Raw genomic sequence first — 57,671 nt, 5'->3', positions numbered from 1 at the left:
TCTCCCATTCAGAGACAGCAGGTTGCCAGCCAGTACTTCTCCACTGGACATGCACATATCCAAAACAATACTAAAAACCCCGTTACCTACCTGCTTGCTTTCAAAAACAAGCTCAACCTCTTTAGGGAAGATCGTCACGTAGACGAAGAGTATTCCATTCGCGTATGTGTAGTGGCCATGATTTCTTTTGAGTAAAACATTCTGGCTTTTCGAAGCCTTCACATAAACATTATCTAAAAACCTTTGAAGGATGAGCAAAGGCTCTGGCTTTTCAGTGCTCATTGGGTTTCCTTGCGAGCAGTAGACTTCAACACGCCATTCTAACCAACATCGACGGCGCCCGAGCTGCACGATGCGCAGGGGCGGCCATCTGCGGGTCATTGCCCTCTGTGATGAGTAGTTGTTCTTAGCTATCTGCTTACCAGCCCAGGGCCTCGCCCCCCCATAACACCCAGCTCGCCAAATGCAACCGGGGTAGGGAGAATAGGACCTCGACCCCCTACCTGAATCTGCACTGACCGCTTTCGGCCGATTGCTGCTGCACGACAAGAGTAAAAGATGGAGCTGTATGATGATTGATAGCCTGGAGGTTCAAGAGTTCGATTACCTTGAACAGGCGTTACTTGAAGCGAGCGTGCCTTTCAGTGAAATAACACGTCAGTACGCACGCTATTTGCTCAGCCTGATCGACGGCGGTGTACTTGCTAGCATTTCCACCCCTAAGTTGAAAGTGCTGATTCCATATATCGAAAAAAGCATCCAGCGAGAACCTATAGAAAGCGATGGGGATCTCCGGAGAAGGCTTGTACTAGAACTCTGGACGGTAGAGCAACAGCACCGTAAATCAGATGAAGACTTTGCGAACCTCATACGCTGTGTACTTTTTTGCTTTGCAACAGAAGAGTGCTGGATAGAGGAAGGCACTGGGGACGCGACGCCTATCTATCTTTATTTTCTGGCTCTAAAAAAAATACTACCTGGCACAAGAAAAGCCTTTATCAAAGGCTTTCAAGATTTTATTGCAGCCAACGGGAAATACACGCTTCACGAATAGATTGGCCCGGCCAGGCATCTTTAGATTCACTGCGCTGAAACGCCGCCAGACGGGCCTTGGCAGGCCGAAACTCTCGAAACCGCCCCAAAAGCGGGTTCGGCCACATGATCCAAAGCACTGAAACTGTTACGCCCGGTCATGCCCGGACATCCACATACATCTGATGGAGCAGCCTGCGGCGAACCTCTGGACCGGATCCTGGGGCAAAACGATGGTTTCATCGAACACGCCGGGATGTTCGCCATTCCTCGCGGTATATCTTAAAATGCGCGGTTGCCGAAGAACCGTCATGACCATAGCCATGAAAGGCTTCCATTCTTTACAGATAAGTGTGGTCAAGATGAACAAGCCTTTCATTACACTGTGCCCTGAAATTACTCGGGCGCACGCGCTGACATTGATGGATTGGTTGGAGGATGAGCGCGTTACCTGCTTTCTGAGCGATTCGCGTCACGTCTCCCGCTCCATCGAACAAGTCATCGATCGGACTCAATTGCCGATCCTGACCCATCTATTCAACCGGGACGGCCGGTTCTTCATGGCCTATGACCGGCATGACGCCCCGGTGGGCTTTGTCCGTCTGGTCAAGACCGGCGCCAATTGCGAGATAGTCCTGGTCATCGGAGACAGCGACAAATGGGGCCGGAACCTGGGCGCCCGCACCATCCGCGAAGGCATGAAACTGGCCTTCCTCGACATGCGGGCCGAGAAGCTCATCGCCAAGATCCACCCGGACAACACGCGCTCGCTGAAAGCCTTTCAGCGCAGCGGCTTTGTGCTTGAAAGCGAAACGCCGACATTGAAGTCTTTTTCCATGACGGCCGAGCGCTATCTCCAGTTCTTGCGCAAAGGTACCGTTGTCGACTCCACTGAGATCTACATCACTGAAATCGACAAGGCCAGGCTCGAGAGCCTGATCGTGTTCGAGCAAGGCCCGACGATTGTTGAACTCGAACATGAGCTTGAGCGAGCCATTGTCGTCAAGCCCCAGCAGGTGGCGCGCAACGTCATCACGATGAACTCCAGGGCCTTGCTGCAACTGGACGACGAAGAGATCGAAGTGGCCTTGGTCTACCCTGAAGACGCGGACAGCACCGCAGGGAAGCATTCGGTTTATTCCGATATAGGCGCCGCCATCCTTGGCTATCAGGAGGGGGACACCATCGACTGGCGAATCTCTGATCGCACCCGCCGGATTGAAATCAGGAAAGTGCTTTACCAGCCGGAGGCTGCGGGGGATTTCCACCTGTAAGTGCGCCCTTTGCTTAGTGTTCGGCCATCAAGCGCGAGCGTTTCCCAGAGGACGGCGCCTCGCGCTCCATGCGTGAGCACCCCACCGCTTCGACACCTCCAATAGGTGCCCGTGATACTGGTGCCAAAGGGTGCCGAGCAGATCTCCCTCAGGCGCTCCGCATCTCGTCGCTACAACTCAAGAGCTCGATTGAAAACCCGGGTTATTCAGGTTGCCGCGGCATGCAGACTTGGCATGTACCTGGCCACCGCCTTCGAACCATGCGAACCGATGTCGCCGGCTACAGCGACTTGGCTGGTGCAGCGATCCCTTCCGATCGTCTAAGGAGTGGACATGCTGTTTTCCAGATACAGAAAAAGCGCTCACCCCGAGGGTATTAAAACCTCGTGACATATTCGCTGGATTGCTTATGGCGGGGTATTTTGTAATAAATTTGCAACATAAAAAACATGCTGATAATTTTTAAATATGGAATATCCCATCATATAAGAATATTCCTATTTTAATGAAAAATATGATTGCGCCATTGACACATTTATATTTTTTTGTCTGAAAAAACAGGAGTAACGGATCTGTGGGTTAGCCCGCTGAAAGGAGAACTCTGCTATGAAACTACACCACTCACTATTTCTAGCACTACCACTACTTGTGTATTCCTCGCTCTCATTGGCGACACCAAACTGTGCAATAAAAGAGCAGAAAATCAGAACACAACTCGAGTATGCAACTCACTATGGCAATATTCATCGCATTGCCGGGTTGAATCGCGCCTTGACCAATGTGCAGACCTATTGTTACGACGGCTACAAAAATGGCTATACCGGATACGATTACACCTCTGCGACTAAATCCACCACGCCCTCTGCCACTCCATCGTATGCACCGATTCGGCATTCTCAAGTGGCGGAAAAGCAGCGCAAAGTAGAAAAAAGCAAGGAAAAGCTGCAAGAGGCACAGCTTAAAGGTAAACCAAGCAAAATCGCCAAGCAGCAGAGAAAATTGGATGAAGCCGAATTTGAACTAAGGCAGGCGCAGTCATTGGAGCAACAACCTAGTTGATGCGAGCAACGTTTAATCTCAGATAAACAACGCTGTAATAGCCTTTATGCCTGAAGGTGACCGATCACTCGGTCACCGAACTGCGCTATAAAGATATTATTTTATTTGTATCTACCTTGCTCATGCCTACATATGAATCACTTCAGCCCCCTTCCATTCGCAAGCTGAACAACTCAGGGTTTCACCGCTACCGCTGCCACCTTCTGGCCTCAGATCGACGATCCAATTGGCCGATTTGATGGCATCCAGGTCACGCACTCAATGGAGAGAACGCTCTCTCAAACGCCAGGCTAAGAACAGGCTATTTGCAGAATCGATCCCCACAATTGCGGAAGCGATTACCCAAATCCCAGGCAATAAAAAACCCCGTAGACGTTAATCTACGGGGTTTTCAAGGGTGGAGGCCGAGGTCGGAATCGAACCGGCGTAGGCGGATTTGCAATCCGCTGCATAACCATTTTGCTACTCGGCCCCAAATGTCCAATGCCTGAAACACAACACTGGACACGAACAAACTGGAACGGCTAACGAGATCAACTTCATCTCGTAACTCTTTGATTTCTAAAGAGTTTTTCCGTTTCCTCGCTGAGGAATGGTCGCAATTATGGACGTGTTTTCCATTCCTGGCAACTCCTATTCGAGATTTTTTCTGCCGGGCTGTTTCTACAGGTTTCCGGGCTGAGCCAATCCGTCGGGCGAACAGCCTGGTGTTCGCCAACGAGGCGGGATGATTGCACAAACCCATCCAGATAGCTGCCCCCTTCTGTGTTTGCCCACCTACCCGATCGGGTTATGGCGTGGGCCGGGGCGCTCGCGGACAGTTACGCCAACGGCTCGACCCGGGCTCCTTCCATCACGTTCAAGGCGGAATTGAAGTATGCGTACAGCTTTCCCTGCGATGTTTGGCGTGGTTCTGGCACTGACGGCGGCTTGGGCCCAGGCCGGGGAGCCCGGAGACAAGACCCTGCGCCTGTACAACTGGTCGGACTATATCGGCGAGAACACCCTCGCCGGGTTCGAGAAGGCCACCGGGATCAAGGTGATCTATGACACCTTCGATTCCTATGAAACCGTCCAGGGCAAGCTGCTGCCGGGGCGCTCCGGCTACGACCTGGTGGTGCTCAACGCGGCCCTGGTGCCGCCCTTGATCAAGGCGCGGGTGTTCCAGCCGCTGAACAAGGCCTTGCTGCCCAGTTGGCAGAATCTCGACCCGCAGGTGCTCAAGAGCCTGGAAAGCTACGACCCGGGTGTGCAGTACTCGGCGCCCTACACCTGGGGCAGCAATGGCGTGACCTATAACGTCGACAAGGTCCGCGAGCGCATGCCGGACGCGCCCATCGGTTCTCTGGCCATGCTCTTCGATCCCAAGGTGGTGTCGCGCTTCGCCGATTGCGGGGTGACACTGCAGGATTCGCCCACCGACATTCTGCCGCTGGTGCTGGCTTACCTGAGGCGCAATCCCAACAGCGCCGCCCCCGATGATTTGAAAGCGGCGCAGGATGCCTTGATGGCGGTGCGCCCCTATATCCGCAAGTTCGACTCCACCAGCTACCTCAATGGCCTGGCCAATGGCGACCTGTGCGTCAGCGCCACCTGGTCCGGCGACTACGCCACGGCCCAGGCCAGGGCCAACGAGGCCGGGGCACCGGTCAAGCTCGACTATTTCATTCCCAGGGAAGGCTCGCTGATCTGGTTCGACGATTTCTATATCCCCGCCGACGCGCCGAACGTGGCCAGCGCCCATGCCTTTATCCAGTACCTGCTGCAACCTAAGGTCATGGCCGAGGTCAGCGACTACATCCGCTACGCCAACGCCAATCTCAAGTCCACGCCACTGTTGAGCGCCGAGGTGCGGGACAACCCGGCGATCTACCCCGATGCCCAGACCCGCGAGCGGCTGTTCACCCAGAAGATCCAGACGCCCGCCAGCACCCGGCTGATCACCCGTACCTGGAACATGGTGAAGATCGGCAAGTGAGCCCCCCGCCCCCACAGACTTTCCACCCCATATTGCGACCCGAGGTGAAGCCCATGGCTATCCAACCCGACGCCTTCTTCCAGCAGTTCGACGATTCGAAACTGGTGGCCGCCGACAAGGCGCACTACATGCACGGCTTCCATATGTTCGACGAACACCGCGAGCAGGGGTCGTTGAATATCGCTGCCGGCGACGGCGCCTACATCTATGACACCGCCGGCACCCGCTACCTGGATGCCGTAGGCGGCATGTGGTGCACCAACATCGGCCTGGGCCGCGAGGAAATGGCCGAGGCCATCGCCGACCAGGTGCGGCAACTGGCCTACTCCAACCCGTTCTGCGACATGGCCAATGTCAGCGCCATCGAGCTTTGCCAAAAGCTGGCAAGCCTGGCCCCAGGGGACCTGAACCACGTGTTCCTGACCACCGGCGGCTCCACCGCGGTGGACACCGCCTACCGCCTGGTGCAGTTCTATCAGAACAGTCGCGGCAAGCATGAGAAGAAGCACGTGATCTCGCGGCACAACGCGTACCACGGCTCCACCTTCCTGACCATGTCCATCGGTAACAAGGCCGCTGACCGAGCGCCTGAATTCGACTTCATGAGCGACCTGTTTCACCACATCTCCTGCCCCAACTACTACCGGGCGCCGGCCGGCATGAGCGAAGCGGACTTCCTCGAGTTCCTGGTAGCGGAATTCGAAGACAAGATCCTCACCCTGGGCCCGGACAAGGTGGCAGCGTTCTTCGCCGAACCCATCATGGGCTCCGGTGGGGTAATCATTCCGCCCGAGGGTTATCACCGGCGCATGTGGGAAATCTGCCAGCGCTACGACCTGCTGTATGTCGCCGACGAAGTGGTGACCTCCTTCGGCCGCCTAGGTGCTTTCTTCGCCTCCGAGGAAGTGTTCGGCATGCAGCCGGACATCATCACCACTGCCAAGGGCCTGACCTCGGGCTACCTGCCCCTGGGCGCGTGCATTTTCTCCGAGCGCATCTGGCAGGTCATCGGCGAGCCGGGCAAGGGTCGCTGCTTCACCCACGGTTTCACCTACAGCGGGCACCCGGTGAGTTGCGTCGCGGCGTTGAAGAACATCGAGATCATCGAGCGGGAAAACCTGCTGGCCCATGTCGAAGAGGTCGGCGTCTATATGGAGCAGCGCCTGCAGACCCTGGCCGAACTGCCCCTGGTGGGCAGCGTGCGCTGCAAGCGGCTGATGGCCTGCGTCGAATTCGTCGCCGACAAGCGCACCAAGGCGCTGCTGCCCGACGGGCTGAACATCGCCGAGCGCATCCATCTGCGGGCCCAGGCCAAAGGCTTGTTGGTGCGCCCCATCGGCCATCTCAATGTGATGTCGCCCCCCTTGATCATCACTCGCCAGCAGATCGACGAAATAGTCGCCACCTTGCGCGACTGCATCCTCGAAGCCGCCGCCGAACTGCGCCAGAACGGCCAGTACCTGGGCCAATGACCCCTAGCCGCTGGCAGCGCGAATATCGGCCCGGGGTCTTACCGGGCCTGCGCCCGACCGTTAGACTGCCGGGCATGAGCGCACCTGCAAACACTTCTACCGCCCCCCTCAGCCTCCCTGCCCTGCAGGCCTGGCACGCCTGCCTGGCCCAGGCCTTCGGCAGCGTGGACGATGGCACTTTCCTGCAGCACCTGGCGACGGCGCTGAACGCCCTGACGCCCATCGAATCGATGATGATCAGCCTGGAACGCAAGGGCCTGCCACCGCAATTGCTGCATGAACGGGGCATAGTCGGCGCCTACCGCGACGAAATCATCAACCGCTACTTTTCCCGCGGTTATCTGCTGGATCCGTTCTGCCTGGCGGTGGAAAACGGCCTGGCCGAAGGTTTCTATCACCTGTCGGAAATCGCCCCGGACGACTTCTTCAGCAGCGAGTACTACAAGACCTACTACCTCAAGACCGGGGGCGCGGAAGACAGTTACTACATCGTCGACCTCGATCCCCAGAGCAAGATTTCCCTGTGCATGTTCCAGGGCCTGAGCGGCGAGCGCTTCGCCAGCGAACCCCTGGCGCTGCTGCGGGCGGTGGAACCGCTGGTGCGCGAGCTGATCCGCCGTTTCGGCAGTGGCGGCCTGCAATCGCTGTTGCGCCAGGCCAGTCAGGACGAACTGCCCGCCCCGGCACCGGCCAACTTCAACCAGCAGATCGAAGCGGCGTTCATGAGCTTTGGCCAGCCACTGCTGACGGTTCGCGAGCGCGAAATTGCCCACCTGATCCTGCGGGGGCACTCGGTAAAATCCACGGCCAAGGTGCTGGAGATTTCCCCGGAAACCGTGCGCATGCACCGCAAGAACCTCTACACCAAGCTGACCATCAACTCCCAGGCCGAGCTGTTCGCGCTATTCATCGACTGGCTGACCCAGCCCCCACCGACCAGCCAAAGCCCCCTGTAGGAGCGAGCGTGCTCGCGATGCACTCAAAAACGCCGCGGTCACTGAGTGAACGCGGCGTTTTCGTTGACGATCTTCGCGAGCAAGCTCGCTCCTATGGCCTTTCCATCAGCGAGCGGCCCAGGCGTTGAAACGCTGCTCCAGCTCCTCGCCATGATCGACCCAGAACCCCGCGTCCACTGCCCTGGCGCCCTTCAAATTGGCCTCGAAGGTCGGCAGTTGCCGCTGCACCGCCTCAGGCAGCAACGGCAGCGCCTGACGATGCACCGGCCCGTAGGGGATGTTTTCAGAGAACACTTTCTGCGCCTGGGGCTGGCTGGCGAACAGAATGAAGGCTTCGGCCAGGGCCTTGTTCGGCGAGCCCTTGACCACCGCCCAGTACTCCGGATCGTACAGGCTCTGGGGCCAGAGGATACTCAGTTGCATGCCCTCCTTCTGGGCCATGGCAATGCGCCCGTTGTAGGCTGCGCTCATCACCACGTCACCGGCCACCAGCCACTGCGGCGGCTGAGCCCCGGCTTCCCACCACTGGATGTAGGGCTTGATCTGGTCGAGCTTGGCAAAGGCCCGGGTCACGCCCTCGGGGGTGTTGAGCACCTGATACAACTGAGCAGGCGCCACACCGTCGGCCAGCAAGGCAATTTCCAGGGTGTACTTGGCGCTCTTGCGCAAGCCGCGCTTGCCGGGGAAGTCCTTGAGGTTCCAGAAATCCGCCCAGGACTGCGGCGCCTTCGCCAGCTTCTGCGGGGCAAAGGCCATGACCATCGACCACACATAAGTGGCGACCCCGCATTCGGTCAACGTGCCGGGCACGTACTGCGCCGGGTCCCCGAAACGGGCCAGGTCCAGGGGTTCGAACAGGCCCTCGTCACAGCCACGCAGCAGCTCCGGGCTCTCCACTTCGACCACATCCCAGCTGGTCTTGCCGACATCGACCATGGCCTTGATCTTCGACAGCTCGCCATTGTATTCGCCGGCCACTACCCGGGCCGCCCCGCTCTGGTTGAATGGCTGGAAGTAGGCCTGCTCCTGAGCCTGTTTGGTGGCTCCGCCAAAGGAAATGACCGTGAGGTTCTGCGGCTGGGCGTAAGCCCCGGTGCACAGCAAAACCCACGACAACGCAACGCCGCAACGCAAGGTGTTGGACATGAAACCCATCCTCAAGAAAGCCGGCTCGCCCGCACGAACCCGCACAACAAGAGCCTGGAAGCGACCGTATGCAACGGGCGGTACAGCACCAGGCACTACGAGTCTTGGTCAGCGGCGCAAGGGCTCGCGCGGCGCAGGCCGCGTAGCCGGATCATCACCGTTGCGGGCTCTGCGGCCCTGATCGTTTGGTGTAGTGGCGACCCGTCCGGAGCAACCGGCCGTGGTCATGCGCGAATGGCAGTTCATCGCTTGCTCCCTGTTGTTTTTGTAGGAAGAACAAATCGATCGGCAGTGCATCGCAGGAGCGCCCGTGGCAGTCGGGCAGGCGGATGCAGGGGTTCATTGTTTCCATAACCCGGGGCGTTGCGAAACGAGGTTTTTGTGAGGCACAGGCAAGGGAAAAGCTGCCTAGAGGACAGCCGGGGTAAAAAAGCCGCAACCGGGCCGGCCGGTTCAGCGCCAGGTGAGGCTAGAATCAGTTCCTTTCTCCCCCGCGACTCGACGAGATCCGTTCATGAGCTTCGATTTCGATACCCTGCACCCCCGTCATGGCACCGGCAGCACCAAATGGAGCCGCTACCCCGAGGATGTCCTGCCGATGTGGGTGGCGGACATGGATTTCGCCGTGGCCGATGGCATCCTTCAGGCCCTGCGCCAGCGTCTGGAGCACCCGCTGCTGGGCTATAGCGTGGCCCGGGACGAATTGCGCGAGGCGGTGGTCGCCGACCTGTGGGACAAATACGCCTGGCGCGTCAGGCCCGACGAGCTGATTTTCCTCCCCGGGGTCGAGCCCGGGTTCAACATGGCCCTGCACGCCTTCGTCCAGCCGCAGCAGAAGGTGGTGCTGCAAACCCCCAACTATCGCCCCCTGCGCCTGGCCCCGGGCAACTGGGGCCTGGACAAGGTCGAAGTGCCGTTCCAGCTCACCGTCGACGGCACCTACGACACCCCCATGGATGCCCTGCGCCAGGCCTTGCAAGGCGCCGGCGCGATGCTCCTGAGCAACCCGCACAACCCCCTGGGCAAGGTCTTCCCCCGGGACGAACTGCTGGCGGTGGCCACTGCCTGCCTGGACCAGGGCGCGTTGATCATTTCCGACGAAATCCATGCCGAGTTGTGCTTCGACGGCCGCCGGCACATCCCCACCGCCTCCCTGAGCCCGGAAATCGCCCGGCGTACCATCACCCTGATGTCGGCCAGCAAGGCCTACAACATCGCCGGGATGAAGACCTGCTTCGCCATCATCCAGGACCCTGCCACCCGCCTGGCCTTCAACAATGCCCGCGCCGGCATGGTAGACAGCGTCAGCCCCCTGGGCCTGGAAGCCACCCTGGCCGCCCTGACCCACGGCGGCCCCTGGCTCCAGGCCCTGCTGGGCTACCTGCAGGCCAACCGCGACTACCTGCTGCACGCGGTGCAGACCCGCCTGCCCGGCATCCGCATGCACGCGCCCCAGGGCACCTACCTGGCCTGGCTCGACTGCAGCGCCCTGGGCCTCGACGACCCCCACGCCTTCTTCCTCGAGCAAGCCAAGGTCGGCCTCAGCGCCGGCCTGGAATTCGGAGACGACTGCGGGCAGTTCGTGCGCCTGAATTTCGGCTGCCCGCGGGCCTTGCTGGAAGACGGCATCCAGCGCCTGCAGGACAGCCTGCAACGGCGCTGATTCTGCAACCCCCCACTTCGTCCCCGGCACCGCAGCCGCCAGATGCCCCCTGGCGCTGCGGCCCGCCCCCCAGCCTCGCCCCGCAACTGCCCACCGGCCCTTCGGCGCGCCGCGCCTTGACGCGCGAACAATGGATCCATACCCCCCCTTCACTGGATCCAAAACCCCTATAGCAGCCGATTATCGAACACTAAATCGGCATATTTGTTTGACACCCCCAGAGCGCCAACCATTTAATGGATCCATTAAATAAAAACAACAAACGCCTGGAGAAACGTCATGTACCCCAAGAATGCCTGGTACGTTGCCTGCACCCCCGATGAATTGCAGGACAAGCCCCTGGGCCGGCAGATCTGCGGCGAACACATGGTGTTTTACCGCGCCCATGAAGGTCGGGTAGCCGCCGTCGAGAACTTCTGCCCCCATCGCGGCGCGCCGCTGTCCCTGGGCTATGTCGAGAACGGCAACCTGGTATGCGGTTATCACGGCCTGGTGATGGGCTGCGACGGCAAGACCGTGGAAATGCCCGGCCAGCGGGTGCGCGGCTTCCCCTGCAACAAGACCTTCGCCGCGGTGGAGCGCTACGGTTTCATCTGGGTCTGGCCCGGCGACCAGGCCCTGGCCGACCCGGCGCTGATCCATCACCTGGAATGGGCCGACGATGATCAATGGGCCTATGGCGGCGGGTTGTTCCACATCCAGTGCGACTACCGGCTGATGATCGACAACCTGATGGACCTGACCCACGAAACCTACGTGCATGCCTCCAGCATCGGCCAGAAGGAAATCGACGAGGCGCCACCGCAGACCACGGTAGACGGCGATCAGGTGGTCACCGCCCGGCACATGCACAAGGTCATGCCGCCGCCCTTCTGGCGCATGGCCCTGCGCGGCAACCAACTGGCCGACGACGTGCCGGTGGACCGCTGGCAGATCTGCCGCTTCAGCCCGCCCAGCCATGTGCTGATCGAAGTCGGCGTGGCCCATGCCGGCCACGGTGGCTACGACGCCCCTGCGCAGTACAAGGCGTCGAGCATCGTGGTGGATTTCATCACCCCCGAAAGCGACACTTCGATCTGGTACTTCTGGGGCATGGCGCGCAACTTCAACCCCCAGGACCAGGCGCTCACCGAGAGCATCCGCGAAGGCCAGGGCAAGATCTTCAGCGAGGACCTGGAGATGCTTGAGCGCCAGCAGCAGAACCTTCTCGCCCAGCCCCAGCGCAACCTGCTCAAGCTCAATATCGACGCCGGCGGCGTGCAGTCGCGCCGGGTCCTGGAGCGGCTGATCGCCCAGGAGCGCGAGCCCCGGGAACCCTTGATCGCCACAAGCCGTTAACCCCCCGAACCCGACAGGCTGGCGGCCCGGATGCGGCCACCGGCGAGGACCGATGATGATCGACGTACTGGTGGCCGCGCGCCACGACGAAGCCCTGGACATCTGCAGCTTCGAACTGGCCGCGGCCGACGCAAGCCCCCTGCCCGCCTTCAGCGCCGGCGCCCATATCGACGTGCATCTGGCCAACGGCCTGGTGCGCCAATACTCCCTGTGCAACCACCCCGCAGAGCGCCACCGCTACCTGATCGGCGTGCTCAAGGACCCTGCCTCCCGCGGTGGCTCCAGCAGCCTGCACCAGCAACTGGAGGTAGGCACGCGCCTGCGCATCAGCGAGCCACGCAACCTCTTTGCCCTGGAGCACGCAGCACGGCGCAGCCTGCTGTTCGCCGGAGGCATCGGCATTACCCCGCTCCTCAGCATGGCCGAACAGCTGGCCCACAGCGGCGCGGATTTCCAGCTGCACTACTGCGCTCGTTCGGCCCAGCGCGCGGCCTTCGTCCAGCGCTTGCAGGCCTCGCCCTTTGCCGAGCGGGTGAGCCTGCATTTCGACGAACAACCGGACACCGCCCTGGATATCGCCCAGGCCCTGGCCGGGCCCCGGGACGACGTGCACCTGTATGTCTGCGGCCCCGGTGGCTTCATGCAACACGTGCTGGACAACGCCCGGGCCCAGGGCTGGAAGGAGCAATGCCTGCACCGAGAATATTTCAGCGCTGCGCCCATCGACCACAGCGCCGACGCCAGCTTTGCGGTGAAGCTGGCCAGCAGCGGCCAGGTGTTCCAGGTACCGGCCGATCGCAGCGTGGTCCAGGTGCTGCAGGACCAGGGCATCGAAGTGCCGATTTCCTGCGAGCAAGGGATCTGCGGCACCTGCCTGACCCGGGTGCTGGAAGGGGTACCGGAGCACCGCGACCTGTTCCTCACCGAGGACGAGCAGGCGCGCAACGATCAGTTCACGCCCTGCTGTTCCCGGGCCAGGAGCCCGCTGCTGGTGCTGGATCTGTAAAGCCTCACTGCGGGCGCAGGATCAGCCTCATGCGCTCGTCGGCCACGGCCGAGCCGAAGATCTCGGCATAGCGCAAGGTGGCGTTGGCATGCTCGCGCATCAGGGCCTCGGCCCGCGCACCCTGGCCATTGACCAGGGCATCGAATATCGAGTGATGCTGCATGTGGGCATAGTTGAAGCGCCGGTATTCCCGGGCCATGTCCTGGCGGTCTACTGCCAGGGCGGTGACCGAGGCGAACGGCAGGTGGTCGTTGCGCGCCAGGGCATCGGCGATCGCCGGGTTGCCGCTGCCCGCCACGATCACCTGGTGAAAACGCATGTTGAGGTCGTGATAGAGCTCCAGATCCTCTTCGTTGACATAGCCCTTGTCGAACAGCGCATCGCCCTCGACCAGGCAGCGTTCGAGAATCGCCCGGCCCTCGGCCGACAGCCCGCGCTCGGCGGTCTGGCGCGCCGCCAGGCCTTCCAGCACCCCGCGCACCTCCACCGCCCCGGCGATGTCTTCGGCGCTCACCGAACGCACCTGAAACCCGCGACCGCCGAACCGCACCAGCAGGCCTTCCTGCTCCAGGGTGCGAAAGGCCATGCGCACCGGCATGCGTGACACCCCGAACAGCTCGGCGGTGGGCACTTCCATCAAGCGCTCGCCTGCCGCCAACTCGCCCGAGGCGATCATCTTGCGCAGCGCGACCAGCACCGTTTGACCGGGTTTGCTCATCCGGGCAGCTTCCTGAAAACGTGGGCGGCCATAGTAACGCAAGCCCCCCCGCAACACGCACCCCGAGATTGCCGTAGCCATACGAAGCAGCACGAAACAGCGGCTACCTTGTAGCCGCTGCCGAGCCTCGGCGAGGCTGCGCAAAGGTCCGCAGGACCTTGCCTGGCGATCTGCCGCCGGACCTCCAGCGCCCGTGGAATCGCTGCGTCTGCTGCGTCGGAATGCCGCCCAAGCCGTTCGCAGCCTGCGGCAGCGGCTACAGGGTTTTCAGAGCGACAGCGGGTAGCTGACAATCAGCCGGGTCTGGTCGAAGTCGCTGTTGAAACTGCGTCGGTTGGTGGCGTTGTTCAGCCGCAGGCTGAGGTTCTTCAAGGTGCCGCTCTGCAGGGTGTAGCCGATCTCGGTATCGCGCTCCCACTCATGGCCGTCATTGCCCACCTTGGTGGTGGCGCTGTCGCCACGACCGTAGCGCACCATGGCCAGCAGCCCGGGAATCCCCGAGGCGGCGAAGTCATAGTCATAACGCACCTGCCACGAACGCTCGCCGGCGTTGCTGAAGTTGCCGTTGAACATGTCGTTGCCCAGGGTCCGGCCGCTGCTGCCGTAGACCGACATCCAGGGGCTGTCGCCGCTGACTTTCTGCAACCCCAGGTACAGCGTGTGCCCGGCCCGGGAGGCGGAGAACAGGCCATAGGCGGTGTGACTGTCGACCCGGCCGATACGCGCGCTGCCATCGTCGCGGTCGATGAAGTAGCCCAGGTTCGCCCCCAGGGTCCAGTCCCCCAGCGGTTGCTTGTGCAGCAGGTTGAAGTAGCTCTGGCGGTAGATGTCTTCCAGCTGCGAATGCCAGACCCCGAGCAAGGTGCGCTGCTGGTTGAAGCGGTATTCGGCACCGGCGTAGTTGAAGCCGTCGGACTTGACCCCGGGCGCGGCCCAGGCCGAAAGGTCCTGCATGTCCGAGGAGTTGCGCAGGCTGACGGCACGGTACTGCCCGGCCTGCAGCCCCAGGCCGCTGATCTCTCGGGAGACCAGCATGGCCCCGCGGAAGGTCTGCGGCAGCAGGCGGCCGTCGTCATAACGCAGCAGTGGAATGTCCGGCAGCAGCTCGCCGACCTTGAACTCGGTGGCGGAAATCCGCGCCTTGAGGGCCGCTCCGGCGCGACCGAAATTGTCCGCGGCGCGCCCGTCGTCGTGCACCGGCAGCAACTCCGAACCGCTGGCCTGGCGGCTGCTGTCGAGCTTGAGGCCGAACAGGCCGATGGCGTCCAGGCCAAAGCCCACGGTGCCCGGGGTGTAGCCGGAGCTGAACTTGAGGATAAAGCCCTGGGCCCACTCCTCGACCTGGCCCTTGGGCGCGTCATGGTCACGAAAATCCCGGTTGAAGTAGTAGTTGCGCAGCAGCAGGTCGGTCTTGCTCCCCTCGAAAAAACCGCTGTCGTCGGCGGCCCAGGCGGGCACGCACAGGCCCACGGACAAGCAAGCCCCCACCAGGGAACGGCACTGCATCGGATGACGGGTGTTCATTATTATTGTTCTCCGCTTTTCATAGGCGCAGCCGTGCCCGACAGGCCGACAAGGGCCCGCGCGCTCACGGATGCTCAAAAGCCCGGCCAGGGCGGCCGGGCGTTATTCAAAGGTGCCGGGTCAGAAGGGATACTGACGCGGCCGGTGCTGCAGGCTGATCCAGTGGTCCCGGGTGAATTCATCAATCGCCCAGTCGCCGTTGAAGCGCCCAAGGCCTGAGTTCTTCTCGCCACCGAAGGGCGCGTTGGCCTCGTCGTTCACCGGCACATCGTTGATGTGGGTCATGCCGGCGCGCACCTGCCGGGCGAAGTTCACCCCGCGCTCCAGGTTGCCGGTGAACACCGCGCTGGCCAGGCCGAATTCGCTGTCGTTGGCCAGCTCCAGGGCATGGGCTTCGTCCCGGGCGCGCAGCAGCCCCACCAGCGGGCCGAAGATTTCATTGCGCGCCAGGTCCATGTCGGCACGCACTTCGCCGTACACATGGGGCGCCAGCAGGTTGCCGTTCTGCCCGCCCTCGTACAGTGGCTCGGCGCCCTGCTCGCGGGCCAGGGCGATCTTGTCCTGCAGGCCCTGCAACTGGCGGGCGTTGATCACCGGGCCGATCACTGTGTCCAGCGATTGCGGATCCCCCACCTTGAGCTGCTTGACCCGGGCCACGAAGCGCTGGGCGAAGGCGTCATAGAGGCGCTCGTCGACGATGATGCGGTTGATCGCCATGCAGATCTGCCCCTGGTGCAGGAACTTGCCGAACACCGCGGCGTTCACCGCCTGTTCCAGGTCGGCATCGTCCAGTACCACGAACGGGCTGTTGCCCCCCAATTCAAGCGCCACGTGCTTGAGGTGCTCGCCGCCACTGGCGATGCGGCCGATGCCGCGCCCCACCGGGGTCGAGCCGGTGAAGGTGATCAGCGCCGGCACCGGGTGCTCGACAAAGGCATCGCCGATCTCGCTACCGGCCCCCACCACCACGCTGAACACCCCGGCGGGCAGGCCCGCTTCCTCGAAGATCCTGGCCAGCAGCAGGCCGCCGCACACCGGCGTATCGCTGGCCGGCTTGACCACCACCGCGTTGCCCAGGGCCAGGGCCGGGGCGATGGAGCGCTGGGTCAGGTGCAGCGGGAAGTTCCACGGGCTGATCACTCCGACCACCCCCAGGGCGCTGCGGTACACCCGGCTTTCCTTGCCCGGCACATCGGATTCGACAATCCGCCCGTGGACCCGCGCCGGGAAGGACGCCGCCTCCAGGGTGATGGCCCGCGCCGCGCCCCACTCGGCCAGGGCCTTGATCCGCGTGCTGCCGGATTCGCGAATGATCCAGTCGACAATTTCCTCCTGGCGCCGGTCGAAGATCGCCACCGCCTGGTGCAGCACCGCCGCGCGCTGGGACGGGCCCAGGGCCGCCCATTGCGGCTGCACCTGGGCGGCCTTGGCGTAGGCCGCGTCCAGGTCGCTGCGGTTGGCCTGGGCCAGTTCCAGCAGCTGTGCACCGTCGAATGGATTGCTCACCACCAGGGTCTTGCCGGAGGCGCCGGCGCGCCACTGTCCGGCGATGGGTTGCAGGTGCAGATCGCGATAGACCGCGTTGGAATCACTCATGGAAAATCTCCTCATGGAACAGCATTCATAAACCGATGTGTCACACAAAAGCCGGCGTATGCAGGAGCTGGCTTGCCAGCGAAGGCGCCCGCCAGCGCCACACAAGCCCCAAGGCCCTCTTCGCCGGCAAGCCGGCTCCTACGAGGCGGCGCGTTTTTCGATCAGGCGCAGCAGGCCCAGCAGGGTTTCGGTGTGGGGCACGGGCACCCCGGCCTGCCGCGCCCGCTCCAGCACCTGGCCATTGATGGAGCCGATCTCCGTGGGCCGCCCTGCCAGCACGTCCTGCAACATCGAAGGCTTGTGGGTGCGGTGATGGGCAATGGCGAACGCCACACTGTCCAGGCAGCCCTGGGCATCCAGCTCTATTCCCTGGGACCTGGCCACCGCCACCACCTCCAGCACAATGGACCGGGCCAGGGCCACGCCTTCCGGCGCTGCGTCCAGCTGGCCCACGGTGCAGCCGGTGGCGGCGCACAGGCTGTTCAAGGCGGCGTTGAAGGCCACCTTCTCCCAGATAGAGGTCCAGACCTGCGGGTCCACCGCACAGTTCAGCCCGGCAGCGTCCAGCACCGCCGCCACCTCCTGGCTGGCGTTGCGCTCGCGGCTGCCTGGGGCCAGCACCCGCACCATGCCCTGGCCGTGGGAATGCACCTGCCCCGGCCCGACCATGTCGGCGGGCCAGTTGGTCATGCCGATCAGCACCTGCTGCGGGGCCACATGCCGGGACAGCGCCTCGGCATTGCCCAGGCCGTTCTGCAGGGTCAGTACGAGGGTGTGGCCGGCGATATGCCCGGCGACACTGCGCAAGGCACTGTCGGTGTGCAGGGTCTTGGTGAAGACCAGCAACAGGTCGGGGTGGCCCGTGGCCTGCTCCGGACGGCAGGCGTGCAGGCCGGTAATGCGCCGCTCGCCGCTGTCGGTGGCCAGCAGCAGGCCGTCGCTGCGGATCGCCGCAAGGTGCTCGTCGTTGATGTCCAGCAAGGTCACCTGCTGGCCGCTTTGCGCCAGCAGGCCGCCAAACAGCGAACCCATGGCGCCCGCGCCAAGAATGGTGATGTTCATCGAACCTCCTGTTTGAGTGGCCGGTTCACGCACCGGGCCGCGTTCATGACTGGCCCGGCAGGCGCCGGGGAATGTGCCGGCCCACGATCAGCAGCGCCAGCAGCGCCATGACCATCACCGAACCCAGCAGCGTGAGGTAGCCGTTGGCGCCGCCCTGGGTAATCACCAGGGCTCCGGCGAAGGCACTGAGGATCGCCCCCAGGCGCCCGAAGGCCAGGGCCGATGCGGTGCCGGTGGCGCGCACACTGGTGGGGTAGATAAAGGCGCACAGGGCAAACATGGTGGACTGCACGGCGTTGACGAACAGGCCGTGCACGCCGAAGCCGAAGATCAGCAGCCCGGTGTCCTGGTGGATGTCCACCACCTGCAACAGGAAGGCGCTGGCCGCGCCGCCGGCGCAGCAGATCAGCAGCGGCCAGAACGAACCCCAGCGAGTGATGGCCACCGCGCACACCAGCGCCCCGATCACCCCGCCCAGGTTGTAGGCGGTCAGCCCGGAACCGGCCACCGACAGCTCCAGGCCTTCGGACAGCAGCATGGTGGGCAGCCAGCTGAAAGCGCTGTAGACCGCGGTCAGGCACATGAAGAACGCCACCCAGAGGGCCAGGGTGTCACGCCCGTAGCCCAGGGCGAACAAGGCGCGGAAACCACCCTGCTTCTCGCTCTTCTGCTCCAGGGCATCGGTGTAGACCACCCCCGCCGCCATCGGCCGGCCCATGCGCCCGAGCAAGGTGCCCAGCTCGTTCCAGCGCTGGGGCCGGCGCGCCAGAAAGCGCGGCGACTCCGGCAGCGTCGCCAGCAAGGCAAAGCCCAGGACGATGGGCAGGCTGCCGCCGATGAAAAACAGGGTGCGCCAGCCGTACAGCGGCAACACATGGGAGGCGAACAACCCCGCCAGCATCCCGCCCAGGGGCACGCAGACAATGGTGGCCGTCACCGCCAGGGTACGCCGCCGCGCCGGGGTGAACTCGGCCGTCACCGTGGTGGCGCTGGGCAGCGCGCCACCGATGCCCAGCCCGGCGATAAAACGCAGGGCCGCCACCGCTAGTGCATTGGGCGCCAGGCCAATGGCGCAAGTGGCCGCACCGAACACGAAGACACTGGCAATGATCGCCATGCGCCGGCCGAACCGGTCGGCAAACAGACCGGCGCAGGCACTGCCGATGCCCATGCCTATCAGCCCGGCCGCCACCGCCGGAGCGAACGCCTCGCGGGTGATGCCCCACTCCTTGATCATCAGCGGAATGGCAAAGCCGATCAGTTGGCCGTCGAAGCCGTCCATGACGATGGACAGCGCCGCCAGCAACACCACCAGCTTCTGCATGCCGGTGAAGGGGCCATGGTCGAGCAAGGTGCCGATGTCGGCGTGGGTGGAACCGGAACGCGCCGGCTGGGGCGCGTCATCTATCACAGCAGTGACCGAAGTCGTGTTCATAACCACCTCTTTTTATTCTTCTGGTGAGTCCGCAGGTTGCGGTTGGCAAGGCCGGGCTCGCGCCCGGCGACAAGGCAGCCCTCAGGGTTCGATGGTCAGGGTCGGCACCTCGATCAGTACCGGGCGGTCGCCCGCCAGGGCCTCACTCAGGGCCTGGGCGAACGCCTCGCGGGTGTTGGCCTGCACCGAGTGCACGCCATAGCCGCGGCCGATGGCGCAGAAGTCCAGGCCGGGCACGTCCAGGCCCGGGGCGTCGCTGACCTGCAGCACACCGGCGAACCAGCGCAGGGCGCCATAGGTGCCGTTCTTGAGAATGATGAACACCACCGGGATCTGGTACTGGGCGGCCGTCCACAGCGCGGTGATACCGTAGTTGGCCGAGCCGTCGCCAATGACCCCGATCACCCGCCGCTCCGGCCGGGCCAGTTGCACCCCCACCGCCGCTGGCAGGCCGAAGCCCAGGCCACCGGCGGCCGGGAAGTAGTAGCTGCCGGGTTCGCGCATTTCCACCCGCTGCCAGAAGGCGCCTACGGTGGAGGTGGACTCCTTGACGTAGATCGCGTCCTTGGGCGCCAGCTCATCGATCACGTCGAACACGGTTTCCGGGCGCAGCAGGCCGCCCAGCTCCTCGACCGGAGCAGCCGGCGGCAAGGCCTGGGGCTGCGGCCGGTCGCAATCCGGCAGCGCCCAGACCAGGGCCTGCAGGGTCTCGGCGATGTCCCCCACCAGCGCATCGCCCATGGGCGCACGCGCCGCTTCGCCGGGGTCGCAGGTGATGTGCAGCAGCTCGGTGCCCGCGGGCAGGTAGTCCCCCGGGGCGAACTGGTGGTAGCGGAATACCGGGGCCCCCACCACCAGGATCAGGTCATGGTCCGCCAAGCAGCGGCTGATGCCGGCAATGGCTGCCGGCAGCACCCCGCGAAAGCTCGGGTGACGGGTGGGAAACGGGCAGCGCGAAGCGGACGGCGCGACCCAGGCCGGCATGCGCAGTTTCTCCGCCAGTTGCACGGCCAGGTGGTTGCTCTGGCTGCCATCCACATCCGGCCCCAGCACCAGCACCGGGTTGCGCGCTGCCGCCAGGCGCTGCACCAGCGAACGCAATTGCGCCGCCGAGGGCAGCCCGGCAGTGGCCACCTGGCGCCGGGCCAGATGCTCGACCCCGGCCGGCGCCGGGCGGGCCCAGTCGTCGTAGGGAATGGACAGGTACACCGGGCCCTTGGGCGCCTGGTTGGCCATGTGGATCGCCTGGCTCAGGGCCCGCGGCACGTCCTCGGCGCAGGCCGGCTCGGCGCTCCACTTGACCAGGGGCTTGGGCAGCTGCGGTGCATCGACGTTGGCCAGCATCGCCTCGACGCCGATCATCGAGCGCACCTGCTGGCCGGCGGTGATCACCAGCGGGCTGTGGGAGTACCAGGCATTGGTCAGGGCGCCCATGCCATTGCCGGTGCCGGCCGCGGCGTGCAGGTTGACGAAGGCCGGCTGGCCGCTGGCCAGGGCGAAGCCGTCGGCCATGCCCACCACCGCGCCTTCATGCAGGCCGAGGATGTAGCGGAAGTCTTCGGGGAAGCCCTTGAGAAAGGGCAGCTCGTTGGAACCCGGGTTGCCGAACACGGTGGTCAGGCCTTGTTGCCGCAGGATGTCGTAGGAGGCGCTATGGACGGTTTTCATATGGACCTTTGCCGCTGTTTTTTAGAATTTGAGTTACTCTTGCAGCCGCCACGAAATTGATCAAATCGATACTATCTCTATTAAAAATAAGACCCATCTATATCCATGAGGCAGCATGAGCCACATCGATCTGAACCTGATCCGCACCTTCGTCACCCTCTACGAAGCCCGCAGCGTGACCCTGGCCGCCGAGCGCCTGTTCGTCACCCAGCCCTCGGTCAGCTACGGCCTGGCGCGGCTGCGCGAGCTGTTCGACGACGGCCTGTTCAGCCGCACCCGGGACGGCATCCAGCCCAGCCAGTTGGCCGATGAGCTGTACCCGGCCTTTCGCGAATCCCTGACGCGGATCGAGAACACCGTGCACAGCACCCGGCGCTTCGACCCGGCGACCACCGAACGGCGCTTTCGCATCGCCCTCTCCGACCTTGGCGAAATGGGCTTCCTGCCGCTGATCCTGGCGCGCCTGAACCAGCAGGCCCCCGAGGCCGAAGTCGAAGTCCTGCCGCTGCAGGTGGACCAGGCCGGCGAGTGGCTCAGCAGCGCCAAGGTCGACGCGCTGATCTGCCGCAAACCCTTGACCGGCACCCGCAGCCAGGTGCTGATCCGCGAGCGCTACGTGTGCCTGCTCAGCGACCGTCATCCGCGCATCGGCACCCAGCTGAGCCTGAAGCAGTTCCTCGCCGAGCGGCACATCGCCGTGACCCGCACCACCGGCCACGGCAGCGTCGAGGACGTGCTCAAGCAGATGGGCGCCCGGCGCCGCATCAGCCTGCACGTGCCGCACTTTTCGGTGCTGCCCAAAGTGCTGCCCGGCACCGACCTGCTGACCGTGCTGCCAGCGCAGATCGCCCGCCTGTTCACCCTCGAAGGCGGCCTGCGGCAACTGGAACTGCCGTTTTCCGTGGGGGAGTTCGAAGTCTCGCTGCACTGGCACCCCAACAGCGACAGCTCCGCCGCCCTGAGCTGGTTCCGCCAGGCCGTGGCCGCGGCGATCATCGACGGCCAGTCTTGAAACAGCGCCCGCACTTTGCCGGGCCGTGCTGACAACCGCCCATCCCTTGGGCGACCATGGCCGGCCTGGGCCACAACCAGGCACCTCTCTTGAAAGGACTCTGACCACCATGAGCACCCGCTCCCTGCCTTTAGTTTTCCTGACCATTTGCATCAGCTTGCTGCTGAGCGCCTGTGGCCCCAACGTGCGCTGGATGCACCCGGACCCGTCGAAGGAACTGCTGCTGCGCGCCATGACCGAGCTCAACGGTTTTCATGCCTACGGCTTCAGCGGTGAAGACAACAGCCTGATCAGCGCCGCCGAAGCCAGGGCGCTGCTGGAAGACAGCACCCGGATCACCGAGCGCACGCCGACCTTCATGTTCGTCGAGATCAAGGGCCGCACCCTGAGCATCGTCGGTTACTCCTCCACCTATCGCCCGCGCACCCAGGACTACACCACGCCGATGATCTTCAGCTATGTCTGCGAGCTGAAAAACGCCCGCTATGCCCTGCCCCACATGGCGCCGAACATCGCCGACCTGAAGTTCACCTCGATCCCCGTGGAAAAGCTCAAGGTGGCGCTGCTGCCGCTGTCCAGCGGGCGCGTGAGCTATCCCGACTTCAATGGCAACCTGAACGTCGAGTCGGTCAACGGGCGCTACACCCGGATCAGTGCCTTTACCCGCAAGGACAGGGACTCGATCTTTTAACCCCCACCCTGGCCACACGAGGCCAGGGCCGGCTGCGGTTGCGCCGACACCGGCCGCAGCAGCAACAGGCAAGCGGCCGCCAGCACGAAGACCACGGCAAACACTGCGTACAGGTGCAGCGGCTGCCAGCCGGCATCCAGCAACACCCCGGCCACCGTGGGCGAGACAATCGCGCCCATGCGCCCGATGCCGATCCCCCAACCGACCCCGGTGGCCCGTACCGAAGCGTCGTAGACCACCGGTGACAGGGCGTAGAGCCCGGCCACGCAGCCGTTGGCGAACAGCCCGATCAGCAGCCCCAGGCCCAGGGCCGCGGCAATCGAGGAAGCCGAACCGACGAACAGCACCAGCAGCCCGGCGGTCACCAGCATGAACAGCGACAGCACCTGGGTCAGCGGCCAGCGCGAGGACAAGCCGCCGATCAGCGCCGCGCCGAAGATCCCGCCGACACTCAGCAGCACCCCGCCGGTGATCCCCTGCTGCGCCGAGAGCCCGGCGGCCACCAGCAGTTTCGGGGTCCAGCTCATGACGAAGTAGAAACCGAACATCACCAGGAAAAACAGCAGCCAGATCAGCAGCGTGGTGCGCCGCATGGGCCCGGCGAACAGTTGGCCAAAACCGCTGCCGGCGCCCTGCTCGCGTACCGCTGCCGCAGGCATTTGCAGCAGTTGCGGATGGCCCAGGCGCCCGGCCAGGCGATTGATTCGCGCCAGGGCATCGGCCGGCCGCCGGGCCAGGAGAAAGTCCAGGGATTCGGGGAGCCAGAGCAGCACCAGGGGGATCACCAGCAAGGTGACGATGCCGCCGAACAGGAACACCGAGCGCCAGCCCCAATGAGTCAACAGCCACACCGCCAGCAGCCCGCCCAGGGTCGCGCCCAGGGCATAGCCGGTGGATTGCAGGCTGACCGCCAGGCCGCGCCAGCGGCGGCTGGAATACTCGGCGGCGATCACGTTGCTGCTGGCCAGGATGCCGCCGATGCCCAGGCCGGTCAGGCCGCGCAACAGCGCCAGTTGCAAAGGGCTCTGGCTGCCGGCCGAAAGCAGCATGCCGACACCCGACAGCAGCAGGCAGAACAGGATCAGCGGCCGGCGCCCGAAGCGGTCGGCCCAGGGCGCGATAAACAGCGAACCGGCGGCCATGCCGAACAGACCGGCACTGAGCAGCAGACCGATCTGCGCCCCGTTGAGTTGCCACTCGGCGGACACCGAAGCGGCGGTGAAGGCCATCACCAGCACATCGAAGCCGTCGATCATGTTGAGGACGATGCAGATACCGATCGCCAGGCACTGGAAGGAGCCCATCGGGCCTTGGTCGACCCGTTGCTTGAGATCGTGGTTCATGGCCGTCCTCCCATGCTCGGGCTGGACGCGCAAAGCGCGGGGACGGACAGGCACACAGGCAGGTGGCACGCAGGACCGAGAACGGCCCGTGCCCTTGGGAGAACGCGCATGACGAAACCCTTTTCTTGTAATTGTTATGCGGGGACGGCCAGGAAGGTTCCTGCCATCGCCAGGGGCCTAATCAATCAATTAATGGATCCACAAACAATAGAGAGACACGCGAATAGTGATTTTTATGGGCGATTATCGCGCACTATTGACTTTTCACGCTGTAAACGAAGAAGCCTTTAGATAATGGCTTTATTTTTGGATCCATTAGCATGGATCAACTGTTTGTGAGTGGCTGGCCGGGGCAGGCAGGCGCTGCGCCTTTTGTCGCCACCTGCAGCAGCGGCGACGGAGATCGGATCCTCTGGGGATCCGATCAGTAGGCTGGGCCCGGGTTGCGGCATCGCTTCAGAGGCTCAGGCAGATTTTCCCCAGGTGCGCGCCCGAGGCTTCATGGGCGAAGGCCTTGGCGATATCCGCCAGGGGGAAGGTGCTGTCGATGATCGGTTTGATGCCGGTGGCTTCCAGGCCCCGGACCATCTCGATCTGCTGCTGGCGGCTGCCGACGATCAGCCCCTGCAGGCGCTGTTGCCTGGCCATCAGCGCCGCGGTCGGCACCGGTCCGGCCCAGCCGGTGAGCACGCCGATCAGGGCGATGTGCCCGCCAATGCGGCACGCGTTGATCGACTGCGGCAAGGTGCCCGGGCCACCGACTTCCACCACGTGATCGACGCCGCGGCCGCCGGTGAGCTTGAGCACTTCAGCGCCCCACTCGGGGTGGGTACGGTAGTTGAGGGTATGGTCGGCTCCCAGCTCGCGCACCTTGGCCAGCTTGGCGTCCGAGGAGGAGGTGGCGATCACCGTGGCACCCATGGCCTTGGCCAGTTGCAGGGCAAAGATCGACACCCCGCCGGTGCCCAGCACCAGCACGGTTTCCCCGGCCTTGAGCGCGCCGTCCACCACCAGTGCGCGCCAGGCAGTCAGGCCGGCGGTGGTCAGGGTCGCCGCCTCGGCATGGCTGTAGCCCTTGGGCGCATGGGTGAACCAGTGGCTGGGCTGGATCACCACTTCACGGGCGTAACCGTCGACGCCATCGCCCGGGGTGGTGCTGAAATCGGCGATCGCCGGGCCGCCATCGTGCCAATGGGGAAAGAAGCAGGACACCACCGCATCGCCCACCTTGAACTCGCTGACGCCCTCGCCCACCGCTTCCACGACCCCGGCGCCATCGGCCATGGGAATCCGCCCGTCGGCGGTAGGCAGCGCGCCGGTCACCACGGCGTAATCGTGGAAGTTCAAGGAACAGGCATGGATACGCACGCGGATCTGCCCGGCGCCGGGCTGGCCGGGGTCTGCCAGCTCCACGCGCTTCAGGTTGTCCAGGGATGCCGGCAGGCTGAGCTTGATGGCTTGCATGGGATGCTTCTCCACAGATCGATAATCATCAGGGGGCGAACCCTACCACCAATACCGGCTATCTGTAGCCGCTGCACCAGGCTGCGAACGGCTTGGGCGGCATTCCGACGCAGCAGACGCAGGTTTTCAGGGCCGCCACAGGCTCGGCTCGGGACCGCCAGGCAAGGCCCTGCGGGCCTTTGCGCAGCTTCGCAGGCTCAGCAGCGGCTACAGCGCTCAGCGGATTGTGTCGCGCTGCGCCACCCTTGCTCGCACAAAACACTGCTCGGTCACTGGCGCGCCCCATTGCTCGCCCTCTTGCTCCTGCACCAGCACAAAGCCCTGTTCCTCATACAACGCGCGCGCCGCATCCAGGCCCTTGAAGGTCCAAAGCCGGGTGGCGACAAAACCCCACTGGTCACAAAAGCCCAGGGCCTCGACCAGCAGCCGCCGGCCCAGCCCCTGGCCGCGGGCGGCCTCATCCAGAATGAAGCAACGCAGGAGCGCCTCGCCGCCCTCGCCCTCCCCATCAATGGCGATGGAACCGACAATCCGTTCCCCCTGCAGCGCCACCCAGACTTCATTGCGCGGGTTGTGCAAACGCCCCATCAATTCGGCCATGTCCCGCGCCACCAGGCTTTCGAAGGGCTGGCCGAAACCCGCCAGATCCGCGTAGTAACGGGCGTGCATTTCGGCGATGCGGCCAATCACTCCCGGCCGGTAGCCCCGGGCGATGGTGCTGCACTCCGGCTGTTCGGGCGCCTCTCCCAGCCGCACCGCACGCAATGCCCGGGCGTAGTCGGCGATGCCCGCACAGGCGCTGCGCTGCTGTGCCGGGCTCAGGTGGGCCAGGGCCGCGGCCACCTGGGCCTGGGCGAAACGGTCGATGCCGGCCAGGGTCTGGCGCCCCCGGGCGCTGAGCTGCAGCTTCTTGGAGCGGGCGTCCTGGTCATGGGCCTGCTCGCTGATCTCGCCGGCGTCCACCAGCTTGCGCACCAGGCGGCTGACGCTGGATTTCTCCAGGCCCAGCAGGGTCACCAGGTCACCGGCGGTCAGGGCATTGCCCTGGCCGATCTCCAGCAGTGCGTGCACCGCCGAGGGCGGGTAGTCGGTGGCGGCCAGGGTGGCCTGCATGAAGCCCAGCTCGCGGACCATCTGCCGGGAGGCCTGGCGCAGTGATGGGATAAGGGAAGCGGATGAACTCGGCATGGGCGTGACCTCGCAAGTGAGGCATTTAGTTGTACCTTGCAACCAATTAAACCTCAACCCTGCTCACTTTTCCGAGTGACAGTCAGCCCTGGTGAACGGCAATAAAAACTCAAGCACTCACTAATGAGAAGCATTACCATAAACGCCCATTTCACCCACCTCGACCTCGGAACCCCTATCGATGGTGCCCAACCCTTCGCTACAGCACGCCGTGGGCGAGCTCTACCTCCAGCATCACAACTGGGTGGTGCAACTGCTGCGACGCAAGCTCGGCAACCAGGACCAGGCCATGGACCTGGCGCAGGACACCTTTGTGCGCATCTTGCGCAGCGAGCGACTGCCGGTACTGCGCGAACCCCGGGCCTACCTCAACACCGTGGCCAGCCGCCTGTGCGGGCAGTATTTCCGGCGCCAGGCCCTGGAGCGCGCCTACCTGGAAACCCTGGCGCAGCTGGAGCCGCAGTACCAGCCCTCGCCGGAAACCCGGCTGCTGGTGCTTGAGGCCCTGGACGCCGTGGGCCAGGTGCTGGACGGCCTGGGCAGCCGGGTGCGCGAGGTGTTTCTGCTGTCCCAGCTCGAAGGCCTGACCTACCCGCAAATTGCCCAACGCCTGCAGCTCTCGGTCAACGTGGTGCAGAAAGCCATGCTCAAGGCCTACCGCCACTGCTACGCGGCGGTGTACCCGGGATGAACGCCTTCCAGCCAGTGGACGATCAGGGCGCCGTGGAGCAGCAGGTACTGGACCAGGCCCTGGAGTGGCTGGTGCTGCTGCAATCGGGCATCAGCCCCCCCGAGCAGCAGGCCGCCTGCCTGGCCTGGCGCCGGGCCGACCCGCAGCATGAGCTGGCCTGGCAGCGCCTGGCCGGCATCGGCCAGGACCTGCGCGACAGCACCCGCAGCCTGCCCGCGCCCCACGCCCGGCAACTGCTGCAGGCTCGCAGCCACCCCGGGCGGCGCACCCTGCTCAAGGGCATCGTCGGCCTGGGCGTGGTGGCCGCCAGCAGCTGGAGCGTGCGCGAACGGTTGCTGTTGCCGCAACTGTTCAGCGACTACCACACCGCCACCGGCGAGCGCCGCCAGCTGCAACTGGCCGCTGGCGCCAGCCTGCAACTGGACACGCGCACCAGCCTCGACCAGAAGGCCAGCCCCCAGGGCCTGCAACTACGGCTCAACAGCGGCCGCCTGTTGCTGACCCTGGGCAACGCCGCGCCCGTGCAGGTCACCACCACCGATGGGCACATCCAGCTCGCCCCGCGCTCGCAGTTGATCCTCAGCGTCGGCTTGCCGGGCATCAACGGCACCCGGGTACAACTGCTCGCCGGCAGCGGCTCGGTGAGCACCGCCCATGCCCCCGCGCTAAGCCTGGACCCGGGCCAGCAAGTGGATATCGCCCAACAGCGGATCAGCGCCCTGGCCGCCGTGCCCACCACGGCCAATGCCTGGACCCAGGGCCTGCTGATCGCCGAGCGTCGCCCCCTGGGCGAGGTGATCGCCGAACTCGACCGCTATCGCCCCGGCCTGCTGCGCTGCTCCGCCGAAATCGCCGGGTTGCGGGTTTCCGGCTCGTTCTCCCTGGACCAGCCGGACGCCAGCCTCGATTTGCTGGCCAGGACCCTGCCGATTCGCATCCGGCGGGTAATGGGGTACTGGGCCTCCGTGGACGCTGCCTGATTGTTTTCCTGTTTTTTTCAGGGCGGCGGCAGTTTTTTCAATCTCGTGCATCAAGACCAGGGAAGAAGCTGGAAAACAGCTCAGCGCCATCCCTTCCCAACCCACGGATTTTCCTTATGCACATTCGCCTTACGCCCCTTGCCGCGACCTTGCGCCCGGTCATCATCGGCCTGTCCATCGCCAGCACCAGCCTGCCGCTGCTGGCCGCCGAAACCGGCGCCGCCGTGACCGACCACCAGCAGCGCGACTACGCCATCGCCCCGGGCAACCTGGACCAGGTGCTGGGCATCTTCGGCCAGCAATCGGCAAGCATGATCGCCATCGACGCCAACCTCAGCGCCGGTAAGCGCAGCACCGGCCTGAATGGCCGTTTCAGCGTGGCCGAAGGCCTGCAGCGCCTGCTCAAACCCCTGGGCCTGCAAGCCGTGGCCGAGGGCGCGGGCTATCGGGTAATACAGGCCAGCGGCGGTGAACGGGTCGAGCTGGGAGCAACCACGGTCACCACCAACCAGCTGGGCACCGTCACCGAAGGCAGCGGCTCCTACACGCCGGGCACCATCGCCACCGCCACCCGGCTAGTGCTGACACCGCGAGAAACCCCGCAGTCGATCTCGGTGGTGACCCGCCAGGCCATGGATGACTTTGGCCTCAACTCCATCGACGAGGTGATGCGCCATACCCCAGGCATCACCGTGGCCACCTACGACAGTGACCGCACCAGCTACTACTCCCGCGGTTTTGCCATTCAGAACTTCCAGTACGACGGGATTCCGATCCTGCAGGACGCACAGTACTCCTCGGGCCACACCCTCACCGACACGGTGATCTACGACCGCGTGGAAATACTCAAGGGTGCCACCGGCCTGCTCACCGGTGCCGGTGGCCCCGGCGGCACCATCAACATGGTGCGCAAGAAACCCACTGCCGAATTCGCCGGGCACATCGACCTGGGGGCCGGTTCCTGGGACAACTACCGTTCGCAGGTCGATGTCAGCGGCCCCCTGACCGACAGCGGCAATGTCCGCGGGCGGATGGTCGCCGCCTATCAGGACAAGAAATCCTTCCTTGACCACTACCAGCGCCAGACCAGCGTCTACTACGGCATCCTCGAGTTCGACCTGTCACCGGACACCCTGCTGACCGTCGGCGCCGACTATCAGGACAACGACCCCAAGGGTTCCAGCTGGTCGGGCAGCAGTTCGCTGTACGACTCCAAGGGCAACGCCATCAGCACCTCGCGCTCCTACAACAACGGCGCGAGCTGGAGCCGCTGGTCGCAATACACCCGCACCGTGTTCAGCACCCTGGAGCACAGCTTCGCCAACGGCTGGGTGGCCAAGGCCCAATACAACCACCAGATCAATGGCTACAACGCGCCCTTGGGTTCGCTGATGTCGCCCAATGCCGAGACCGGCATCGCCTCGCTGCTGACCCGCAAGTACACCGGCGAAACCGTCAGCGACAGCGGCGACCTTTACGCCACGGGCCCCTTCGACCTGCTGGGGCGCGAGCATCAGTTGGTGGTCGGTGCCTCGATCTCCAACTCGCACTGGAAAGGCCGGGACTTCACCAGCGCCACCAATCACAACAATTTCTACGACTACTTCAACTGGGACGGGCACAGCCCCAAGCCCGATTGGGGCAGCATGACCAAAAAGAACGACGAGACCACCCGCCAGAGCGCCGGCTACATGACCGCGCGCTTTAGCCTCAACGACGATCTTTCGTTGCTGCTCGGCAGCAGGGTCAACAACTACGAGGTCAGCGGTACCAGCAGGACCAAGGACACCGGCAAGGTCATTCCCTATGCCGGGGTGGTCTACGACCTCGACCAGAACTTCTCCGTCTATGCCAGCTACACCGAGATCTACCTGCCCCAGGACGACTACCGCGACCGCAACGACAAGGTGCTCAAGCCCGACGAAGGCACCAATTACGAGGTGGGTCTCAAGGGCGAGTTCTTCGACGGCCGCCTGAACTCCAGCCTGGCCTATTTCGAAGTGCATGAAGAAAACCGGCCGGTGGATGACCTGGCCTACAACGCCAACCCCACCACTCCCGGGCTGGACTATGCGTCCAAGGGCATCAAGTCCAAGGCCAAGGGTTATGAAGCGGAAATCTCCGGAGAGCTCGCTCCCGGCTGGCAGTTGCAGGCCGGCTACACCCACAAGATCATTCGCGACCAGAGCGGGGCCAAGGTCTCCACCTGGGAACCGGAAGATCAGGTCAACCTCTATACCAGCTACAAGCTGACCGGCAGCCTCGACAAGCTGACCCTGGGCAGCGGCGTGCGCTGGCAGGGCACTGGCTGGAAGATACTCAGCAACTACGGCAAGGGCACCGAGGAAAAATTCGCCCAGGACCCTTACTGGCTGGTGGACCTGATGGCCCGCTACCAGATCACCGAGAACGTCTCGGCCACCCTCAACGTCAACAACCTGTTCGACAAGAAGTACTTCACCAACATCGGTTTCTACAACTCGTCGTACTACGGCGACCCGCGGAACGTGATGCTCAGCACCCGCTGGAACTTCTAAAGCCCCACCGTCGTGGCCCGCCCCGGCAGCGGGTGGCCACGGCGCTTGCCGACCCTCTCTGTAGCATTTGCTAACCCTTGCCGCCGACCGTTGCGCCGAAATTCCTGCAGCCGTCGCGGCACATCTGTTAAAACGCGTTTTCGACTGTCCTGCGGTGAAGCCTTCCATGTCCCCAACCCTGCCCCAGCGCCTGCGCCGTCGCTGGTTTTCCCTGCTGTGCATGGCCGCGCTGGTGGTCGGCCTGCCGGTGAGCTGCGCGGTGCTCGAACACAAGGAACGCCAACTCGTGTTTCGCATCGAGCCCGGCACCGCCGGCTGGTATCGCGGCCTGCCGAGTACGGTGCAGGAATTCGAACTCAAGCCGAAAAGCTTCAAGGCCGGGCAGAACATCCACGCCTGGTGGTGGCCGGCGCAACGCGCCGATGCCCCGGCGATCCTCTACCTGCACGGCGTGCGCTGGAACCTCACCGGCCAGTTGTTTCGCATCGAGCAGTTGCATGCCCTGGGTTACTCGGTGCTGGCCATCGACTACCGCGGCTTTGGCCAGAGCCATGGCGACCTGCCCTCGGAAAACAGCGTGTATGAAGACGCGCGCGTCGCCTGGGAGCGGCTCAAGGTGCTGCAACCCGATGCCAGCAAACGCCTGATCTACGGCCACTCCCTGGGAGGGGCGGTGGCCATCGACCTGGCTGCCGAACTGGGGCGCAATGCCGCCGCCGAAAAGGCCCCGATTGCCGCTCGCGGGCTGATCGTCGAATCCACCTTCACCACCCTGGCCGATGCCGCTGCCGCAGCGACCAAGACCTCGCTGCCGGTGCGCTGGCTGCTGTCGCAGAAGTTCGACTCCATCGACAAGATCGGCGAGATCGGCATGCCCTTGCTGGTGGTCCACGGCCTCAAAGACGACTACGTACCGCCGCGCCTGAGCCAGCAACTGTTCAAGGCCGCCCTGGAGCCGAAGAAACTGCTGCTGGTGCCCGGCGGCACCCACAACAACAGCATGCGCCTGGCGGGCAAGGACTACGGCCAGGCCATCAACGCCCTGCTGCGTGCCAAACCCAGCCAAAAATTCGCCGGCCCGCCCCCCACCGCCGCCCCCACCAGCTGAAGCTGGCTTGTATAGGAGCTGGCTTGCCAGCGAATGGGCCCGCGGCACCTGCAAAAAACCTGTCCCTAGACGTCCCTCACGCAGCCGGCTGAGCCGCCACCATGACCACCACGGTCTTGGCCAGGAATGCCGGAGACTGCTGATTGATCGAATCGGCCAACTCCAGGGCCGCCGCCTTGACCGCAGGCGCCGCTTCGCGCAAGGCACGGACCATCTCCAGGCGCGCGGGCTCGCTGTTGAGCACCCGCATGAAAAGCGTCTGCGCCCACCTCGGGCTGTGTTCCTGCAAGCCGGGCAGCGCCGCCAGCAACGCCGGCACATACACAGCATCATCGAAATGCTCGGCGGCGTGAATCAGCGAAAACATCACCTCGTCATATTCGGCCTCATCGTCGAGCAACGACAACAGCGGGCCAATGCTGGCCGGGTCGGCCAACTGGGCCACCTCGGCGATGCAGGCGTCGATGCGCCGCACAAGGTTCTCGCCAGGGTCGTTGAAGGCGTTTTCGAGCTTTAGCAGGATGTCGGTCAACGCGTCGAATTTCATGGGTACTCGCCAGGGAGCTCGAAGGGAGGGAGGCGCAACGATACGCCATGGACACCATCCGCGAAATCGGCATGCCGCTGCGGGTGGTCCATGGCCTGAAGGACGACTACGTACCGCCGCGCCTGAGCCTGGCGGGCAAGGGCTCCGGTCAGGCCATCAACGCCCTGGTGCATTCCTTCGCCATGAACCGCGCCAACTGGCCGCTGTGCGGCTCGCCGGCAAGCCGGCTCCTACGGGTGCACACCCGCTCATCCGTAGGAGCTGGCTTGCCAGTGAAGAGGCCCGCAAGAGCGTCGCATTCCTTCGCCACGAACCGCGCCAACTGGCCGCTGCGCGGTTCGCCGGCAAGCCGGCTCCTACAGGGAGAGGCCGAGCTTTTCGTAGGTGGCGGCCGGTTGCGGGCGCAGGGCTTCGCCGATGGTGCGCAACTTCAGGCAGGTTTCCTGGTATTCGCTCGCCGGGTCCGACTCGCCGACGATGCCGCAACCGGCAAACAGGTGCGCCTGGTTGCCGCGGATCAGGGCGGAACGCAAGGCCACGGCAAACTCGCCATCGCCCTCGGCGTTCAGCCAGCCCACCGGGGCGGCGTACCAGCCGCGGTCCAGTTGCTCATGCTCGCGGATATAGCCCAGGGCCTTGCCCCGAGGCAGGCCGCCCACCGCCGGGGTCGGGTGCAGGGCATCCACCACTTGCAGCAGATCGACCTGGGGCCGCAACCGCCCCAGCACAGGGGTCAGCAGGTGCTGGACGTGGGCCAGGCGGTGCAGTTGCGGCTGCGGGGGAATCTCCAGCATCGCGCAGTAGGGCTGCAGGGCTTCGCGCAGGGTCTGCACCACCAGGGCGTGTTCATGGCGGTCCTTGGCGCTGTCCATCAGGGCCTGGCCCAGTTCCGCGTCCTGCTGCTCATGCTGGCCGCGCGCGCAGGTGCCGGCCAGGGCCACGGTGTTGAGGGTGCCGCGGGCCAGGCGCACCAAGCGTTCCGGCGTGGCACCGAGAAAGCAGCTGTCGCCACGGCTGAAGGCGAACAGGAAGGCCTGGGGATAGGCCGCCCTGAGGTTTTCCAGCAGCGGCCCGCAAGGAATGCTGCGGCTCGCCCGCAGGCAGACTTCCCGGGCCAGTACTACCTTGCTCAGCTCGCCGCCCTGGATTCGCGCGATGGCTCGGGCCACGCAGTCCTGCCAGCGGTCGGCTGCCTGAGTGTCGTCCTCGGCCTGGGTGCCAACGGGCATCTGTGCCAAGGGGGCGTGGGTATAGCGCGCCTGCAACAGGGCCCACTCCGCCTCCAGGGCACCGGCGCACTGGGCCACGTCGGCGCCGGGCTCGACCCACAGGCTGAACAGCCAGTGCTGCTGCTCGCCTTCGCGCAGCAGCAGGATCCGCGGCAGCACCAGGGACGTGGCGGCGAACGACTGCCACTGGGCACTGCGCGGGCCCTGGGGGTCGAAGGCAAAGCCGCCGCACAGGTAGGCCCGCTTGGGCCCTACCTGATGGGCCTGCAGCAGCAACTGGCGCCAGGCCTGGGTACTGGCGGCAAAACGCTCGGCGGCCGGCGGGCTGATTTCTTCGGTGCAGCCGAACCCGGCCAGGGCCAGGGCGCCCTGGTCGCTGGACCAGAACAGGCTCTGGCCGAACACCTGGCGGTTGGCGGCAAACAGCCGCAGCGGCTCCAGGCGCTCGGCGGCCAGGCTGTACACCACCAGCACCGCCCGACCTCTGCGTCGGGCCAGGGATTCGCCCTTGCGCAGGGCCCGGGTCAAGCCGGACAGGCAGGATTCACTCATCTTGGGCTCCTTGATCCAGCCCGTGCTGACGGCGCCAGTGGCGCACTTGCTGGGCAATGTTCCAGTGGATGATCTGGGCGAACAGCGGCACCACGAACATCGGGTCCAGGCTCGCCTGCTCGGCCCATTGCCGACGTTGCGGGAGCATCGCCGCAACCCGCTCCGGGGCGGCAATGCTGTCCTCGGTCGGCTTGAACTGCGCCGCCGCCTTGACGTAGGCCAGGCGCCGGCCCAGGGCCTGGATGATCTGCTGGTCCATGGCGTCGATACCGCAGCGGACGTCGTCCAGGCCGCTGCACTGCTCGGGTGTCTTCATGTCGGGGTCTACCAAGGGAAAATTCATGGGGTCGAAGGCCAGCACTGCCACGGCTGCTCGCCATGGCCGGCCAGCAGTCGGGTCAGGTGGCGCAGCAGTTCGGCCTGTTGCTCGCGCAGGTAGAAGTGCCCGCCGGGGAAGGCCTGGAAGTCGGTGACCTGGGCGCTGACCTCGGCCCAGGCATAGGCTTCGTCCTGGTCCACCTCGGTGTCCCGGGCCCCCAGGCACACGCTCAGGGGCAGGTCCAGGGCGCGGCCGGGCGCACCGCGGTAGCACTCGATCAGCCGGTAGTCGTTGCGCAACGCCGGCAGGTACAGGTCGCGCAGCGCCGGGTCATCCAGGGGCGACGGCGCACCGTCCGACAGGCGTCGCACATCCGCCAGCAGGTCCTCGTCCGGGCCCAGGTGCAGTTCGCCGCTGCGCTGGCGATGGGGCGCGGGGTGCGCGGACACGATCAACCGTTGTGGCGCCGAGCCCTGCTGCTGCATGCGCGCCGCCACCTCATAGGCCAGGGCCGCGCCCATGCTGTGGCCGAACAGCACCAGGGGCCGGTCCACCAGGTCCGACAGGGCCCGGGTGATAGTGCCCGCCATCCACTCCAGGCTGCCGGGCCAGCTTTCGCTCAGGCGCTCTTCGCGCCCCGGGTACTGCACGCTGACCAGCTCGACATCCGCCGGCAACTGGCCACGCCAGTCGTTGAAAAAGCTCGCGCTGCCACCGGCATGGGGCAGGCACACCAGGCGGCAGCGCGGCGGTTGCGGCTGCGGATAACGACGCAGCCAGGCACTGGGAACCTTTCTCACAGCACGCCCTCCTCTGGCTCGGCCAGCGCCACAGCGGCGAAGTCGGGCAGGTGCACCCGGGTATCCGGCAGCCAGCGCAGCAGTTGTTCCAGGCAGGCCGTCGCGTCCAGCACCTGGGCGGCGTAGTGCAGCCCCTCAGGCAGATGCGCCCACTGCAGTGCACAGAAGGCTGCGACGCTGCCGGTCAGGCGCGAGCCGTCGCTGGCCCGCAGCCAGGCGCTGGCCTGCTGCTGGCGGCCCTCGCGCAGGCCGTCGATTTCCACCGCCAGCAGTTGATAGGGCCGGCGCCCGGCCACATCCAGGGCGCTGGCCTGCACCAGCGCAGCGATGTTCTGCGCGCTGCTCCGCGCCTCTGGCGCCGAGCCCTGGATACGTTGCAGGGCCGCCGCCAGTTGGCCGCCCTCGAACAGGTTGAAACCCTGACCGTGGCGCACCGGCACATCACCGAACAGGCGCTGCTGCTCGGTGCTCAGGTACGGATAGGTCTGCACACCGGCCGGTGGCAGCCAGTCGCGTTGCAATGCCTGTTCGGCACTTGCCGTGCTGCGCACCACCTGCCCTTCGCACCAGCCGCACTGGGCCTGGCCGAAGCCGTTGCCCAGGCTCAGCAGGAAATCCTCGGCAGCCGTGGCGGACAAGCGCCCCAGCCCACCGGCATAGCAGCGCAAGGCATCGACCCGCTGGAAGGACTGCGCCAGCAGTTGCGGAAACAGCCCCGAGAGCCCCGGCAGCATGCCCGCCGACAACAGCACCCGGTGCCCCGCCGGCAGCTGTCCCACCAGCCGCTCATGGAGTGGATCGTCGCCCCCCACATCCAGGTAGTCGGCGCCTGCGGCCAGGGCGGCCCGGGCCACCCGATCGAGAATCCGGTAGCTGGGCCCGGCGCAGTTGATCACCAGCGAACAGCCGGCGCAGAAGTCCGCCAGGCTCTGTGGCTCCCACAGGTCCAGGGCGCGCACCTCGGCGCGCGCCCCCAACTGCTGGTTCAGTTGCTCGGCCTGCCGCGGATCGCGTCCACCCAGGCGCAGTGCCACCTTGCCGGCCAGCAACTGCGCGACCTGACGGCCGACGCTGCCGTAAGCGCCGACCAGCCCCATCACCCCTGCCCTCATGCCGCCACCTCGGTGGGTGCATCGAAGGCCTGGGCCACAGCTTGCACCTGGGGCTGCTGCATGCAACTGAAATGATCCCCGGGCACATCCACTACCCGCAGCTCACCCAGGCACAGGGCCTGCCAGTAGGCGCTCATGTCGCGGTGCATGCCGGGCAGCACCTGCACCTCGCCGCTCTGGCGAATGAACAGCATGTCGCCCTGGTACGGCGTGGCCTCGTGCAGGGCTACCGCGGCCAGGCTGTGGCGCAATACCTGCAACTGCTCGCGCAGCCAGTGCAGGTCGCTCAGTTGCGAGCCAGCGTGGCGCATGGCCTCGGCAATGGCCTGCAGGCGCTGCTCCGGGGTCTTGTGTGCCAGACGTCGCAGGCAGGCCAGGGCCGGGGCGCACTGGGCATCCTCGCTCAAGGCCAGCAGCGAACCCTGGGGCACGCGCCCCGGAGTCTGCGCCAGCACCCGGGCGATGGTGCGTTCCATGGCCTGTTCATCCTCGGGGTAACCCAGGGCCAGCGGATCGGCCTGCATCACCCGGGCGAACACGTACTCGGCCAAGAGGTCGTCCTCGATCATGAACGGCACCCGGTAGCTGCTGATCACGCTCAGTTGCAGCACCTCGATGGAGCGCGCCGCCAGGCACGCCGCCAGCTCGGTGGCCAGCAGCCCGCCCAGGCAGTAGCCGACGATGCTCACCTGGCGCCGGCCTTCGGCCTGCAGAGTGTCGGCATAACGCTCGGCCAACTGGCGGATCGCCGTGGCCGGCTCCAGGGCCAGGTAGGCCGGCACATCGTTAAGCACCAGCCCTTCCAGGGGCGCTTCTTCCCCCAGGGCGGCAAACAGCGCGCGGTACGGCGCCAGGGTGCCGCTGCCGTCGTGGACGAAGATCCGTGTCGGGCCCTGGGCCTTGTCGCTGATGCGCACCAGCGGCGAATCGCCCTCCACGCCCTGGCCTCGCAGGTAATCGGCCAGGGCCGCCACCGTGGGCTGGTTGATCAACTGGCGCAGCAGGTCACTCCAGGGCAACTGCCGGGCCTGGGGCAAGGCTTCACGCAGGCGGCCCACCACCTGGGCCACCAGCAGCGAGTCGCCGCCAAGCTCGAAGAAGCCCTGGTCACGGCCCACCGCCGGCACCCGCAACAGGGTCTGCCAGACCTCGGCAATGCTGCGTTCCAGCTCATCCACGGGCGCCGCGCCGCTGCTGGCCTGCTGCTCGGGGCCGGCCACGCCGATCCGCGCCAGGGCCTGGCGGTCGACCTTGCCGTTGGCGGTCAGGGGCATTTCATCGAGGATCTGCCAGTGGCTCGGGATCATGTACTCCGGCAGGTGCCGGGCCAGATGGGCCCGCATCTGCTCGGGCTCCAGGGCCTGGCGCTCGCTCTTGAAGCGGGTGATGAACAGGTGCTGGCCGATCTGCGACATGGCGTCATCGGCCCCGGGCAGGCACAGCGGGGTCTCGCCTCCGGCCTCCAGCAGCAACTGCTGCCACTGTTCGCGGCGGATGAAGGTGGTATCCAGTTCGGCCCGGAAATCCTCGAAGGCGGTGAGGCCCTCCTTGAACTCCATGGACGCCATGATCTGGTAGGTGTCGCGAGTGGCCTCGATGAAGATCAGCCAGCCGCCCGGGGCCAGCATCTCCCGCAGCCGCGCCAGCACCCGGCTGGCGTGCCGCGAGTTGTGCAGCACGTTGGCGCAGAGGATCACGTCCAGGGAGTTGGCGGCCACGCCCTGGGCCCAATGGTCCTGGTTGAGGTCGAACAGCCCGTAGCTGACCCAGGGGTAAGCGGCGAAATGTTCCCGGGCCTCGTTGAGGAAGAACTGCGACAGGTCGGTGAACTGGTAGTCCACCGCCAGCCCGTCCAGGGCCGGGATCAGGTCGGCGCTGGTGCCGCCGACCCCGGCGCCGATCTCCAGCAGGCGCAGGCGCTGGCCGGCCGGACGCTGGCGGATGATCTCCTGCACCGCGGCGCACACCGCCTGGTTCAGGTACTGGCTGATCAGGTTCTTGCGGTAGGCGCCTTCGGCGGTGTCGGTGCGGCCCTGGGGAAACAGCAGGTGCAGCGGGTCCAGTTGGTCGCTCATCAGCGCCGGCAGTTGCTCCTGGCTTTCGCGCAGGTAGCGCAGCACTTCGGCGCCCCAGCCCACGGACGGTTCCAGGGCATCGATGCGCTGCCATTGCTGGCGGTATTCCTCGGCCGATACCTGCAGCCCCGAGTAACGACCCGTGTGCAGGTCCCGGTGCACCAGGCCTTCCCGGGCCAGGGCCTGCAGCCAACGGCGGATCAAGCGCTGGTTGCGCGGCGCCACCTCACAAGCCGCGACAATCTCGTCCAGGGCATGGCTCTGCCCGGCGCTCTCGAACAAGCCGGGGCGTTGCAGGGCCAGGCCCATGGACAGCAGTGCGGCGCGCTCGACACAGGCCGACATCTCGCTCACCAGGGCATCGCTCAAGCCGCCGCGCACGGCTTCGGCCGCCGCCTGGGTGCGCGCCTGCAACTGCGCCGGCCAGGCGATCGGCGTGTCCCGCAGGCTGGCCCGCAGGCAGGCTTGCAAGTGCCGCTCGAAGGCACCCTCGCCCGCTGCCACCACCACCGCGGACTCCACATGGGGATGGCTGAGCAGCGCGCTTTCCACCTCCGCCAGTTCAATGCGGTGGCCACGGACCTTGACCTGGAAATCTTCGCGGCCGAGGAACTCGATCAGGCCGTCGTCCAGGTAGCGCCCCAGGTCGCCGGTGCGGTACAGGCGTTCGCCGCTGCGCGGATGGTCGACAAAGCGCTCGGCGGTTTTCTCGGCATCCCCCAGGTAACCCAGGGCCAGACCGCTACCGGCGATGTACAGCTCGCCGGCCACCCCTTGCGGGCGATCCCGGCCCTGCTCGTCGAGCACCATGAAGCGCTGATTGGCCAGGGGCATGCCGTAGGGAATGCTGCGCCACTGGGGGTTGACCTGGGTAATCGGATAGTAGATCGACCAGATCGCCGCTTCGGTGGCGCCGCCGAGGCTGATCAGCCGCAGCCCGGGCAGTAGCTGGGCGGCCTCCGCCGGCAGGTTCAGGGGGATCCAGTCTCCAGACAGCAGCGCCAGGCGCAGGGAACCGGGGGCCATGGATGGCACGGCCTGCAGGTAGTGGGTGAGCATCTGCAATTGCGCCGGCACCGAGTTCCACAGGGTCACCCCGTGTTCCCGGACGCACTCGGCCCAGTGCGAAGGGTCGGCGCGGCGTTGCGGGTCCGGCAGCACCAGGGCGCCGCCCACGGCCAGCAGGCCGAAGATGTCATACACCGACAGATCGAAGCCCAGGCTGGCCAGGGCCAGTACCCGGTCTTGGGCCTCGATGGCAAAGCGCTGGTTGATGTCGACGATGGTATTGAGGGCCGCCTGATGGTTGATCATCACACCCTTGGGCACCCCGGTGGAGCCCGAGGTGTAGATCACGTAGGCCAGTTGCTGCGGGTCGATGTCCAGGCTCGGCAACGCCCGTTGTGCCGCCCGCGGGCCCTGGTCCACCGCGATCACCTGGGTCACCCGCGCCGGCCAGCTCAGGCTGTCGTTCAGCCAGGACTGGCTGAGCACCCGGGCGACCTCGGCGTTGTCCAGGATCAACTGGCGCCGGGCCTCGGGCTGGTTGGTGTCCAGGGGCAGGTAGGCGGCCCCGGCCCGCAGGATGCCGAGCACCGCGATCACCTGTTCCAGGCCCTTGTCCATGCACACCGCGACCCGCTCTCCAGGCTGACAGCCGGCGTCGAGCAAGGCTTCGGCCACGGCTTCGGCGCGCCCGGCCAGTTCGCCGTAGCTCAGTTGCGCGGCGCCCTGGATCAGCGCCACACGCTCGGGAGCAGCCGCGGCCTGGCGCCAGAACGGCTCATGCAGCAGGCCGGAGGGCAAAGGCGCGGCAGTCTGGTTCACCAGCTCGCGCTGCAGACGCTGGGCCGCCGGCAACTCCAGGCAGTCATCCAGGGTCCAGGCCGAGGGCTCCCGGGCCAGGCGCTTGAGCAGGCGTTCGAAGGTGTCGAACAGCGCATCCAGCAGGGTCTCGCTGAACACCCCTTCGCGGATGTCCCAGTTGATCGCCAAGCCGTCGTCACGCTCGCTGACCTGGCAGTCGATCAGCACCTGGGGTGTCTGGCTGATGCCGAACACCAGCTCGGCACCGGGCATGAAGGCCCCGCCGCCGCTCTCGCCGCCGGCCCCCAGGGTGCTGGTGAAGACGTAGGGCATCAGCGCCGCGTCCTGGCCCTTGCGCCGCGCCAGCTCGCGCAGCACTTCGATACCCGAACACAGGCGATGGTCCATGTCCTGCCACAGGCGCTCCTGCAGCTGCTGGCTGCGCTGGCCGAAGCTGCCGCCTTGCAGGGTCTGCACTTCCAGCAGTTCCACCGAGCTGAAGTCCCCCACCAGGCGATCCACCTGGGGGTGCAGGGACAGGCGATTGAGCAGGGTCAGGCTCAGGCAGAAGTGCCCGCGCCGGCTCCAGCGGCCCAGGGTTTCGGCATAGGCCGAGAGGATCGCCGCCGACACACCGACCCCGGCCGCCGCCGCGTTCAGGCGCAAGGCATTGCAGTCCCGGGCCTCCAGGCCCATGGCCCGGCGCTGGAAGCGCGGCCCGCTGGGCGGCCCCAGCAATGGCAGTTCCGGCGCACCCGGCAGGCTGTCGACCCGCGCCCACCAGTAGTCGCGATCACGCTGGTAGCGCGGCTGCTCGCGCAGGCGGCGCTCACCCAGCACATAGTCGCGAAAGCTGATCTGCGCCGGCGCCGGCAGGCTCTCGCCGCGGTACAGCTGCTGCAGTTCGGCCAGCAGCATGCGCACGCTCTGGTAGTCGCACACCAAGAGGTCCACTGACAGGTGCAAGCGCGAGGTGTCGCGGCCCTGGCTCACGCACAGCTCGATCAGCGGCCATTGCTGGGGCGGTGCACGGCGCAGTTCCATGCGCTCGCGCAAGGCCTGCAAGGCGCTGCCGTCGTCCCGGCTCAGGTCGTGGCGGGCGATGGAGTAATGCGGCACCTGGGGCAGGATGCGCTGGTAGCCCTCCTCCAGGACCACGGCCCGCAGCATCTCGTGACGCGCGATCAACTGGTTCCAGGCCTGCTCCAGGCGCACCGGGTCCAGGTCCTTCTGGGCGAACTCCAGGTAGCCGTGGCAGGCCACGCCGCCGTAGCTGAAAGCCGTGGTGCGGCCCAGCAGGTAGGCGGCCTGCACGTCGGTCAGCGGGAAGGGTTCTTCCCGGGACGAATGGTCGGCCTCCAGGGTCGGCATCTGCGCCGCTTGCAGCTGTTGCAGCAGCGCCTCCTTGTGTTCGCGCAGCTGTTGCAGGCGCGCCTCGTCCATGACCCCGGCCGGGGCCCGATAGCGCAAGCGACCCTGTTCTTCCCAGAGTTCCACACCCAGTTGTTGCAGATCCTGTTGCAGTTGCTGCAGCGTCATAACACGCCCTCCACCATTGCGTTCTGATTGACGGGCCGCTGTTCCCGGCGCGAGGCAAGCAACTGCCCCTGCAGGGCCACGGTGGCCGCGTTGAAAAAATCCTTGAGCGACAGTTCCAGCTGGAACTGCCGGGCGATGCGTTCGATCAACCGGGCCGCCAGCAGGCTGTTGCCGCCCAGGGCAAAAAAGCCCTGGTGCCGGCCCACCTGCGGCACCTCCAGCAGCTCCTGCCAGAGCGCGGCCACGGCCTCTTCCCATTCCCCTTGCGGCGGCTCGGCACTCTGCGGCTGGATGCCCCGGCGCTGCTCCTGCAGCAGCCACAGCAAAGCCGCGCGATCGACCTTGCCGTTAGTGCTCAGGGGCAGTTCCGGCAGGCTCAGCCAGAGGTCCGGGAGCATGTGTTCGGGCAGCCATTGCCCCAGCCACTGGCGCAGGGCCTGGGGTTCGGGCAGCGGCTCCCGGGCCAGCAGCACCGCCGCCAGCTGCGCTTCGCTGCCGGGCAGCACCAGGCTCAGCGCGCGGTCGATGGCCGGGTGGCGCTCCAGGGCCACGTCGATTTCTGCCAGCTCGATGCGAAAGCCGCGGACCTTGACCTGATGGTCCAGGCGCCCGAGAAACTCCAGGCTGGCGTCGGCCCAGTAGCGGCCCTGGTCGCCGGTGCGATACCAGCGCCGGCCCTCGTGCTCGACAAAGCGCTGGGCGCTGAGGGTCGGCAGGCCGCGATAGCCGGCGGCCACCCCGGCACCGCCGATCCACAGCTCGCCGGGCACCCAGTCCGGGCAGTCCCGGCCCTGGCTGTCCACCACCCGGAAGCACTGGTTGTCCAGGGGCCGCCCGTAGGGGATCGAACGCCAGTGCCCGGGCACCTGTGCCACGTCCTGGTAGTTGGACCAGATCGCCGCCTCGGTGGCGCCGCCCAGGGCCACGAACGGCACGCGGTGGCCCGCCGCCCGCTCCAGGCGCCGTGGCAGGTCGAGGCCGACCCAGTCACCGGAGACCATGGCCAGGCGCAAGGCTCCCAGGCCGCCGTCGTCGCGCACTTGCAGGGTCAGCATGTCCAGCAGCGCCGGCACCGAGTTCCACACACTCACCCGCTGTTCGCGGATCAGCCGCAGCCATTCCCGGGGCTCCTTGCGCAGCCCGTCCGCCGGCAGCACCAGGGCGCCGCCGACACTCAGCAGGCCGAACAGGTCGTACACCGACAGGTCGAAATCCAGGGCCGAGACCCCCAGCACCCGATCCTCGGCGCTCACCTGGTAGCGCCGGTTGATGGCGGTGATGGTGTTCATCGCCGCCTGATGGGACAGTTCCACGCCCTTGGGTTCGCCGGTGGTGCCCGAGGTGAAGATCACGTAGGCCAGGGCATCCGCCGTCATCTCCAGGGGTTGCTCCAGCGCCGGTGCGACAAGCGCCTGGGCCAGGGTCACCACCCGCAGTTCGGCGAGCCAGATACCGCCCTCGCGGTGGGCCTGATCGGTGATCACCACCCGCGCCCCGGCGCGCTGGTAGATCATGTCGCGGCGCGCCGGCGGCTGCTCGATGCCCACCGGCACATAGACCGCCCCGGCGGCAAGGGTCCCCAGCACCGCGACCACCTGGTCGCGGCCCTTGGGCAAGGTGATCGCCACCGCGTCACCCGGCTGCACGCCCCACTCGCCCAAGGCCCCGGCCAGTTGCAGGGCCTGCCGGGCGAGCTCGGCGTAGCTCAGGCTGCCCTGCTCGCAGATCAGCGCCACGGCCTCGGGGTTCAGGCGCGCCTGCTGGAAAAAGCCCTGGTGCAACAGCTGCGCCGGGGTCGCGTGTGCGGTGGCATTGACCTGCTGGCGGCGCTGCTGTTGCGCCGCCGGCAGCGGCAAGGGCGCCACCTGCTGCCAGTCGTTGGCGCACAGCCACAACAGCAAGGCGCGGTAGGCGTCGAACATCTCGTCCAGCAGGCCTTCGGGGAACAGCGCGTCCACCGCGTCCCAGTTCAGCAGCAGGCCGTCGGCCAGCGGGTAGCTCTGGTGGTCGAGCCAGACCTGGGGCGTCTGCGACAGCGCCCAGCCCGGTTCGCCCAGTTGCTCGCGGCAGGTGGAGTCGACAAAGGCCGGGCCCAGGTTGCAGGCGAACACCACCGGCGCGCCCTGGCCACCGCCCTGGCGCAGCCGCGCCCGCTCGCGCAGCACCTCGACCCCGGGCCAGGCGCTGTGGGCGATGTCGCGGTGCAATTGAGCCTGCAACGCCAGGGCCTGCTGGCTGAAGGGCGCGGGCTGGCGCTGGTCGACCTCCAGCAGCACCAGGTTGGAAAAGTCCGCCAGCAGATGAGGCACGCACGGGTGCAGTTCCTGGCGATTGAACAGCGGCACGTTGAGCAGGAAATGCTGGCTGGCGCTCCAGCGCCCCAGCACCTGGGCATAGGCGCAGGCCAGCACGCTGGCCAGGGTCAACCCGTGCTGCCGGGCGCGCTGCTCCAGGGCCTGCAACTGGCCCTGGTCCAGACGCATGGCCAGGCGGCGAAAACGCGCAGTGCCGGCGTTCTGCGGTTCCTGGGCCAGGGGCAGTTGCGGGCCGTCCGGTAGCTCTTCCAGGCGCTCCAGCCAATAGTTCCGGGCCGCCGCCAGCAGTGGCGCGCGCGCCGCCTGTTCGGCCCGCAGGTAGTCGGCGAAGTTCCAGTCCAGGGCCGGCAGGCTGTGCTCCTGGCCGGCATGGATCAGCGCCAGGTCGCGCAGCAGGATACCAATGCTGAGCACGTCGGCCACCAGCAGGTCGATGTTCAGGTGCAGGCGGCTGCGACCTTCGGGCAGCAGGCTCAACTGCACATCGAACACCTGCCCGCGGCTGACCTCCAGGCACCGGTGCGAGAGGTTTTCGCGGATCTGCTCCAGGGCCTCGGCAGCCCCGACGCAGGAAGCCTGGCGCAGGTCGTGGACGGTCAGCCCGGGCCAGGGGCTCTGGGGCAGGATGCGCTGGCAGGTGTCGCTGATAAAGCACGCCCGCAACATCGGATGGCGCTGGCACAGGCGGCGCAGGGCCTGCTCCAGGCGCTGGGGCTCCAGGCCCTGGCCGTCCAGTTCCTGGTACAGGTGGCAGCCGACGCCGCCCAGGGGCATGCCCGGATCGCGGCCGAACCAGTAGGCCTGCTGCAGTGGGGTCAGGGCGAAATGGCTGTTGCCAGGAGCGCTGGCCACGGCCTGCAGGTGCGGCGTCGCGAGGCCACGGCGAGCCTCGATCAGCGCCCACCAGGCGTCCAGGGTCGGTTGCTGGATCAGTTCGGCGAAGCTCAGGGCCACGCCTTCGGCGGCCAGCAGCGCCGGCAGGCGCATGATGCTCACCGAGTCGAGCCCCTGCTCGATCAGGGAGGCCTGGGGTTCAAGATCCTCGGCGCTGTAGCCGAGCAGCCGGGCAATGCCTTCGCAGAGTCCTTGGGGTGAATGACTCAGGCCGGCGTCCGCTGGATGAGCGCGTGCCAGTGCTGGGTTATCGGTCATGGTGGACGTTCCTTTGGGGTACGGAAGGGGGTTGGCGCAGGCGCCAGCGATTGATCGCCTCGCGCTCGTGGAACAGCTCGCGATAACGGCCCGGGGCCGCCATCAGTTGGGCGTGGGTACCGCGCTGGGCCAGGTGGCCCTGCTCCAGCAGGAGGATCTGTCCGGCGCTGGGGGCCAGGGTCGGTTTGTGAGTCACCAGCAGCACCGTGTGCTTGCGCGCCAGTTGCAGCAGGCAACGGTTGACCCGGGCCTCGCTGATGGCATCGAGGGCCGCGGTGGGTTCGTCCAGCAGGATCAGGCTGGCGTCCTTGAGCAGCACCCGGGCCAGGGCCAGGCACTGGCGCTCGCCCCCGGAGAGGCTGACGCCGCCCTCGCCGACCCGGGTCTGCCAGCCCTGGGGCAGGCGCTGGGCCACAAGGTCCAGGCCGGTGGCTTGGGCGGCGTCCATCAGTTGGCTGTCGCTGGCCTCGGGGTCGCCCAGGCGCAGGTTGTCCAGCAGGCTCGCAGCCAGCGGCGGACAGTCCTGGAACATCAGGGCGATGGAACGATCGCGCTGCGCGGCGGACAGTTGGCGCAGGTCGACACCACCCAACAAAATGGCGCCGCTATCGACATCGCTGAACCGCGCCAGCAGGCGCAGCAGGCTCGACTTGCCGGAGCCGGAGGCGCCCACCAGCAGGTTCAGCGAGGCCGGCGCCAACTCGAAGCTGATGCCCTGCAGGATCACCTGCTCCTGGCGCACCAGCCCCAGGTCGCGGACCTGCACCTGATGCCCCCGGGGTTCCTCGGGCTGGCTCGGCTCCGGCAGCGCCGGCAGGCGCAACAAGTGGCGCAAACGGTTCAGGCCATGGCGGGTCTGGCGCAAGGTCGTGCCGAGGTTGACCAGGGTGCCCATGGGCTCCACCAGGCAGGTGGCGAGCACCGCCAGCGCCAGGTACTGGGCCACTCCCAGGCTGCCACCGAGCACTGCATACAGGCCGCACAGCAGCATCGCGGTGTAGCCGGCCTGGAGCACCACCGCCAGCCCCAGGGCCGCCGGAAAGGTCCGCCAGTGGGCCCGACGCTGGGCCCGGCGCTGTTGCTGCAAGGCCTCGGTGAGCAGGCTGAAGCCTTCGCCGGTGCGGCCACTGGCACGCAGCAGCGGCTGCTGGCGCAGGAACTCCAGGACCCGCGCCGCCGCCTCGTTGGCCGCCGCCTCACTGCGGCTTTCGGCCTGGCCGCCCCAGCGTACGCCCCAGTGGTAGAACACCAGCAGCAGGGGCACGCTGGCCAAGGCCGCCAGGGCCATGGTGCGGTCATAGAAGAACAGCGCCACAAGCAGCGCCAGGGGCGTCAGCAAGGCGTTGGCCATGGGCTGCAACAGGTGCGCCGGGGTGCTCATGATCTGCAGTACGGTGTGGGTCACCAGCCGATTGAGCTCGGCGCTGCGGCGCTCGACGAACCACTCCAGGGGCAGGCGCACCAGTTGTTCGCCGATGCGCAGGTTCAACGACTGGGCCGCCGCGGCGCCCGCGCGGTAGCCCGCCAGTTGCGCATGCCGGCGCAACCCCAGGCACAGCAGCGCGAAACCGGCAAAGGCCCCGGCCCATCGCCACGGCGCCTGCCCGGCAGCGGCATCGAACAGGCTGGCAAAGGCCATGGGTAACAGGGCCAGCGCCGCGCCCTGGGCCAGGGCACTGGCGGCCATGGCCAGCAAGGCCCGGCGCAGCAGGCTGGCTTCGGCCGGCTGCAAACTGCGTAACAGTGCGCCAATCATGCCTGCTCCCCCGCCGTTTCCACGGCGCAGAACTGCTGCGCCGCCCACAGCCCGGCATACACCCCCTGCTGCTCCAGCAGGGCCTGGTGCCGGCCGCATTCCACCAGTTGCCCGGCCTGCAGCACGGCAATCTGGTCGGCATCCTGGATACTGCTCAGGCGATGGGCGATCACCAGCACCGTGCGCCCCGCCGCCAGCCGCGACAACGCCTGCTGGATCGCCGCTTCGGACTCCGGGTCGCTGGCGGCGGTGGCTTCGTCCAGCACCAGGATCGGTGCCTGGCTGAGCATCGCCCGGGCAATGCCCAGGCGCTGCACTTCACCACCGGAGAGCTGCACGCCACTGCCCAGCTGGGTGTGATAACCCTGGGGCAAGGCGGTGATACGACTGTGGATCTGCGCCGCCCGGGCCGCCTCTTCGACCTCGGCCAGCGTGGCCTCGGGACGCCCCAGGCGCAGGTTGTCCAGAACGCTGCTGCGCAGCAGGCGCACGTCCTGGAAGACAAAGGCCACCTGGCGATAGAGGGTCGCGCTGTCCATGTCCCGCAGGTCGACGCCGCCGATGCGGATGGCCCCGCCGCTGACGTCGGCAAAGCGCGCCAGCAAGGTGGCCAGGGTCGACTTACCAGCGCCCGAATCCCCCACCAGGGCGGTCAGGGTGCCCGGTTGCAGGCACAGGTCGATGCCGTGCAGCACCTGGGTGCCGTCGGGGTAGCTGAAAGCCACTTCATCAAAGATCACCTGATGCCCCTCGGGCTCCCGGGAAAATGCCGGCTGCGCCTGCACCGGGGTACTCAGCACGGTGCTGATGCGCTGCGCCGCCGCCCGGCCCTGGACCAGGGAATCGGCGCCATGCCCCAATGCCGCCACCGGCGCCGCCAGGGCCGGGCCAAGCAGGGCGAACGGCAACAGTTGCACCGGGTGCAGCCAGCCGGCCGCCGTCAGCGCCACCCCGGCCACCAGCACCAGGGCCAGCACCAGCAAGGGCGACAGCAGCACCTCGACACTCGCCCCCAGGCCCGCCCAGCGCTCCACCCACTGGGAGAAAAAACGCCCGAAACCCCGCACCGCGCTGACGAAATCCGCCTGCACCCGCTCGGCACGGCCGAACGACTTGACCATGGCGATGCTCTGCACAAAGTTCAGGGTCGCGGTGGACAGGTCGCCCAGGGCCGCCCCCAGGCGCTGGCGCTCGGCCTGATAGGCCGGGGTGCGCATGACCCGCAAGCGCCACAGCGCCAGCAATGGCGGCAGCAGCACCACCAGGGTCATGGGCAGGCTCACCGTGAGCAGGTAGACCAGGCTGGCCAGGGGCACCACCAGCGCCGCCACCAGGTTGTTGGGCAGGTGCGCCACCAACTGGTGCAGGGCGCCGACATCATCCAGCAAGGCCCGTTCGGCGGTCTCCCGCTGCTGGCCGAACCAGGCCAGGGGCACCCGTGCCAGGTGCGCGGCGATGCGCTGGCGCAGTTGGCGTTGCAGGTCGCTGTCGGCCAGGTGGGTGATCTGCAATGCCGCCGCCAGCCCCAGCAGGCGCAGGAGCAAGGCGGCGGCGCCGGCCAGCAGCCAGAACTGCGCACGCTGCGCATCCAACTCGCCGGCCAGCAGCAGCGGCGCCAGTTCGGCCACGGCAATGAACGGCAACAGCCCCACCAGCGCCGCCAGGGCCTGCAGCAGCATGGCCGCCAGCAGGCGCCCGCGCACCGGGTGCAACAGGTCGCAAAGTCCTTGTCGTTCAGCCACGGGCGCCACTTCCCTCCAGGGGTTCGGCCTGGGCGCCGAAGTACAGGGCCTGGATCGCCTCGCGCAGGTGCTTGCGGCTGACCTTGCCGACCCCGGTCTGGGGGAAGGCCGGGATGAACTCGAAGCGGTCCGGCAGCTTGAACGCCGCCAGGCCCTGGGCCCTTAGGTGACGCAGCAGTTCCGGGGCCCGGGGCGCGGTGCCGCGAGGGATGACGAAGGCGCAGGTGCGTTCGCCCAGGAAGGCATCAGGCATCGCCACCAGGGCGATGTCGGCCACCGCCGGGTGGCTGAGCAGCAGGTTTTCCACTTCTTCGGCAGCGATCTTTTCGCCCCCGCGGTTGATCAGGTCCTTGTCGCGCCCTTCCACCATCAGGTAGCCGTCGGCGGTGAGCATGACCCGGTCGCCGGTGCGGTAGAAACCATCGGCCGTGAAGGCCTGGGCGTTGTGCTCGGGGTAACGGTAGTAACCGCGGATGGTGTAAGGGCCGCGGGTCAGCAACTGCCCCACCTGCCCCACCAGCACCGGCTGGTCGTGCTCGTCCACCACACGAATTTCGTCCGCCGGCGACAGCGGCCGGCCCTGGGTGTGCAGCACCCGCTGTGGCGGGTCCTCGGGGTCGGTGTAGCAGATCAGCCCCTCGGCCATGCCGAACACCTGCTGCAGGCGGCAGCCGAGCACCGGTTCGATGCGCCTTGCGGCCTCGTAGCTGAGTTTGGCGCCGCCCACTTGCAGCAGTTGCAACGGCGCCAGGCCACGCCCGCGGGCCTGGGCCGCTTCCAGCCAGACCAGGGCCAGGGGCGGCACCAGCGCGGTGTGGGTCACCCCCTGGCGCTCGATCAGTTCGAAGCAGACTTCCGGGCTCGGCGAGGGGCTCAGCACCACCCGCCCGCCCACCGAAAAGGTGCCGATGAACCCTGGGCAGCACATGGGAAAGTTGTGCGCCATGGGCAGCGCCACCAGGTACACGCTGGCCTCGGACAGGCCGCAGCGCTCGGCACTGGCCCGCAGGTTGTAGAGGTATTCGTGGTGCCGGCGCGGGATCAGCTTGGGCACCCCGGTGGAGCCGCCGGAGAGCTGGAAACAGGCCACCGCGTCGGCGCTGGGGGACGGGAAGGTGCGCGCAGGCGCAGGCTCATACAGGCTGTGCAAGGCCGTGAATTCCTCGGCTTCGCCGGCGACTACCACCCACTCCAGCTGCGGGTTGCGGTCCTTGAGGTCGCGGGCCATGGCCCGATAGTCGAAGCTGGCGTCCCGGTCGGCGCAGAAGTAGGCCCGGGCCTGGGCGAACTCGCAGAAGCGGCCGATTTCCAGGTGCCGGTGGGCCGGCAGCGCGAAGATCGGCCGCACCCCGAGGCGGTAAAGGGCAAAGCAGACTTCGACGAAGGCCGCACTGTTGGGCAGTTGCAGCACCACGTTGTCGCCGGCCCGCAGACCCAGCCGGTACAGGCCGGCGGCCAGTTGGTCGACCCGCAGGTCCAGTTGCCGGTAGCTCAGGTGCTGCTCGCCTTCGGTCAGCGCTTCACGCTCGGCAAAGGCCTGGGCGGCGCTGCGCAGCAGGTCGCCAAAGGTTTCGTCGCGCCAGTAGCCGGCCTGGCGGTAGCGCTGGGCGAAGTCTTCGGGCCAAGAGGGGCAATCCTTGAGGTCATCGAAAGTGGACATGCTGTCTCCTGATGTTTTTTACGCAAAAAGCGGCCCTGGACCTGAAAGATCAGGCCCCTGGAATGAGCTGGGAATCCGCCGTCAGGGTTGGCGGGAATGAAGAGTTGCCGGCGGTCCTGCGGCGCTGTCGAGCAAGGGGTCGTCCATGGGAGGCTGCCGTGCCTGGAAATGAGAGTGATTATTAATAGGCAATTTGCCGGACCCGGCAATCGGCAGGACATTCGTTTGCGCGGCTTTTTCTTTTGATTGCGCGGCGCGCCCCGGAAAGAGCCCGGCAGGACGGAGCTCGAAGGCTAAAGGATAATCATTCTTAATTACAGAAAGACAATTTCCTGCTAGCGTATGGCCTCTTTTCAGGTCCACAGGGAGTTCGCCATGCTCAGCCCCAACGCTGCGCCGCAGCCTGTCAAAAGGGATTCCACCCTGCACTTTCCCAACCCGCAGCACACCGGGTCGGCCGCTGTAGTCCCGGAGGTCACCCTCTCCACCGGGACCGTGCTGATGGACAGCCAGATGTGGATGCAGGAGCCGCTCTGGGAAGGCCTGAAAATCATCCTGGTGCTCAGCGGCCAGCTCAATTGCCGGGTCGAAGGCCAGCCCGAAGTGGAGATCCGCGGGCCGACCCTGTGCGCCGTGGCCAACCAGGGCGAGCACTGCGGCGACCACCTGTTCGCCAGCGGCGTGCCGGTGCGCTACACCACGGTGCAGCTGGACTTCCCCTCGATCCGCAATGTCGGCCTGGAACCCGAGCGCCTGCTCGATCAGCGCGGCGGCGGCCCGATGCTGTTCTGCCAGCCGGCGAGCAAACCGCTGCTGGCCCTGGCGCAACAGATCTTTACCTGCCCGCTGCAGGGCCCGACCCGTTCCTTCTACCTGGGTGGCAAGGCCCTGGAACTCACCGCCCTGGGGGTCGAGGGGATTCTCGCCCAGGCCGAATCCAGGCCACTGCAGGACAGCCCGTGCAGCTCGGCGGACATCGAGCGCATCCATGCCGCCCGTGACCTGCTGCTCAACTCATTGCAGGATTCGCCTTCGCTGTCGGAGCTGTCGCGCCAGGTGGGCCTGAACCCGCGCAAGCTCACCGCCGGTTTCCGTCAGGTGTTTGGCACCAGCGTCTATGCCTACCTGCAGGAGCAGCGCCTGGGAGAAGCCTATCGCTTGCTGGCCAGTGGCGAGACCAATGTCTCCAGCGCGGCTTATCGGGTCGGCTACAGCCCGGCGCATTTCTCAACGGCCTTTCGCAAGCGCTTCGGGGTGTCGCCCAAGTCCTTGCGTTGAGCCCGCTCCTGCTCGAGCCTGCTCCATCCAAAGCTGCGCCTGGTGATCCGGGCGCCCTCCCCGCGCCGTACCGCAAACGAAAGAAATGGTCGCTCAAGCCAAAGTTTTAGCCCGCAACCCAAGCTCACAAATGAGATACGTTTGCATTCTCATTTAATCCCCATCACGGAGTGAAGCATGGGTAGCCGCGTTGCGCACCGAAACACCTCAGGTTGTCCCGTCAATTGTGTGGTCTCGCGTCCGGCTCTGGGCCGCAACCCGCTGGCGTGCCTGATCCACGGCCTGGCCCTGGGCCTCTCGCTGACCCAGGCCGGCGCCGCGCTGGCCGCCGATGGCGATACCGACCAGGACCACGCCCTGACCCTGGACACCAGCGTGATCAGCGCCACCCAGCCCGACTCCGCCACCGGGCCGCAGGCCGGTTACGTGGCCAAGCGCAGCCTCAGCGGGACCAAGACCGATGCCAGCCTGAGCGAAATTCCCCAGTCGATTTCCGTGATCACCCGCGACCAGATGGATGCCCAGCAGGTGCAGTCGGTGAACGAGGCGCTGCGCTACACCGCCGGGGTCCAGGCCAATACCACCGCCGCCAGCCAGCGCTTCGACACCCTCTCGATCCGCGGTTTCGACGTCACCACCGGCATGCTCCGCGATGGCCTCAAGGGCAATACCGCCCAGGCCTGGCCCAAGGTCGAAGCCTATGGCCTGGAGCGCATCGATGTGCTCAAGGGCCCGGCCTCGGTGCTGTTCGGGCAGAACTCGCCGGGGGGCGTGGTCAACCAGATCAGCAAGCGCCCGCTGGACAAGCCCTTCCATGAAGTGCAGATCCAGGGGGGCAGCTTCGACCGGGCCCAGGGCCAGTTCGACTTCAGCGGGCCGCTGGACGATGAAGGGCAATTCCTCTATCGCCTGGTGGGTCTGGAGCGCGACAGCGGCACCCAGTTCGATCACATCAAGGACGACAAACAGTACTTCGCGCCCTCCTTCACCTGGAAGCCCAACGACGACACCAGCCTGACCCTCCTGGCCGACTACACCCAGGACACGTTCGGCGCGCCGCGGGTGTTCCTGCCGGCCCAGGGCACCCTGCTTGGCAACCCCAATGGCAAGGTCAAGCACAACGTCTTCCTCGATGAACCGGGGCTGGACAACGACCGCACCCAGTACTCCCTGGGCTACCTGCTGGAGCACCGCCTGAATGACGTCTGGAGCCTCAATTCCAGCGCCCGTTACGGCCACGTCAACCTGCTGACCAACACCGCCAGCGGCATGTCCCTGGCTCCGGACCTGCGCACCCTGAACCGCGCTGCCTATCGCTTTCGCATTGTCGGCGACACCTACTCCCTGGACAACAATGCCCAGGCCCGCTGGAACCTGGGCAGCACGCAAATGGTGTCGCTTTTGGGGATCGACTACCGGCGCACCCGCGAGGACTACTACCTGCGCGGCGGCTCGGCTTCGCCCATCGACATCTATAACCCGGTGCACGGCGGCGTGTTCGACCCCAGTACCCCCTTCACCAACACCGTGCAGCGCGCCGATCAGGTCGGGGTCTACGCCCAGCAGCAGTTCACCTTCGATGAGCATTGGGTGCTCACCGTCGGCGGACGCCAGGACCGCTCCAGCGCCCGTACCGATAACCGCATGAACGACAGCGGCAGCAAGCAGGACGACGAAAAGTTCACCTACCGCACCGGGCTGGTGTACCTGGCGGACAACGGCCTGGCGCCCTACATCAGCTATTCCACGTCCTTCGACCCGGTGCTGGGCACCAACTTCTACGGCACGCCGTACAAGCCCACCAGCGCCAAGCAATCGGAAGTGGGGGTCAAGTACCAGCCGCCGGGCATCGACAGCTACATCACCCTGTCGCTGTTCGACCTGACCCAGGAAAACGTCAAGACCGCCGATCCCGCCAACCCGTTGAATACCCTGCAGACCGGCGAAGTGAACGTGCGCGGCGTCGAGCTCGAAGGCAAGGCCAGCCTGGCCCGGGGCCTGGACCTGCTGGCGGCGCTGACCTACAACGACGCCGAAGTGAGCAAGAGCAACAACCCGCTGGAGAAGGGCAAACGCCCCACCGACACCCCGGAAAAAATGGCCTCGCTGTGGGCCGACTACACCTTGCCCGAAGGCCCCCTCAGCGGCCTGGGCTTTGGCGCCGGGGTGCGTTACATCGGCTCCACCGAGGCCGATGCCGCCAACACCCAGCGCGTGCCCTCCTACACCTTGCTGGACGCGGCGGTGCACTACGACTTCGACAAGCTGATCCCGGCGGCCAAGGGCCTGCGCCTGGCGGTGAATGCCACCAACCTCACCGACAAGCGCTATTACGAAGGTTGCTCGCTGACCAATTGCAGCGCCGGTTATGACCGCAGTGTCATCGCCAGCCTGCGCTATCGCTGGTAAGCCGCCGATGCTGTCCATGCGTGATATCTGGCTCAGGCTGCACCGCTGGCTGGCCCTGTGCCTGGGGCTGTTCCTCGCGCTGCTGGGCCTCAGTGGTTCGCTGCTGGAGCTCAAGGGGCCGATCCTGCGCTGGGAGGTCGGTGCGCAGATGCTGCAACTGGCCCCTGGCGAGCATGGCGCGCTGCTGCAACAGGAAGCCTGGATCAGGGCCGCCTCCGACGCCTACCCGCAATTGCACAAGGTCTTCGGCGCAGCCCCACCGCGCCAGGGCTTTCTCGAATCGGACAATGTGATCGTCTTCGGTGCCCTCAAGGAGCGTCCCGGCACCGGCATCGCCATGATCGATCCTTATAGCGGCGAACCCCGGGGCTTCTTCGTCTTCGAGGACCTGTGGCTGGCCAAGCTGGTGGCGCTGCACCGCAGCCTGCTGCTGCCGCCAGCCTGGGGGTCGAACCTGGTGCTGCTCTGTGGCCTGGCGCTGCTGGGCTCCCTGGGCAGTGGCCTGTACCTGTGGTGGCCGGGCCGGCGCAGCTGGTGGAAGGCCGCCAGCCTGCGTCCCGGCAGCCAGGGCAACCGGCGCCTGCGGGAATGGCACAACGTGGCGGCGGCCTGGCTGTGCCTGCCGCTGCTGCTGATTGCCGGCAGCGGTGCCTGGCTGGCACGCCCCGACCTCTTCACCTGGCCCGGCGCCCAGCCGATGGCGATCAAGCCGCTGTTTTCCGCGGCCCATGGCCACTTGCTGCTGGGCACCCCCGGCGCCTGGCTGGCTTTTCTCTGCGGCATTTCGTTACCCCTTCTGTACCTCACCGGCCTGCTGCTGTGGTGGCGCAAGCGCGCTGCCCGCCGGGCCGTCCAATCGTTCAAGGAAACTAGCCATGACACACCGTGATTTCTTGCGCCGCGCCCAGCGCGGGCTCTTGCTCGGCCTGCTGCCCCTGGGCCTGCTATGGGCCGCCACGGCCAGCGCCGCGACCCTCACCGATCTGGCCGGACGCCAGGTCCAGGTGCCGGAGAAGGTCGAGCACATCCTCCTGGGTGAAGGCCGGATGATCTATTCCCTGTCGCTGCTCGAAGGCCAGAACCCGTTCGCCCGTCTCGCCGGCTGGCAAGGGGACTTTCGCGGCCTCGACGTGCAGGGCTACGAGGCCTATCACAAGGTCTTCCCCCAGGCCGACAAGGTGCCGCTGGTGGGCGGCACCTCGGCCGAGACCTTCAGCGTCGAAAAGGCCCTGGCGGTGCACCCGGACCTGGCGATCATGGCCCTGAGCGGCGGCCATGGACCCGGCCCCGACAGCGAGGCGGTGAAACAGCTGGAGGCCGCCGGGGTGGCGGTGATCTTCGTCGACTTCAGCGACCATCCCCTGAGCAACACCGTGCCCAGCATGCGCCTGCTGGGCCAGGCCCTGGGCCGTGAGCAGCGGGCCGAGGAATTCATTGCCTTCTATCAGCAGTCCCTGGCCAAGGTCACCCAGACCCTGGCCAAGGCCGGTACCGTCAAGCAGCCGAAGATCTTCATCGACATGCTCGCCGGGCTGCAGGACTGCTGCGGCTCCCCGGGCACCGGCAACTTCGGCGAGATGATCAAGCTGGCCGGCGGCCACAACATCGCCGACGGGCGCATACCCGGCCCCATTGGTGTGCTCAACGTGGAGTACATCCTCTCCAGCGACCCGGACGTATACGTGGCCACCGGGGTCTTTGCCGCCGGCCAGGGCGGCGTGACCCTGGGTTATTCCGCCACCTTGCAACAGGCCCGGGACAGCCTGCGCCAGGCCGCCAACCGCCCGCCGCTGAATGAACTGCGAGCGGTGCGCGAAGGCAATGTGCACGGCTTGTGGCACATCTTCTATGACTCGCCGGAACACCTGATCGCGGTCCAGGCCCTGGCCAAGTGGCTGCACCCGGAGCTGTTCAAGGACCTGGACCCGGACCAGACCCGCCGCGAGCTGTACCAACGCTTCATGCCGATTCCCGCCAGCGGCGTGTTCGCCACGAGCCTGAAACCATGACCCAGGCTGCCACCGACGTGGCGGACAACCTTGCCGCCGGCCATTACCAGCGACGCCACGGGCGCCGAGTGCTGCTGTTGGGCGGGCTGGCCCTGGCCCTGCTGCTGTCCCTGGCCCTGGACATCACCACCGGGCCTTCCGGGATGAGCCTGTCGCGCCTGCTGCAGGTGCTCTGGGACCCGGGCTCGATGCCCCGGGTGGAAGCGGTGATCGTGTGGAACGTGCGCCTGCCTTACGCCCTGATGGCGGTGCTGGTGGGGGCCGCCCTGGCCCTGGCCGGCGCCGAGATGCAGACCGTGCTCGACAACCCCCTGGCCAGCCCCTTCACCCTCGGTGTATCCGCCGCCGCGGCGTTCGGTGCAGCCCTGGCCATCGTCCTCGGCCTGGGCCTTCCCGGGGTGCCGGCGCAGTACCTGATCTCGGCCAACGCCTTCCTCTTCGCCCTGGCCTCAGTGGCCTTGCTCTACCTGCTGGCACGCTGGCGTGGCTTCGGCGTGGAAAGCCTGGTGCTGTTCGGCATCGCCCTGGTGTTCGCCTTCAATGCCCTGGTGGCGCTGCTGCAATTCGTCGCCACCCAGGACAGCCTGCAGCAACTGGTGTTCTGGACCCTGGGCAGCCTGGCCCGGGCCTCCTGGGAAAAGCTCGCGGTACTGGCCCTGGCGCTGTTGCTGTGCCTGCCCTTCTCCCTGCGCCAGAGCTGGGCCCTGACCGCCCTGACCCTGGGCGAGGAACGGGCCCGCAGCTTCGGCATCGACGTTGGCCGCCTGCGCCTGCTGTCACTGTTGCGCATCAGCCTGCTGTCGGCCCTGGCGGTGTCCTTTGTCGGCACCATCGGCTTTATCGGCCTGATCGCCCCGCACATCGCCCGCCTGCTGGTGGGCGAGGACCATCGGCTGTTCCTGCCGGCCAGCGTGCTCAGCGGCGGGCTGATCCTGTCCATGGCCTCCATCGCCAGCAAGGCCCTGATCCCCGGGGTGCTGATTCCGGTGGGTATCGTCACCGCCCTGGTGGGCATTCCCTTCTTCATGGCCATCGTCATGCGCAACCGTCGAGGTGTCCTGTGAAGCCGCCTGTGTCCTCCAACGCCGGCCTGTGCACTGCTGGCCTGAACATGCACTACGGCAACCGCCAGGTGCTGTGCGACGTGGCCCTGCCGCCCCTGGCCGGGGGCAGCGTGACCGCGCTGATCGGCCCCAACGCGGCAGGCAAGTCGACCCTGCTGCGGGGCATCGCCGGGTTGCACAAGACCTCGGGCCAGGTACTGCTGGACGGCGTCGATCTCAACCGCCTGCCCCAGGTGGAACGGGCGCAGCACATCGTCTACCTGCCCCAGAGCCTGCCGGAACGTACCCGCCTGTGCGCCTTTGAAGCAGTGCTCAGCGCTGCCATGGCCGGGCATCGCGCCGGCGGTTTCGCCCCTGGCCGGCCCA

42 protein-coding genes and 1 tRNA gene (2 of these 43 running past the window's edge) are annotated in these 57,671 nt (G+C 66.1%); 21 read left to right on the top strand and 22 right to left on the bottom strand.

Annotated elements, in window-relative coordinates; translation table 11 throughout:
- On the bottom strand, positions 1-282 hold the 5' portion of the coding sequence (locus BLS75_RS01615) for a hypothetical protein (RefSeq protein WP_041774288.1). Its footprint begins 78 nt before the window's first position; the window shows 282 of its 360 coding nt (coding positions 1-282); the start codon lies at positions 280-282; the stop codon falls past the left edge of the window.
- A gap of 289 nt (positions 283-571) precedes the next feature.
- Here BLS75_RS01615 and BLS75_RS01610 point away from each other — a divergent pair, with 289 nt between their 5' ends.
- From BLS75_RS01610 to BLS75_RS01600, 3 genes are all read left to right on the top strand, one after another.
- Positions 572-1,054 carry a hypothetical protein gene (locus tag BLS75_RS01610; RefSeq protein WP_065364235.1) on the top strand — a complete coding sequence of 161 codons (483 nt, stop codon included), beginning with the start codon at positions 572-574 and terminating at the stop codon, positions 1,052-1,054.
- A 289-nt stretch (positions 1,055-1,343) separates the two neighbouring features.
- Positions 1,344-2,306: a bifunctional GNAT family N-acetyltransferase/nucleoside diphosphate kinase regulator gene (locus BLS75_RS01605; RefSeq protein WP_011061740.1), complete on the top strand. Its 963-nt coding sequence runs from the start codon at positions 1,344-1,346 to the stop codon at positions 2,304-2,306.
- Between the two features lie 606 nt (positions 2,307-2,912).
- On the top strand, positions 2,913-3,365 hold the full coding sequence (locus tag BLS75_RS01600; protein ID WP_072450110.1) for a DUF1090 domain-containing protein: 453 nt from the start codon (positions 2,913-2,915) through the stop codon (positions 3,363-3,365).
- A 398-nt stretch (positions 3,366-3,763) separates the two neighbouring features.
- Here BLS75_RS01600 and BLS75_RS01595 read toward each other — a convergent pair.
- A tRNA-Cys gene (locus BLS75_RS01595) sits at positions 3,764-3,837 on the bottom strand.
- A gap of 405 nt (positions 3,838-4,242) precedes the next feature.
- Here BLS75_RS01595 and BLS75_RS01590 point away from each other — a divergent pair.
- The 3 genes from BLS75_RS01590 to BLS75_RS01580 all read left to right on the top strand — a co-directional run bounded on the left by BLS75_RS01590 (position 4,243) and on the right by BLS75_RS01580 (position 7,771).
- The gene (locus BLS75_RS01590; RefSeq protein ID WP_072450109.1) at positions 4,243-5,343 is read left to right on the top strand and encodes a polyamine ABC transporter substrate-binding protein; all 1,101 of its coding nucleotides are present in this window, start codon (positions 4,243-4,245) and stop codon (positions 5,341-5,343) included.
- Between the two features lie 53 nt (positions 5,344-5,396).
- Positions 5,397-6,815: an aminotransferase gene (locus BLS75_RS01585; RefSeq protein WP_011061747.1), complete on the top strand. Its 1,419-nt coding sequence runs from the start codon at positions 5,397-5,399 to the stop codon at positions 6,813-6,815.
- 74 nt (positions 6,816-6,889) lie between these two features.
- Entirely contained in the window at positions 6,890-7,771 is an 882-nt protein-coding gene (locus tag BLS75_RS01580) for a helix-turn-helix transcriptional regulator (RefSeq protein ID WP_072450108.1), read from the top strand.
- A gap of 105 nt (positions 7,772-7,876) precedes the next feature.
- On the opposite strand, the gene BLS75_RS01575 is transcribed toward BLS75_RS01580, so the two are convergent.
- The gene (locus tag BLS75_RS01575; protein WP_011061749.1) at positions 7,877-8,917 is read right to left on the bottom strand and encodes an ABC transporter substrate-binding protein; all 1,041 of its coding nucleotides are present in this window, start codon (positions 8,915-8,917) and stop codon (positions 7,877-7,879) included.
- Between the two features lie 514 nt (positions 8,918-9,431).
- Between BLS75_RS01575 and BLS75_RS01570 the strand changes: the two genes are divergently transcribed.
- The 3 genes from BLS75_RS01570 to BLS75_RS01560 all read left to right on the top strand — a co-directional run bounded on the left by BLS75_RS01570 (position 9,432) and on the right by BLS75_RS01560 (position 12,924).
- Positions 9,432-10,580 (top strand): MalY/PatB family protein, encoded by a 1,149-nt coding sequence (locus BLS75_RS01570; RefSeq protein ID WP_011061750.1) that lies wholly within the window; start codon positions 9,432-9,434, stop codon positions 10,578-10,580.
- Positions 10,581-10,859: 279 nt separating this feature from the next.
- Positions 10,860-11,918: an aromatic ring-hydroxylating oxygenase subunit alpha gene (locus tag BLS75_RS01565; protein WP_072450107.1), complete on the top strand. Its 1,059-nt coding sequence runs from the start codon at positions 10,860-10,862 to the stop codon at positions 11,916-11,918.
- Between the two features lie 55 nt (positions 11,919-11,973).
- The gene (locus tag BLS75_RS01560; RefSeq protein WP_065364243.1) at positions 11,974-12,924 is read left to right on the top strand and encodes a PDR/VanB family oxidoreductase; all 951 of its coding nucleotides are present in this window, start codon (positions 11,974-11,976) and stop codon (positions 12,922-12,924) included.
- Positions 12,925-12,928: 4 nt separating this feature from the next.
- Here the strand turns inward: BLS75_RS01560 and BLS75_RS01555 are convergent, their stop codons facing one another.
- The 6 genes from BLS75_RS01555 to mdlC form a co-directional block, all read right to left on the bottom strand.
- Positions 12,929-13,642: a GntR family transcriptional regulator gene (locus BLS75_RS01555; RefSeq protein WP_011061753.1), complete on the bottom strand. Its 714-nt coding sequence runs from the start codon at positions 13,640-13,642 to the stop codon at positions 12,929-12,931.
- A gap of 267 nt (positions 13,643-13,909) precedes the next feature.
- Positions 13,910-15,166 carry an OprD family porin gene (locus tag BLS75_RS01550; protein ID WP_015635939.1) on the bottom strand — a complete coding sequence of 419 codons (1,257 nt, stop codon included), beginning with the start codon at positions 15,164-15,166 and terminating at the stop codon, positions 13,910-13,912.
- Positions 15,167-15,286: 120 nt separating this feature from the next.
- On the bottom strand, positions 15,287-16,762 hold the full coding sequence (locus tag BLS75_RS01545) for an aldehyde dehydrogenase family protein (protein ID WP_011061755.1): 1,476 nt from the start codon (positions 16,760-16,762) through the stop codon (positions 15,287-15,289).
- 138 nt (positions 16,763-16,900) lie between these two features.
- Positions 16,901-17,824, bottom strand: a complete 924-nt coding sequence (locus BLS75_RS01540) for a ketopantoate reductase family protein (RefSeq protein WP_072450106.1) — start codon at positions 17,822-17,824, stop codon at positions 16,901-16,903.
- Positions 17,825-17,867: 43 nt separating this feature from the next.
- The gene (locus BLS75_RS01535; RefSeq protein ID WP_015635941.1) at positions 17,868-19,259 is read right to left on the bottom strand and encodes an MFS transporter; all 1,392 of its coding nucleotides are present in this window, start codon (positions 19,257-19,259) and stop codon (positions 17,868-17,870) included.
- An 81-nt stretch (positions 19,260-19,340) separates the two neighbouring features.
- Complete coding sequence (mdlC, locus tag BLS75_RS01530) at positions 19,341-20,927, bottom strand: benzoylformate decarboxylase (RefSeq protein ID WP_015635942.1); 1,587 nt, start codon at positions 20,925-20,927, stop codon at positions 19,341-19,343.
- A 115-nt stretch (positions 20,928-21,042) separates the two neighbouring features.
- Between mdlC and BLS75_RS01525 the strand changes: the two genes are divergently transcribed.
- Positions 21,043-21,939: a LysR family transcriptional regulator gene (locus BLS75_RS01525; RefSeq protein WP_072450105.1), complete on the top strand. Its 897-nt coding sequence runs from the start codon at positions 21,043-21,045 to the stop codon at positions 21,937-21,939.
- A gap of 109 nt (positions 21,940-22,048) precedes the next feature.
- The gene (locus tag BLS75_RS01520) at positions 22,049-22,630 is read left to right on the top strand and encodes a hypothetical protein (RefSeq protein ID WP_072450104.1); all 582 of its coding nucleotides are present in this window, start codon (positions 22,049-22,051) and stop codon (positions 22,628-22,630) included.
- Here BLS75_RS01520 and BLS75_RS01515 read toward each other — a convergent pair.
- The 3 genes from BLS75_RS01515 to BLS75_RS01505 all read right to left on the bottom strand — a co-directional run bounded on the left by BLS75_RS01515 (position 22,627) and on the right by BLS75_RS01505 (position 26,625).
- Positions 22,627-23,973: an MFS transporter gene (locus BLS75_RS01515; protein WP_072450103.1), complete on the bottom strand. Its 1,347-nt coding sequence runs from the start codon at positions 23,971-23,973 to the stop codon at positions 22,627-22,629. The two genes, BLS75_RS01520 and BLS75_RS01515, sit on opposite strands and share 4 nt — an antisense overlap.
- A 456-nt stretch (positions 23,974-24,429) precedes the next feature.
- Positions 24,430-25,437 (bottom strand): zinc-dependent alcohol dehydrogenase family protein, encoded by a 1,008-nt coding sequence (locus tag BLS75_RS01510; RefSeq protein WP_065364247.1) that lies wholly within the window; start codon positions 25,435-25,437, stop codon positions 24,430-24,432.
- Positions 25,438-25,653: 216 nt separating this feature from the next.
- A complete protein-coding gene (locus BLS75_RS01505; RefSeq protein ID WP_072450102.1) occupies positions 25,654-26,625 on the bottom strand; it encodes a bifunctional helix-turn-helix transcriptional regulator/GNAT family N-acetyltransferase in 972 nt (323 codons plus the stop codon).
- 181 nt (positions 26,626-26,806) lie between these two features.
- On the opposite strand from BLS75_RS01505, the gene BLS75_RS01500 reads away from it, so the two are divergent.
- The 4 genes from BLS75_RS01500 (at position 26,807) to BLS75_RS01485 (ending at position 31,941) form a co-directional block, all read left to right on the top strand.
- The gene (locus tag BLS75_RS01500) at positions 26,807-27,316 is read left to right on the top strand and encodes a sigma-70 family RNA polymerase sigma factor (protein ID WP_011061763.1); all 510 of its coding nucleotides are present in this window, start codon (positions 26,807-26,809) and stop codon (positions 27,314-27,316) included.
- Positions 27,313-28,296, top strand: coding sequence for a DUF4880 domain-containing protein (locus BLS75_RS01495; protein ID WP_072450101.1), 984 nt, complete (start codon positions 27,313-27,315; stop codon positions 28,294-28,296). The genes BLS75_RS01500 and BLS75_RS01495 overlap by 4 nt, the downstream gene beginning before the upstream one ends.
- A 116-nt stretch (positions 28,297-28,412) precedes the next feature.
- Positions 28,413-30,833: a TonB-dependent siderophore receptor gene (locus tag BLS75_RS01490; RefSeq protein ID WP_019094490.1), complete on the top strand. Its 2,421-nt coding sequence runs from the start codon at positions 28,413-28,415 to the stop codon at positions 30,831-30,833.
- A 166-nt stretch (positions 30,834-30,999) separates the two neighbouring features.
- Entirely contained in the window at positions 31,000-31,941 is a 942-nt protein-coding gene (locus BLS75_RS01485) for an alpha/beta hydrolase (protein WP_072450100.1), read from the top strand.
- Between the two features lie 76 nt (positions 31,942-32,017).
- Here the strand turns inward: BLS75_RS01485 and BLS75_RS01480 are convergent, their stop codons facing one another.
- From BLS75_RS01480 to BLS75_RS01435, 10 genes are all read right to left on the bottom strand, one after another.
- A complete protein-coding gene (locus BLS75_RS01480; RefSeq protein WP_011061767.1) occupies positions 32,018-32,488 on the bottom strand; it encodes an Imm30 family immunity protein in 471 nt (156 codons plus the stop codon).
- A 356-nt stretch (positions 32,489-32,844) separates the two neighbouring features.
- On the bottom strand, positions 32,845-34,269 hold the full coding sequence (locus BLS75_RS01475) for an isochorismate synthase (protein WP_072450099.1): 1,425 nt from the start codon (positions 34,267-34,269) through the stop codon (positions 32,845-32,847).
- On the bottom strand, positions 34,262-34,585 hold the full coding sequence (locus tag BLS75_RS01470; protein WP_026020138.1) for an isochorismate lyase: 324 nt from the start codon (positions 34,583-34,585) through the stop codon (positions 34,262-34,264). Before BLS75_RS01470 ends, BLS75_RS01475 begins: the two co-directional genes overlap by 8 nt.
- 23 nt (positions 34,586-34,608) lie before the next feature.
- Positions 34,609-35,388, bottom strand: coding sequence for a thioesterase II family protein (locus tag BLS75_RS01465; protein WP_011061770.1), 780 nt, complete (start codon positions 35,386-35,388; stop codon positions 34,609-34,611).
- Positions 35,385-36,500, bottom strand: coding sequence for a saccharopine dehydrogenase NADP-binding domain-containing protein (locus BLS75_RS01460; protein ID WP_239690630.1), 1,116 nt, complete (start codon positions 36,498-36,500; stop codon positions 35,385-35,387). Before BLS75_RS01460 ends, BLS75_RS01465 begins: the two co-directional genes overlap by 4 nt.
- Complete coding sequence (locus tag BLS75_RS01455) at positions 36,497-41,920, bottom strand: non-ribosomal peptide synthetase (protein WP_072450097.1); 5,424 nt, start codon at positions 41,918-41,920, stop codon at positions 36,497-36,499. Before BLS75_RS01455 ends, BLS75_RS01460 begins: the two co-directional genes overlap by 4 nt.
- Positions 41,917-45,387: a non-ribosomal peptide synthetase gene (locus BLS75_RS01450; RefSeq protein WP_072450096.1), complete on the bottom strand. Its 3,471-nt coding sequence runs from the start codon at positions 45,385-45,387 to the stop codon at positions 41,917-41,919. The genes BLS75_RS01455 and BLS75_RS01450 overlap by 4 nt, the downstream gene beginning before the upstream one ends.
- Entirely contained in the window at positions 45,377-47,143 is a 1,767-nt protein-coding gene (locus BLS75_RS01445) for an ABC transporter ATP-binding protein (RefSeq protein ID WP_072450095.1), read from the bottom strand. Before BLS75_RS01445 ends, BLS75_RS01450 begins: the two co-directional genes overlap by 11 nt.
- On the bottom strand, positions 47,140-48,885 hold the full coding sequence (locus tag BLS75_RS01440) for an ABC transporter ATP-binding protein (RefSeq protein WP_176876677.1): 1,746 nt from the start codon (positions 48,883-48,885) through the stop codon (positions 47,140-47,142). The genes BLS75_RS01445 and BLS75_RS01440 overlap by 4 nt, the downstream gene beginning before the upstream one ends.
- Positions 48,878-50,545 carry a (2,3-dihydroxybenzoyl)adenylate synthase gene (locus tag BLS75_RS01435; RefSeq protein ID WP_072450093.1) on the bottom strand — a complete coding sequence of 556 codons (1,668 nt, stop codon included), beginning with the start codon at positions 50,543-50,545 and terminating at the stop codon, positions 48,878-48,880. Before BLS75_RS01435 ends, BLS75_RS01440 begins: the two co-directional genes overlap by 8 nt.
- Before the next feature lie 375 nt (positions 50,546-50,920).
- On the opposite strand from BLS75_RS01435, the gene BLS75_RS01430 reads away from it, so the two are divergent.
- The 6 genes from BLS75_RS01430 to BLS75_RS01405 all read left to right on the top strand — a co-directional run.
- A complete protein-coding gene (locus BLS75_RS01430; protein ID WP_011061777.1) occupies positions 50,921-51,823 on the top strand; it encodes an AraC family transcriptional regulator in 903 nt (300 codons plus the stop codon).
- A gap of 177 nt (positions 51,824-52,000) precedes the next feature.
- The gene (locus tag BLS75_RS01425; protein WP_072450092.1) at positions 52,001-54,232 is read left to right on the top strand and encodes a TonB-dependent siderophore receptor; all 2,232 of its coding nucleotides are present in this window, start codon (positions 52,001-52,003) and stop codon (positions 54,230-54,232) included.
- A 7-nt stretch (positions 54,233-54,239) separates the two neighbouring features.
- Positions 54,240-55,121: a PepSY-associated TM helix domain-containing protein gene (locus tag BLS75_RS01420; RefSeq protein WP_072450091.1), complete on the top strand. Its 882-nt coding sequence runs from the start codon at positions 54,240-54,242 to the stop codon at positions 55,119-55,121.
- Entirely contained in the window at positions 55,108-56,241 is a 1,134-nt protein-coding gene (locus tag BLS75_RS01415; protein WP_011061780.1) for an ABC transporter substrate-binding protein, read from the top strand. The genes BLS75_RS01420 and BLS75_RS01415 overlap by 14 nt, the downstream gene beginning before the upstream one ends.
- The gene (locus BLS75_RS01410) at positions 56,238-57,305 is read left to right on the top strand and encodes a FecCD family ABC transporter permease (RefSeq protein ID WP_011061781.1); all 1,068 of its coding nucleotides are present in this window, start codon (positions 56,238-56,240) and stop codon (positions 57,303-57,305) included. Before BLS75_RS01415 ends, BLS75_RS01410 begins: the two co-directional genes overlap by 4 nt.
- Positions 57,306-57,313: 8 nt before the next feature.
- Positions 57,314-57,671: the beginning of an ABC transporter ATP-binding protein gene (locus BLS75_RS01405; protein ID WP_239690628.1), read on the top strand. The gene runs 461 nt beyond the window's last position; 358 of the gene's 819 nt are visible here — the first part of the coding sequence; its start codon is at positions 57,314-57,316; its stop codon lies beyond the right edge, outside the window.

The sequence above is a fragment of the Pseudomonas sp. NFPP12 genome (assembly GCF_900103205.1).
Lineage (GTDB): Bacteria > Pseudomonadota > Gammaproteobacteria > Pseudomonadales > Pseudomonadaceae > Aquipseudomonas > Aquipseudomonas protegens.
This window is presented reverse-complemented; position numbering and strand designations above follow the sequence as displayed.

Bases quoted from the DNA above. Each gene is read 5' to 3' on its own strand.
- BLS75_RS01490 (WP_019094490.1), top strand. From the start codon at position 28,413: ATGCACATTCGCCTTACGCCCCTTGCCGCGACCTTGCGCCCGGTCATC.
- mdlC (WP_015635942.1), bottom strand. From the start codon at position 20,927: ATGAAAACCGTCCATAGCGCCTCCTACGACATCCTGCGGCAACAAGGC.
- BLS75_RS01535 (WP_015635941.1), bottom strand. From the start codon at position 19,259: ATGAACACGACTTCGGTCACTGCTGTGATAGATGACGCGCCCCAGCCG.
- BLS75_RS01565 (WP_072450107.1), top strand. From the start codon at position 10,860: ATGTACCCCAAGAATGCCTGGTACGTTGCCTGCACCCCCGATGAATTG.
- BLS75_RS01425 (WP_072450092.1), top strand. From the start codon at position 52,001: ATGGGTAGCCGCGTTGCGCACCGAAACACCTCAGGTTGTCCCGTCAAT.
- BLS75_RS01610 (WP_065364235.1), top strand. From the start codon at position 572: ATGATTGATAGCCTGGAGGTTCAAGAGTTCGATTACCTTGAACAGGCG.
- BLS75_RS01600 (WP_072450110.1), top strand. From the start codon at position 2,913: ATGAAACTACACCACTCACTATTTCTAGCACTACCACTACTTGTGTAT.
- BLS75_RS01590 (WP_072450109.1), top strand. From the start codon at position 4,243: ATGCGTACAGCTTTCCCTGCGATGTTTGGCGTGGTTCTGGCACTGACG.
- BLS75_RS01540 (WP_072450106.1), bottom strand. From the start codon at position 17,824: ATGAACATCACCATTCTTGGCGCGGGCGCCATGGGTTCGCTGTTTGGC.
- BLS75_RS01545 (WP_011061755.1), bottom strand. From the start codon at position 16,762: ATGAGTGATTCCAACGCGGTCTATCGCGATCTGCACCTGCAACCCATC.
- BLS75_RS01605 (WP_011061740.1), top strand. From the start codon at position 1,344: ATGACCATAGCCATGAAAGGCTTCCATTCTTTACAGATAAGTGTGGTC.
- BLS75_RS01450 (WP_072450096.1), bottom strand. From the start codon at position 45,387: ATGACCGATAACCCAGCACTGGCACGCGCTCATCCAGCGGACGCCGGC.
- BLS75_RS01435 (WP_072450093.1), bottom strand. From the start codon at position 50,545: ATGTCCACTTTCGATGACCTCAAGGATTGCCCCTCTTGGCCCGAAGAC.
- BLS75_RS01470 (WP_026020138.1), bottom strand. From the start codon at position 34,585: ATGAAGACACCCGAGCAGTGCAGCGGCCTGGACGACGTCCGCTGCGGT.
- BLS75_RS01495 (WP_072450101.1), top strand. From the start codon at position 27,313: ATGAACGCCTTCCAGCCAGTGGACGATCAGGGCGCCGTGGAGCAGCAG.
- BLS75_RS01555 (WP_011061753.1), bottom strand. From the start codon at position 13,642: ATGAGCAAACCCGGTCAAACGGTGCTGGTCGCGCTGCGCAAGATGATC.
- BLS75_RS01585 (WP_011061747.1), top strand. From the start codon at position 5,397: ATGGCTATCCAACCCGACGCCTTCTTCCAGCAGTTCGACGATTCGAAA.
- BLS75_RS01575 (WP_011061749.1), bottom strand. From the start codon at position 8,917: ATGTCCAACACCTTGCGTTGCGGCGTTGCGTTGTCGTGGGTTTTGCTG.
- BLS75_RS01515 (WP_072450103.1), bottom strand. From the start codon at position 23,973: ATGAACCACGATCTCAAGCAACGGGTCGACCAAGGCCCGATGGGCTCC.
- BLS75_RS01485 (WP_072450100.1), top strand. From the start codon at position 31,000: ATGTCCCCAACCCTGCCCCAGCGCCTGCGCCGTCGCTGGTTTTCCCTG.
- BLS75_RS01500 (WP_011061763.1), top strand. From the start codon at position 26,807: ATGGTGCCCAACCCTTCGCTACAGCACGCCGTGGGCGAGCTCTACCTC.
- BLS75_RS01570 (WP_011061750.1), top strand. From the start codon at position 9,432: ATGAGCTTCGATTTCGATACCCTGCACCCCCGTCATGGCACCGGCAGC.
- BLS75_RS01430 (WP_011061777.1), top strand. From the start codon at position 50,921: ATGCTCAGCCCCAACGCTGCGCCGCAGCCTGTCAAAAGGGATTCCACC.
- BLS75_RS01420 (WP_072450091.1), top strand. From the start codon at position 54,240: ATGCTGTCCATGCGTGATATCTGGCTCAGGCTGCACCGCTGGCTGGCC.
- BLS75_RS01550 (WP_015635939.1), bottom strand. From the start codon at position 15,166: ATGAACACCCGTCATCCGATGCAGTGCCGTTCCCTGGTGGGGGCTTGC.
- BLS75_RS01505 (WP_072450102.1), bottom strand. From the start codon at position 26,625: ATGCCGAGTTCATCCGCTTCCCTTATCCCATCACTGCGCCAGGCCTCC.
- BLS75_RS01520 (WP_072450104.1), top strand. From the start codon at position 22,049: ATGAGCACCCGCTCCCTGCCTTTAGTTTTCCTGACCATTTGCATCAGC.
- BLS75_RS01415 (WP_011061780.1), top strand. From the start codon at position 55,108: ATGACACACCGTGATTTCTTGCGCCGCGCCCAGCGCGGGCTCTTGCTC.
- BLS75_RS01455 (WP_072450097.1), bottom strand. From the start codon at position 41,920: ATGACGCTGCAGCAACTGCAACAGGATCTGCAACAACTGGGTGTGGAA.
- BLS75_RS01560 (WP_065364243.1), top strand. From the start codon at position 11,974: ATGATCGACGTACTGGTGGCCGCGCGCCACGACGAAGCCCTGGACATC.
- BLS75_RS01445 (WP_072450095.1), bottom strand. From the start codon at position 47,143: ATGATTGGCGCACTGTTACGCAGTTTGCAGCCGGCCGAAGCCAGCCTG.
- BLS75_RS01580 (WP_072450108.1), top strand. From the start codon at position 6,890: ATGAGCGCACCTGCAAACACTTCTACCGCCCCCCTCAGCCTCCCTGCC.
- BLS75_RS01410 (WP_011061781.1), top strand. From the start codon at position 56,238: ATGACCCAGGCTGCCACCGACGTGGCGGACAACCTTGCCGCCGGCCAT.
- BLS75_RS01460 (WP_239690630.1), bottom strand. From the start codon at position 36,500: ATGAGGGCAGGGGTGATGGGGCTGGTCGGCGCTTACGGCAGCGTCGGC.
- BLS75_RS01480 (WP_011061767.1), bottom strand. From the start codon at position 32,488: ATGAAATTCGACGCGTTGACCGACATCCTGCTAAAGCTCGAAAACGCC.
- BLS75_RS01525 (WP_072450105.1), top strand. From the start codon at position 21,043: ATGAGCCACATCGATCTGAACCTGATCCGCACCTTCGTCACCCTCTAC.
- BLS75_RS01475 (WP_072450099.1), bottom strand. From the start codon at position 34,269: ATGAGTGAATCCTGCCTGTCCGGCTTGACCCGGGCCCTGCGCAAGGGC.
- BLS75_RS01510 (WP_065364247.1), bottom strand. From the start codon at position 25,437: ATGCAAGCCATCAAGCTCAGCCTGCCGGCATCCCTGGACAACCTGAAG.